The sequence below is a fragment of the Shinella sp. 20P9.1.1 genome, assembly GCF_057798995.1.
Map to the genome: position 1 here is coordinate 1 of NZ_JBYOLC010000020.1, position 57,671 is coordinate 57,671.

Sequence of the window (57,671 nt, forward strand, 5' to 3'; positions counted from 1 at the left end):
CACTCCTCAACCAATACCTCTGTAATCTTGGTGCCGAGGTGCGCGTCTATGGTGTTTCAGCACAGGGAGGTGATGTTCCCGACAAAAAGAAGGGAGGGGGCGAGGCTGAGCGAAAGGCGTTGTTGAGCCTTGCAAAAGCGACCGAAAGGATCAAGGTCGTCGGACATGGGGCCGGATTACATGATCTGACTCATCCTGTACGATGGCTAAGCAGTCTGGAAGATGAATGAAAAGTGATGAGTTTAACCGAGTTGATCAAGCAGTGTATGGCTACTCGAACGGCCATCGCGAACTTGCGTCCTCGGTTTCCTTGTCAGCCATTGACACCTACGAACTGGCGGCAGCCTCCGATCTTGCGCCCGGCGTGAAGCTTGAGCCCGATCAAAGCTACATCACGGGGCTGATGCTGCCCGAAAGTAAAAAGTACGCACTCATCAAGACCTGGTTGGCTCCAGAGATGCCAAGACCCGGATGTGTCTGGAGCCACGTCCTTGTCCTCGACCGCCATGTTCTTTCGACACAAGCTGATCTGACGGTCCTAAAGCAGCTGTTTCAACGACCAGCCACGTACCGGGACGACCCTTCGCTATCAATCAGCATTTCATTGAGCCGACGAGCAAAGGGGAAGTCCGCTCGGAGGGACTTGATCGAACATGTGCTGTCTTCTTGTTACGCCTTCACAAAGCTCAACCCCGACATCGGCTCAGAAGAGGACAGGGAAAACGCAATCTTAGCTGTATGGTCCCAGCAATGGCCTCGGCTTCGTGCGTCTTTCGTTTTTCGGTCAATTCCGTCGTCGACAGACCTAAAGGGGCAGTTCTTTCATTTCCAATCGACCGGTTCTCAGGCATCGAATCCAGATAATAAAGAATGGATTAAAGAAGCCGCCATAGATGCGACCTCCGAAACCATCACGCCTCTTCGACGATTCCTCTGGCGTTACGGGAAAGATATAGACTTGAGTCGACGTTCATTTCCTTTTTTGGTGAATGCCTTCCTTGAAACGCGTGGTACGAAGTTCGACCAGCAGGTCGCTACCAACACCTTTATCCAATTCAAGTCAGGCCAAGCCGACACCCTGAAGCGAGATTTGCTCGGGATCGCAAATCCGAAACTTTCCTTGGTACCCGCGCTTAGCGCTGTTGATTTGGTCCAGGTGATTGCAAACCTCAAGCTGGACTCGTTGGGATCGACAGAAGATGAAATCGCGTCATTATTCGCAAAAACTCAACTGGCGGATTTGCCTGAGATAGTGCGCGCTATCGACTCCGTTGCGGAGAAGCTCGGGTCTCTTGGGGAAAGGCTTGAGAATACCCTTATACCACTTGCTGACGAGCAGTGTCTTGTTAACCCAGTGATGCCTCAACGGTTTGTGTTCGATGCACTTTCTGCCAGGCACGAATTGATAAGCGAGGCAACGGCATCGGGTCTTTCACAAAGCGAGCTACTCTACTTGGCTCAAGCAGATGTCCCTGAAGAAAAGCTTGAGGTCATTCTCTGGCTGCTGGTACGCGGTGGCTACACTAGCGAAGCCTTGGATGTTCTGGACAACTTTGGCGAGACCATATTTTCGCTGGCTTTGGAGTTGTATCGCCTGTCGAAACTTGACCGGTCATGGATCGATGCATTGCGCTCCGATCCAATCCGCTTCGTTCCACTCATCGAGAGTGTTGACAATGGAGAAGCACTAGCGAGCGCCGCCGACCTGTTAGGGTATCCTATAACTCGGGACTCGGACATACCCCTTTGGCATTCCAGACTTCGCAAGACTTGGGCCACGGCTAGCAATGATTCACAAAGCTCGGTGCTAGTCTTTGTTTTCATCCTCTGCGTAAACGGAGGAATGGAAAATAATCGCCACGTAATGCGGGACATATTACCGGAGTTGCGAAAACGAATACTTGCAAATAAGCTACCCAGTCAAGCGAACAACATGCTTAATCGCTGGCTGCCTGAACATCGCGATTACTGGGATTTGCATCGACGCCTTCTGAAACTGTTCCGCCGCGAATACAAGCGCGGAATCAATTTGGATGACATCCTAGACGTCATTGATTTAACCGATGACGACTACGCTTATGCGACAAATCAGAATCCGGAAAATCTTGTCAGATCAGCATTTAGGCTGTTTATGCCATGGGTGTCATGGGATTAGACAGCGATACGGACGGAATGAACCTAAAACCTAGCTCGTCGGAGTCATGTCTTTGAGAAGATCGCTCACTTCGCGCTTTACGTGTCGCATAAATGTCTTCCTAACTTTTTCTTCCGTCCAGCTCCGAATATCATCAAGTTCCCTGCCTTCAAAATCAGCGATAAACTGCATCATCTGCTCGATGGTATAATCGTCGAAACGAGGGATATATTTCGTCTCAGCCAAATTGTATTTTATTTCGTGAAAGGTCTTGATGAAAGTCTTTGGTTTGCCATATTTCTCGAAGCCCACTTTCCTCCATAACCTGGCAACAAACCTGTCCAACCGCCTAAGCTGCTCCTTGTCATCGGTCATCGAAAAGTAAAACATAGAGCCATACCGCTTACCATTTACGAAGCAACCCGTTATTTTCAGATTCAAACGGCGGATTTGCCGCCGGTCTGTGGGCTTGTATTTTGCAGCGGTGGCAACAGAAACTAGATTCTCCATTATGTTGCGAAAAGAGCTTCGTCGAATAGAAACTTTGTTCGGCGTCAAATGGTAACCAAGGTACTCAACACCCTTGGAAAGCGGCTCAATTTTTGTCTTGCTGCCGGGTATCGGCTCATGAACCTGAAGCCCTACCTTGGCCAGCCTTTTCATCATGAATTGAAGGTTCGCTCTGGCCTTCTCCGACTTGCAGATGATCAAGATGTCATCGACGTATCTATAATACTCGAATTTATTGTGCGCTTCGTCATCGATGGGCATTATGTAGATCGAAGATAGCACGTTGGAGATGCTTAGCCCCTGCGGAACACCCCGATTATTGGTTCCGGCAGAACCAGTAGAGGTCTTGATCGCCGCCTCGACTAACGAGAGGAGCTTCCCGTTTCGAGTCTTGCTTCTAAGCCGCTTCATCAATTCCGAATGAAGTAATGACGGGAAAAAGTTTTGTACGTCAATTTGAACGAACGAGTATTCATCTGAAAGGGGTTTTATATACGCTTTGATTTCGGCAATGTGCTGGTGGGCAAAGGCGGGCTTGGCTTCAGTAAAGATTGTCGCCAGCGAGTTGGTCAGCGCTCGAAGACAAACTCTATCTCGGACACCCGCGATAGAAATTTCGCGCGGCGCTTTGCCTGCTCCCTTCAGTACAAGGCGTTGCTTATACGTGGTGAACCGATACTTTTCGGCAGCGACATTCTTCCGTATCAAACGAATTTCTTGATCCAAGTTTTTCTCGAACGCAGCAGGATGAATACCGTCCCTTCCGACAGTCCTGGACTGCGATACTCTGTCACGGAAGATCGCGGTTAAATTCTCGACCGCGAACTGATCTTCAAAAATCTGCTTTGGCGTCAACACCATCTGGTTCAACACGCTAACGGCCAGAGAAGGAAAAATATCGGTCCAATGAAGAGGATTCCAAGCAGCCCCCAGTAGAGCACTGTTCGAAATATGAACGATGCCATCATGAAAAGCGTATACCGCAGCTCATTCGACCCGCTGGTGAGCTTTTTCCCCTCAAAAGCAATGTGGTTCACTAAAAGGTCCGAGTAATCTCTGGAAGTATGGTTAGGAAAATCGACCAAGATTTCCCGGTATTTCATTCTTTTTTCCTGATCTGTCAGCTCTTCGTCATAGAGGGTCTGAAGCTTCAGGTAGCATTCTCGGAACGACGACGCTCTTGCCTCAAGACGAAAGCCAGCGGCAACGAGGGACGCCACAAGAACCACGACTGACGACGCTAGATTAATCTCGTCAAGTGCCGGGTACGGCTTGCTATAGAAGTCATCGAAAATCGACAAAATTACAATAAATAAGGAATAGTAAGTTACCGCAAGGAAGGAAACATTCTGGTTTCTGAGCGCCTTCCGTTCTGCAATCATTCGAACTCTGGACGTAATCCAGATCGTGTCATTGATTGTCGATACGCCACCGGCTTCCATGCTCGCCCTCCGCGCGAATAAGTGGTGCGGGCGCAATATCTCGAAGCAACTAAACACTCTCAAGGAATGTAGCAGACGCCAAGGACAAGCCTTGCTTTATGACCGTGACCCACAAGTGAGCCAGTGGTTTTACCCACTCCGCCCGCACCAGCCACAACTTAGGATGTTTCTATAGGCATTTCAACTTTCTCGGCACCCCGGAGCCACCATATTTCTTGTAGCTAGCCGTCTGGAAATGACACCAAGCGTTCTTTTCGCACCGAAGGGGTTGCGATTTTCTGCCTCTCGTCTAAAAGCAAGCTGTGTGTCCACGTAGCTCAGCAGGATAGAGCACAGGATTCCTGAAGGAAAATTGGGGGTTACAGCTGGAAACTCTGTAATCGATCTGCTCAAAGTCGGGGAACGCTGCACTGGTCTTCCAGGATGCCAATCCCGAGCCAAGCTCCAGAGAAATCTGGTGAAGGTGTAGAGACTGGATGGGCAGCACCTAAAAGCCGAAAGGCTCATGGTGAAGGGACAGTCCAGACCACGAACGTCTTCAGACGGCGGCAAAAGTCGAAGTGGTATGAATCCTGGGGTCGGAGGTTCGAATCCTCTCGTGGACACCATTTCTCCGCTGCTCACGGGTCGAATCCTTTATTTACATTTCTAACGTCTAAGGCAGACTGAAAGCGGCCAATCATACGCTGTAGCCCATTCCACAGGGACCGATCCATAATGACTGTCCCTGGTTTGGTTCGAACCGAGACTACTAGACCAGACTCCGTCAATTCAAACCCGTCAGCTTTCGCAGTAGAAATCCAATAGGCGAGATCATCAAGAACAGCCTCGTCATGCGGGGAGAGTTGATCGAGATCGACTGCGATATTTTTCGTGATGATCTGCTTCAAGGCATTGTTCGACCTCCGAAGCTCCCCAGCAAGTCTCTGCAGGCCCCGCACCACCTCCGCCGATCCGGAGTCCAAGTCGGATGGATTGAAAGAAACAAGAGCATCATCTGAAACACCCAGGGAGGCATCGAGATTTTCGATGTCATCATAGGCCTGACGCCAATATCCAAGGATTTCCGAGTATTCGTTGTAGATCGTCTGTCGTGAAGGAAAGCTGTCAAAACCAAAAATGCTATTTGCGCCAGACTCGGCAACCTCATCAGCGGTCGGCCGGATCGGCTTCCGACGCGTCAGCAGTGCCTTACAGACAATCTGCACCTTCTGAAGATTACGCCTGCGAACTTGGAGACGTTCAGGTACATTTTCTATTGCCCGAGCGGAGTTGGCCTCTGCCAGTTGGATGATTGCCGCTTTTCTGGTGACCATCAGGTGATCTCCATCAAAAGACGAGCCGACTGAGCGCGCGCTGTATCCAGCCCAACCGGTGCGACGGATACCCGGTCCATCAAATTTCGTACTTGGTAGTCAAGGCTTATGTCGCGCAGCGTCGCATCACCTCGTGTCAAAGCCATTCGATCTTCGTAAGACACGTGCTCGACCAAGTATCGAGCCATGACATCGCTTGCCGCACGACGCTGCATATCCGAGAGATCGGCGCGCATCGTGATTGGCACCTCATCATTTTTCCATAGTATGCTATCGATGAATTGCCGCTTCGTCGTTTCCAATGCGTCGTCGTGCAGGATCGACCAAAATTGGCTGGCTTGGGTGAGTATCGTGGCGAAATCGAATTCGGAGAACTCGACATATTCAACCGTAGCTGCAGTATCACTCGCAACAAGAGCAACGCTTGGCTGTTGTCCCGCTGCTATTTCTGATTGGAGGATTTTGCTTGCCGCCGTGAGGTGAACCTGCACCCTGAATATTGCCTCGTCCAGACGTTCTACGTCATTCTTCATGATAGTGTTCTCGGCTCGAAGGCTATCAGCCTGCAGTCGGAAAGTGTGCCGAGATATAGCCCCGCTTTCTTTTTGGGAGTGCAGCATCGAAAGCCGCGACGAATGCTCGCGGATTTTTTTAGACAGCTGCTTCCGCCGCCATAGAAGCTTACTTCCATACAATTCAAGCTGTAGGATAAAAGGTGTGCCGGAAACAAAGTGCCGACACATTATGCAATTTCGAGCCGGTCGAACTGGCCCATAGACGTTCTTACTACGAGGGGAGTCAGCTCTACGAAGCTCACCTCCATCCTCACATCGAGTGCCGTCATGGGGGCACACTCCGATATCGACATTACTAAAGAGGTTCCTATCGGCAGCCTGCAGCTCGGTTACAGTTTCCTCCTCGACATAGGTTGTTTTTCGTCGAGCTTCCGCGAGCTTAGCGTCTTTTAACTCGTTGATCCAGGAAGTGATTTCAGCGGAACTACTGGCCGACATGGCCTTGTCCAGCATCGCGCAAACCTCCGAAGGTGACCTGTTAAGATAGTATATCGTCATGGCCACAGTCGCGTGACCAGCAACCATCTTGCTTATCAGTTCGATTGGAACACCAGCGCGGTGGAGATTGGTGATCCCCCTTACCCGCATACCATGCAAGGTGTAAGCGCATTTTTGCGGCTGCCCATTTTCGCCGAACTTCGTGATAATGGTGACCTGGTCGTCTGGATTGAACTCGTTCCAGCGCCTCTCGACTTCTAGCATCCAAGCCAAGAACGCTTTGGTCAGTACCGTCGCGGACGGTGGTATATCCCGCGCGGTATTCTTACTGCTAGGAGGCATTCGAAAGAGGGCAAATATAGCGGGCAATGCTTTCACCGTCGCTTCGGGCGTTCTTCATCAAGGTATTCGATTGGTTCAACGGGGCCTTCAACCGGATTATGTGTGCGTTGCCACTCAGCTAGTGACCAAAGCAATCTGTGTAATTCGTCGGCCATCCAAGGCACTGCGTAGGGCTCACCCGTCTTGTTCGTATTTACAAAAAACCCCGTAAAAGATGGACTTTCTTCGCTATATTCATAGGCATAGCCACGCGTTTCATCAGCCGTCGTCAGCCCATTTTTTAGCCAATAGCCTGCATGAGGCCCTTTGTTTGTCTCCCAGCACATGGTTGACCCATTAAAGCACCGCAAGTCTCCTTCGCCGGAGTCAAAACGTCGAAACTGTACGGCCCTCAACGGGAGTTCAAGCATCGCCAGCAGCAGTGTAGGCAGAACGGGACAATACTCCCGCCGCACCTCATCCCCACAACGTTTTTCGTAGGTGAACGTCCGTCCAGGCCATCCAAGCGCACCTTCTTGGAGAATCTGTTTAGCTAGAAAATGGAAGCGTTCTGCCATAGGACGCGCGGCGGCCTGCGACCTACGCTTTGACGTTTGTGCTACCGAGTTCGCAACGAAATTGACTTCTTTTTCGGTAACAAGCGGATAAAAAACTTCACCAGGAAACTTTTCGGTATAATATGTGACGATATATTCCGAGAGACGTCTTGCCTGCCGAATAGACGTAAGCGACGAACTTCGAAGCGTCCCCACCCTGGACTTATACAATTCCACGAACGCGTTTGGAGGAAATTGCCGTTTAGACGCTTCGACTAGGGAAACCACTCCGTTTCCAGACAGGATTCTAATGGCATCCATTACAACCTGTCGGTCGACATTTTGCTTGCTCAGGGAGTCGCGAGCATATTCCCGGTAAAGGACCAGCAGCTCGCTCTCAAGTGGGGTGGGGTTTTTGACGATAGCTTTCCAAGTCCTGCCGCTCGCGCTAGACCATACTCGGGTATGCGCCGCTTCAGCCAGAAGGTCATTATCCTTGAGATATTCACCTAAAGCACGCGTAAACTCCCTGAAGCAAGTTGTGCCAATCTCATCTGATCCTAAGAATCCGTTTCTCCACCGCAGCCGATCCGGAGTGCGAAAGAAGCCGATGACGTCAAAGATCAACTCCCGTGGAAGCTCGTCAATATGCTCCGCACCATTGATCATCATTGCAAAGGCTGCAATTACTTTGAGGAGCTTATGTTTTAAAAGCTCCTTGTAGGGGCCCTTACGTCTCTCCACCGCCGCATACAGACCTACAGGGGTCAACGCTTCTAGGAGGCTAAAGCCAAGGGGCGATTGAAGAACGAAGCTTTCGACAATGCCGTTGTGAATTTTCTGGCCGTCGCCGAGAAGAAAGAATTCTGGGCGCAAGCATCCGCCGCTTTCAATCAACAGCCGGACGCATTCGTGCATTTCCGAAGTAAGAGCCTTCCGCTTGGGATGTGCCAGGATCAACTCAATTGCTTGGTTGCAGCGCTCCTGCATCCCCTCTATATCGAAGTCAAAATCGTGGCTAGAAGAAAAATTGACAAGGAATTGCCCCTCACTTCCATATGAAGTCAGCAATGGTTCCTCCAAAAATTAAGGGGAGATCATGCGAAATTGGGATGCTGCGCTTGTCGCTTAATCGCCTCAGTGACATCGCCAAACATTTGTTTAGCCGACTTAGTGGCAACGCCACCTTCGCACCTCAGCATTGCGTTGATCTCCTGCGGTGTCAGCGCAACATACCGAAGGTGACTAAACACACTGCGATGGTGCATGCACCTCGCTATTATATCGCCGTCGCAGCCAATTGTTTTCAGAAACGTCCCATAAAGATGGCGAAAACCATGAGGTGTTGTCCCATTATGCTTTCTCACACGTATATCTGGGTCATTTCTTATAACACTCAACCGTCTAATAGCTTCCCTCCAGGCGCTTCTGAATGCTGAGATGGTATACGGATCACCAATATTGTTCGTATTATTTCCAAAAACCCTGCCTGTTCCAACAAAAAGGTAATTGTGATCAGGCAGTCCTCTTGCTCTACGAAGCCGCATTATACGGGGTCGAGTTTTTGCAACGTAATTTCTCAAAAGCGTGGACACAAGCTCTTTGACTTCGTCGATTGGCAACCAGATCAGCTCCGCACCTTCACCGTCTCCAGCCAACCCCTTGAACCCCGATTGCTGACTTGCTTTCCTCAACCTATTGCGCGGAACACGCGCTTGGCGCTCAAGATATTCCATCCGACGCATCTCGCCATCTTTAGATTGAACGATCCCCTCCTGCGGATGATGAAGAAATAGAACTGCCTCCTCATCAATCCACTGCAGGTCCCCCACCCAGATGTGAAAAAGCTCACTGAGGCGCGGCCCGCCAGCAAAAAGGAGTAAAGCAATTATCTGCGCCGTCTCATCTGTTCCGCCTGAACGGCGAGCCCGAAAACAACGAAGCAAGAAGTCCCAGACTAAATCCGCCGGAAACCGGTGTGTCTTTCGCCCATCTGACATGATGGAAGCCGAACCGGAAAACGGATGTTTTCCAAGTGGCCGCCGCTCTTTTCTCGATAGGTGAGCCAGAAGGCTCTTTCGGCGTCGCACGACCTGCTCATGAGCCATCTGCAGCGCAAAATAGGGATTAGATGGCGAGGTCGGCTCGGACAGCAGCCATTCATTCGCCCCGTCGCCGAGTTGATGAAGAAATCTTGTAAGCGCTTTCAGGAGGTTCTTAGCGTTCGTCCGCGACCGAGGCGACCAGAACAACCCACAACTGTCACGCTTTCCACCGACTTCCACAATCGCCGTTCCTTTTTGGACAGCTTTTGCAAATTGTTTGAGCAACTCCGAGCGCGAGAACTCCAGGGAATGCCTACTGTGAGCCGCCTGCAAGAGAGGAAGCCAAGCCACGCTAAAATCGATCAGCAACCCCACCGCCCGTACCACAGCTAGGTGCCACGTCGCCGATCTCTCGTCGTTGTCGATGCAATAGTTAAGCAACGAATCGAGGCGGACCGCCTCAAGGTTCGCACCAGAACCTTGTAGAACATACAACACCGGCAGCACTGTCCGCTGGCGATCTCTATAAACAGCCTGCCACACGACAACATGGTCCATACTGCGTTCTACGCGGGAAAAATTGGCCAATGTTGCCTTCCCTTGGTGAGCATCGACATTCCTTTCAATCCAGCTGGCTCGGCATGTCCGCGCCGGTGGTTAAGCAAATCGAGGAATAACGCAGGGTGACATCCTGAAGGGATGAACCGCTGCATCACCACACCACCACGCCTAACAAACGTAACATCTCTCTACAAGATAAAATCTGCATCATCATCGCTTTTTTTGCTATCAGTCAGGTTAGTCCTAGTAATGTTGACATTATATAGCTGCAAACGCACAGATTAATTATTACGGCCATATATGCATCAGAACTACTTTACTTCAAGGTATTCCATACTGCTTCAAGCGTGCACAAATTGTTTTAAAAAACAATTCCGTTATAAATCCTTTGAAAAACAACTGGGCGAGCACAACAGAAGAAAAAATCCGACACGAATTGGCGCATGCTCATCACCTAACAAGCGCACTGAGTGCGCTCCGATTAGACACAGTCAAAAAAGAGGGCATCTGGCTAGCGATCTAAAACGCAAATTGGCTGAGGCTAATGCGTTAGAATCCCTGATGACCACGCTGGAGCGCGTATCTCCCCCAGGCAAGGCTAGACCTCGACGAACAGAGCCGCTCTACGCAGCAGTTCTCAAGAACGCACACCGCTTTATGGTCGAAGGAGGAAGACCGCTAAATCGCAAAGAGATTTTAGCCAAGATGCTCGATCTTGGCGACACCTCAGACGTAAATGATCCGCCCCAATTTGTCGGGAAGACGCTATGGCATAGCCGTCAATGCGCCACCCTTAAGGAAGGATATTGGCCTGCTGATTTAGACATACCGGAGGGACGCAACCCCAAAAACCGCAGCAATCGAGCCTGGATGAAACGCACAGCTACAAACTGGGCCAAAAAGCAGTTCGTAAGCGGAGTGCAGCCTGCGGCTGCACACTTATTTCCGTCCTCAACATCGAGCGTGCCATGACAGAAACCGATGTCAACGACCCTGAGGGTCGTTCCCCTCCGGTGACATCGGTTTCCTTACATGGCTCTTGATGCTTATCGGGACGGGGAACATCGTTCCGCCTGCGGCGGGTTCGATCCTCCGGAAGGATCGAACAGGGAACAAGCTTTACTGACCTTGCAACTTGCAAATCGGTAAACGGTAGTAAAACATATACCGCATATAAATGAGCACCAGATTCCTAATCTGGGGGTCCCGCGTTCGAATCGCGGCGGGATCACCACTTCACGCGAAGGAGACTTTTAAGGCTTTCCGCATACAAATGACGTCTCATGGATGGCGGAGGTTGTGGGATTGCCGAAGAAGTTTGTGGTCGGAAGGAGCGTTGGACTGAATGTCTACCTTCTGGCGCTTGCCCTTGCTTGCCTGATGCCCGTTGTCGCCATATCCGGCTTTGCCATGTGGCGTGCCGGTGAAGCGTATCGCGAGACGGCGACGACACGGCTTTCCGATACAGCAACAACACTCGCCCGCGCCATCGAGGCTGATATCGAGGGGCGGTTTACGGCGCTGACCACCTTCGCGACGCTGCGAACCTTCTCCGGCGACACGGTTTTGACGACACTGACATCCAGCCGCTTCAAGGGCATTGGACTGGATGGACAGGTTACCCTCGTTGCTTTCGATGGAAATATGCCCGTCGGCAAGGTTGACCGGCGGATTGCCATGGTCGCGCGCGAGGCGGTCAGCAAGCAGTCTCCAGCGCTTTCCAACCTCTATCTCGGACGCAAGCGGGCGGATTTCCGGATCGACCTTGCCTTGCCGTTGCCCGCGGAAGGCACGCACATGCGTGCGCTTGTGCTCTCGGTCGCGCCCGAGCAGCTTATCCGCGCCCTGCAGCAGAAGAACGAGGCCTTGAGCGGTATCCTCGTCGCCGTCACCGATGGTGACGGGCGGATCATTGCGCGGTCTCGCGAACCGCAGCGCACCATCGGTCTGCGTGCGCCCGACTGGCACAAGCTGGAGGCCCTCGGTTCCCGCAGCGGCTGGTTCGAGGCTGTGACGACGGAGGGAACGACGACGATCCTCGCCTTCGAAAAGCTGGATTCGACCCCTGGCTGGACCTTGGTGGTCGGCGAGCCGACCGCCGTCTTCAATGCACGCTGGAAGGACCCGCTAATCGGTCTTTCCTTCGGGGCGCTCGTTGCTCTTGGGTTTGCGACCGTGGCGGCCGTCTGGATCGGGCGGCTGATCCTTCGGCCCGTCGAGGCGCTGGCGGCGCATAGTGCTGCCGTCGCCTCGGACCATCCGGCGGATGCGCTGCCGCCCATTCCGAAATCGCTGGTGCGGGAATTCGAGACGCTGCGGGTCAGCGTCGAGGCCGCGGAAGCGGCCCGGCGCAACAACGAGCGGCGGCTGGAGACGGTGGCCCAGGCGGGGGCGCTTGCGCTCTGGCGCTGGTCGGCGCGTGGGGATCTCAGCTGGATCGAGGGCTGGTCGGTGCTGACAGGCACGCCGGAGAGCGACGCGCTCGGTATGGGCTGGCTCGACCATGTGCATCCGGACGACCGCGCACGGCTTGTCGAGACGCTGGAGGAGACGCGCGAGGCTTGTCGTATGGTCGATGTGGAGTTTCGTCTTCGCGTCGCCGGCGGGCGCTGGCTCTGGGTGCGCAAGCGCGGCGGGCCGGTGCAGGATGACCATGGCACCGTCCTGCAATGGGCTGGCGTCATCGAGGATATCGATGCGCGCAAGCAGAGCGAAACCCATGTGGCGCATCTCGCCCATCATGATGCGCTGACCGACCTTGCCAATCGCGTGACGCTGCGCCAGCGGCTGGAAGATGCCATTGCCGATACGCTGAACGGCAAACGTCGCGCGCTGCTCTATCTCGATCTCGATCGGTTCAAGCAGGTGAACGATACCTTGGGCCACGCGGCGGGCGACACGCTGCTCTGCGTCGTCGCGGACCGGCTGCGGGCCTGCGTCGGCGAGCAGGGGCTGGTTGCGAGGCTCGGCGGCGACGAGTTTGCCATCCTCCAGAACGACGCGGATCGCGAAGAGAAGAGCCTCGCTCTGGCCGAGCGGATCATCGAGATCGTCAGCGTGCCCTATCTGATCGATGGGTTCTCCGCCACGGTGGGGGTCAGCGTCGGCATCACATTCATCGCGGATAGCGCCAGCGATGCGGATGCTTGCCTGAAGCGTGCCGACCAGGCGCTCTATTGGGCCAAGCAGACGGGGCGTGGCCGGGCGGTTGTCTATGAACAGGAAGAAAACCTGGCGCGGCTGACCGCTTTTGCAGGCTTGCCGGCGAAGCGGCTTCAGGCCTGAGCGTCCTTACCGTCCGGATCAGACGTCTTCCTTCTCCCGCTCCGGCGTGACGACGCGCGGCTTGGCGCGTACGGAGGGGACGATCGACGGTTTGTTGACGACCTTCGGCTGCGGCGCCTTCATGCCGAGCATGGTGCGGATGCGATCGGAGACCAGCGGGCGGAAGCGGCTGGCGCGGAAGGGCATGTCGACGGCGCCGTAGCCTTCCGGACCATCGTCATTGCCGCGATAGAGTTCCATGAGCTTGATGCCGTAGAAATCGCCATCGACATAGTGGCGGTACTGGCCGGCCCAGCGGACCGTATAAATCTGACCCTTGCGAATGCCCTGGTCGATCGAGACGTTCTTGAAGCGGTCGTTGATGCAGACGACCTTCTGGCCGACATGGAATGTAGGCATGCGGTTGTCCCCCTATCGCCTGCGCTGGACCGGAAAGCCGTGCCGGCTCAGCCGGTCTTGCGGCAGTTGACGCCCGGCGCGTTCTCGCCCCTGGTCAGGTCGTAGAGCGTCGCCTCGTCGCCCTTGGTCCACCATTCGTAGCGGCCGCCGGCATATTTGGCGCCGGAGGCGGCCATGACATTGGCGGCGATGAGCGTTTCCTCGCCGATCTTCAGCACGGCCAGCGAATTGGCGCCGGCATTGATATATTCGGCGACGACGCGCTGATCTGCGTCGCACTGGTAGCTGATCGTCTCGCGCGCCACGCTCTGTTCCGGTCCGGGCAGGCGGATGACGATGTCGGTGCTGTTCTTCAGGCCGGCAAGACGGATGGCGGGTGCGCCTTCCTTGCCGGTGAGATGCAGGATACCGTTTTCGAGCTTCCAAGAAGTCACGGTGCCGAGCGCGTCGAAGAACTTCTGTTCCTGGTCCATGATGGCCGGCGCGCACATTTTGCGCGTTGCGGCGGCAGGGGCAAAGGCGATGGTGCCGTTCTGCACCTTCAGCTTGCCGCGATAGGTGTTGCAGCCGCCATTGCCGCCGTAGGATCCGTCCGGCTTGATTTCCAGCGTCGTCTGCAGATCGTCGATGACGCCGTTGCCGCCGATATCTTCGGCAAGCCAGGCGCCGCCGAGGCCGCCGGGGACCGGCTCGTCGGCATAGGCCGGAGCTGCTGCCGCAAGCACGAGGCAGGCGAGGGTCCAAACTCTCAGGCGTCGATGCACAGATTTCTCCAATCGCGTCGGGCGTAAAGGCACTTTGCGGGGACGTTATGGCTGTCCGGGCGAAAAGGTCAAGACAGGACCGGTGCGGCGACGGTTTTCCGCCGTGGCGGCGACCGCTTGCCGGGCTTGTTGCGGGCGCTTTTCGCCTGTAGAGCCAAGAATAGAACACAAGAAAAGCGCGGAAACCATCATGGCTCTCGATGCGCGGCAGACGCGCCGCATCACCATTCTCGGCTCGACAGGCTCTATCGGCACCAGTACGCTCGACGTGGTGCACCAGCTCGGCGGGCGCGACCGCTACGAGGTCGTGGCGCTGACCGGCAACGGCAATGTCGAGCTGCTGGCCACGCAGGCGAAAGACTGCGGCGCGAAGCTGGTGGTGACGGCGGACGAGAACCGCTACGGTGCATTGAAGGACGCGCTTTCCGGCAGCGGCATCGAGGCGGCGGCAGGGCGCGCGGCGCTTATGGAGGCGGCCTCCGGTGACGCGGACTGGGTGATGGCGGCGATCGTCGGCACGGCCGGCCTTGCGCCGACGCTGGCGGCTGCGAAGCGCGGGGCGGATATCGCGCTGGCCAACAAGGAATGCCTGGTTTCGGCCGGCGATCTCTTCGTTCACGCCGTCGCCGAGGGTGGCGGGCGGCTAATTCCCGTCGATAGCGAACACAGCGCTATCTTCCAGGCGCTGGAGGACGACCAGCGCCATGCCGTCGAACGCATCGTGCTGACGGCCTCCGGCGGCCCGTTCCGCACCTGGAGCCGTGAGCAGATGGCGGGCGTGACGGCGGACATCGCGCGCGCCCATCCCAACTGGTCGATGGGTCTGAAGATCTCCATCGGCAGCGCCTCTATGTTCAACAAGGCGCTGGAGATGATCGAGGCAAAGCACCTGTTTGATGTGCGCCCGGACCAGATCGAGGTGGTGGTGCATCCGCAGTCGATCATTCATTCCATGGTCGGCTATGTCGATGGTTCGGTGCTGGCGCAGCTTGGCGCGCCCGATATGCGCACGGCGATCGGCTATGCCCTGACCTATCCGACCCGCTCGCCGCTCAATGTCGACCGGTTGGATTTTGCCAAGCTCTCTAGACTCGATTTCGAGGCGCCGGACGAGGCGCGTTTCCCGGCGCTCCGGCTTGCCCGCACGGCATTGGAACGCGGCGGTCTTCAGGGCGCGATCATGAATGCGGCGGAGGAGGTGGCCTTCCAGGCTTTTGTCGGCGGACGCATCGGCTTCCTGTCGATGGCCGATATTGCCGAACAGGTGATGGACACGCTCGCCCATCTGCCGCCGGCATCCTCGATGGACGATGTCTTCGCCGCAGACGAAGAAGCCCGGCGGGTGGCCGCCGGGCTCATCTGAGGGATCAGGTTTTCGCTCTATCAGGCGACGGCGCGGGCCAGCGCACAGCGCGACCACAGCGAATGCAGGGCGCCGACGAGATGCTCGATATCGGCATCCGTGTGCAGCGGCGTCGGCGTGATGCGCAGGCGCTCGGTCTTGCGCGGCACGGTCGGGTAATTGATCGGCTGGACATAGATGCCAAAATTATCGAGCAGCAGGTCCGAGATCCATTTGCACTTCGATGCATCGCCGACCATGACCGGCACGATATGGCTCGGGTTCGGCATATGCGGAATGCCGTTGCGGTCGAGGGCTGCGCGCAGCTTGCGCACGCGTTCCTGATGGGCGAAGCGCTCGATCTGGCTGTCCTTGAGGTGACGGATCGAGGCGAGTGCACCGGCGGCAAGTGCGGGCGGCAGCGAGGTCGTGAATATGAAGCCCGAAGCGAAGGAGCGCACGAAATCGCAGAGCGCCGTGGAGGCCGCGATATAGCCGCCCATCACGCCGAACGCCTTGGCGAGCGTGCCTTCGATGACCGTCAGGCGGTGCATCAGGCCTTCGCGTTCGGCAATGCCGCCGCCGCGCGGGCCGTACATGCCGACGGCATGGACTTCGTCGAGATAGGTCATCGCGCCGTAGGCGTCGGCGATGTCGCAGATTTCCTTGATGGGGGCGATGTCGCCGTCCATCGAATAGACCGATTCGAAGGCGATCAGCTTCGGCGCCTTGGGGTCGGCGGCGGCGAGCTTGGCTTCGAGATCCCTGAGATCATTGTGCTTCCAGATCACGCGCTCGCACTTGGCGTGGCGGATGCCCTCGATCATCGAAGCATGGTTGCCGGCATCGGAAAAACAGATGAGGCCAGGGATCTTCGAACAGAGCGTGCCGAGGGCGGCCCAGTTGGACACGTAGCCCGAGGTGAAGAGCAGGGCGGATTCCTTGCCGTGCAGGTCGGCTAGTTCTTGTTCGAGCAGGACGTGGTAGTGGTTGGTGCCGGAAATGTTGCGGGTGCCGCCGGCACCGGCGCCACACTGGTCGATGGCGAGCTTCATCGCCTCGGTCACCTTGGGGTTCTGGCCCATGCCGAGATAGTCGTTGGAACACCAGACGGTGACGTCCTTCGGGCCTTCGGCCGTGTAGCGGGTCGCCTTCGGGAAATTACCCTTCTGGCGCTCCAGGTCGGCGAACACGCGGTAGCGGCCTTCCTGATGCAGGCCATCCAGCTCGTTCTTGAAGAAAGTTTCGAAGTCCATCCGGAGTCTCCTGTCCGGCGAAAACCCGGACATCATCGTCGTTGGCGGTCGTTCAATCGGCTACACCTGGGGCCGTCCTGCTGCAACGATCTCCGCTGCGGCAAATCGGCGCCACCTTTGAACCATTCCAATGTATCTTAGGCCCCCAAAGGCCATTTCCTGTTGATGCATGTCAAGTCTGCACGAAAAAAGGACGGTCTCAACCGCCCTTTTAATCGAACCAGTTTCAGGTTTTTGGTGGAAATCAGGCGGCGGCGACCGCCCGCTTGGCCATGACTTTCACGAGGTTCGCCCGATACTCGGCGCTGCCGTGGAGATCGGAGAGCAGGTCGGAGGCATCGACATCGACGCCCGCGGCCGCATCCGCCGACCAGTTGGCGGCAAGGGCCGCCTCAAGGCCGGCATGGCGGAAGACACCGTTCGAACCAGCACCCGTTACCGCCACCCGCACGCTGCCATCTCCCGCCTTTGCGATGAAGACGCCGGCCATGGCGTAACGTGAGGCCGGGTTCGGGAACTTCGAATAGCCTGCCTTGGCCGGCGCGTCGAAGGTGACGGCGACGACGATCTCGCCGGCTTCGAGCGCGGTCTCGAACAGGCCGGTGAAGAAGTCTCCGGCGGGGATTTCCCTTGTGTTGGTGATGATCGTTGCCCCCAGTGCCAGCATGGCGGAGGGGTAGTCGGCCGCCGGGTCGTTGTTGGCGATGGAGCCGCCGATCGTGCCCATATGGCGCACATGCGGGTCGCCGATATGTGCGGCGAGGTGAGAGATCGCCGGGCAGGCGGCCTTCAGCTCGGCCGAGGTCGAGACCTCGTAATGCGTGGTGGCCGCGCCGATGCGCACGCGGCTGCCGTTGACGGAGATACCCTTCATCTCGGCGATATGGCGGAGATCCACGAGGTCGGAAGGGGCGGCGAGGCGCTGCTTCATGGTCGGGATCAGCGTCATGCCGCCGGAGACGTATTTCGCCTCGTCCGAGGATGACTGCAGCTTGACCGCATCGGCGACCGAGGAGGCGCGGTGATAGTTGGTTGCGTACATGGCGTCCTCCCGTCAGTTTGCCGTTGCCCGTGCCGCCGCCCAGACCTTCTGGGGCGTTGCCGGCATGGTGAGGTCGTTGTTGCCGATGGCGTCGGTAATGGCGTTCATCAGCGCCGGCGGCGAGCCGATGGCGCCCGCCTCGCCGCAGCCCTTGATGCCGAGCGGATTGTTCGGGCAGGGCGTGATCTGGTGCGAGACCTGGAAGGAGGGCAGGTCGTCGGCGCGCGGCATGGTGTAATCCATGTAGCTCGCCGTCAGGAGCTGGCCGGTTTCTGGGTCGTAATGCACGCCTTCCAGCAGCGCCTGGCCGATGCCCTGGGCGATGCCGCCATGGACCTGACCCTCGACGATCATCGGGTTGATGATGTTGCCGAAGTCGTCGGCCGCGACGAACTGGACGATCTTGGTCTTGCCGGTGTCCGGGTCGACCTCGACCTCCGCGATGTAGCAGCCGGCCGGGAAGGTGAAGTTGGCCGGATCGTAGAAGGCGCCTTCCTTGAGGCCGGGCTCCATGCCGGACGGCAGGTTGTGCGCGGTATAGGCGGCGAGCGCCATCTGGAACCACGGCACCGACTTGTCGGTGCCGGCGACCTTCAGCGCGCCATTTTCGATGACGATATCGCTCTCGTCTGCCTCCATCAGGTGGGCGGCGATCTTCTTGGCCTTGGCCTCCACCTTATCGAGCGCCTTGACGACGGCGGACATGCCGACGGCGCCGGAGCGCGAGCCGTAGGTGCCCATGCCCATCTGTACCTTGTCGGTATCGCCGTGGACGATGGAGACGCTGTCGATCGGCACGCCGAAGCGCTCGGCGACGAGCTGGGCGAAGGTCGTCTCATGGCCCTGGCCGTGGCTGTGCGAGCCGGTCAGCACCTCGACGGTGCCGACGGCATTGACGCGCACCTCCGCCGATTCCCAGAGGCCGACACCCGCGCCGAGCGAGCCGACCGCCGCCGATGGCGCAATGCCGCAGGCCTCGATGTAACAGCTCATGCCGATGCCGCGCTTCATGCCGCGGCTTGCGGCTTCCGCCTTGCGGGCCGGGAAACCGGCCCAGTCGGCGGCCTGCATCGCCGCTTCCAGCGAGGCTTCGTAGTCGCCGGCATCGTAATTCATGATGACCGGCGTCTGGTGCGGGAAGCTGCGGATGAAGTTGATGCGGCGCAGCTCCGCCGGGGAGACGCCGAGTTCGCGCGCCGCCGTCTCCATGGTGCGTTCGAGCAGGTAGGTGGCTTCCGGCCGGCCGGCGCCGCGATAGGCGTCGACGGCCACCGTGTTGGTATAGACGGCGCGCACATTGGCGTGGATCGCCGGGAAATTATACTGGCCGGACAGCAGCGTCGCATAGAGATAGGTCGGCACGGCAGAGGAAAAGAGCGACATATAGGCGCCGAAATTGGCGATCGTATCGACCTTCAGCGCCGTGACGCGGTTGTTGGCGTCGAAGGCCATCTTGACGGTCGAGACATGGTCGCGGCCATGCGCATCCGTCAGGAAGGCCTCGGTGCGGTCGCTGGTCCATTTCACCGGCACGCCGGTGCGCTTGGAGGCCCAGAGACAGACGATCTCTTCCGGGTAGATGTAGATCTTCGAGCCGAAGCCGCCGCCGACATCGGGGGCGATGACGCGCAGCTTGTTTTCGGGTGCTACATTGTAGAAGGCGCTCATGACGAGGCGGGCGACATGCGGGTTCTGGCTCGTCGTGTAGCAGGTGTAGTGGTCCTCGGCGGAATCGTAGATGCCGAGCGCCGCACGCGGCTCCATCGGGTTCGGCGCAAGCCGGTTGTTGACGATCTTCATCTCGGTGACATGGGCGGCGGACGCGATGGCCGCATCGACGGCGGAACTGTCGCCGATTTCCCAGTCGTAGATCAGGTTGCCGGGGGCTTCCGGATGAAGCTGCGGCTGGCCGGCCTCGAGCGCCTTCACCGCATCGGTGACGGCGGGCAGTACATCGTAATCGACGACGACGGCTTCGGCGGCATCGCGCGCCTCGCCCATCGTGTCGGCCACGACCACGGCGACGGCATCGCCGACATAGCGCACCGTATCATGCGCGATCGGCCGCCAGGCGCCCATCTTCATCGGCGAGCCATCCTTGGAATGGATCATCCAGCCGCAGATCAGGTTGCCGATGCCGTCGTCGAGCATCTGCTTGCCGTTCAGCACGCCGATGACGCCAGGCATGTCCTCTGCCGCCGACGTATCGATGCTTCTGATCTTCGCATGCGCGTGCGGCGAGCGCACGAAAGCGGCATAGCGCATGCCGGGCACGAACATGTCGTCCGTATATTTGCCCTGACCCATGAGAAACCGCTTGTCTTCCTTTCGCGCAACGCGCGCGCCGATGCCTTCGACACCCATCTTCATCTCCTCCAGAGATATCGTTCGCGTGACATGCTGAAGGCGGTCAACCGGGCCGGCGCAAAGGGATCGCAGCCACCGGCAGAACCGCCGTCGGCGTTATTCCGCAGCCTGACGGCCTGCCGCACCCATTTCCTCGGCGGCGGCGAGGATGGCTTTGACGATGTTGTGGTAGCCGGTGCATCGACAGATATTGCCTTCCAGGTTTTCCCGGACGGTCTGTTCGTCGAGCTTGGCGCCATAGCGGTTGATCATGTCGACGGCGGTCATCACCATGCCGGGCGTACAGAAACCGCATTGCAGGCCGTGATTGGCCTTGAAGGCGGCCTGGACGGGATGAAGCTCGCCGTTGGCCGCAAGGCCTTCGATGGTGAGGATGTCAGCGCCTGCGGCCTGGGCCGCGAGCATGGAGCAGCTCTTTACGGCCTTGCCGTCCATGTGCACGACGCAGGCGCCGCACTGGGACGTATCGCATCCGACATGGGTTCCGGTGAGGCTGAGGGTGTCGCGCAGGAAGTGCACGAGGAGCGTGCGGTCCTCGCACTCCTTGCTCACCTTCCGGCCGTTGACGGTCATTGCCACTTTCGCCATTCGTTCCTCCCTGGCGGTTGCAGAGCCGCTGGGCCGACCGATCCGAGTGTGCATGCAGCGGGCGTCGTCGCGACGCGGGCGTGGGATCAGACGACACCAACATTCAATTCGCGTGCATTTCATTCCGGCTGGATGTCGCGCGAGGTTCTCCTCCCGTCGGCGCGACATCAACAGTCATATCATTTGACTTTTTGCGGCAGGGATCAACCGGTACTTTCAGGCGGATGCGAAATTTCTCGTGACCGGACGCGTTTGATGGACCAAACAAACGAAACGGAAACGCTGTTTATTCGCAGAACAAAAAAATAGTTTAGTCCCATGGACTTCCCGCAATCCAGCTATATTTTGGACCTCGGACAGACCTGACCGTGCAAGACGGCGGCGTGTGTTGCGTAACGTAAGAAGGGGATAGTGCGGATCCGAAAACGGACCGCATCTCAACTTTGGAGAACATCTTCATGAAGAAAGTCATTGCGCTCGTCCTGGTCGGTCTGGCCGTCGCCAGCTGCACGCAGACGGAAAAGGGTGCGGGCATCGGCGCCGTCTCCGGCGCGATCATCGGTGGCGCGATCACCGGTGACGTGCGCGGCGCTGCCGTCGGTGCTGCCATCGGCGGCGTCTCCGGCGCTGTGATCGGCTCCGTCGCCGAACAGCCCGGCCAGTGCTACTACCGCGACCGCTACGGCCGCCGCTACATCGACCGTTGCCCGTCGGGTTACTGATCCCCGTAAGCTGCAACCTATGCGAAGCCCCGGATCGTCTCCGGGGCTTTTGCCTGTCCGCCGTCGGGATAAAATGCCCTTCGGTGCTTCAAATCCTGTCCGGCACCGTGTAAAACCGCCGTTAACATTACGGAAAACCTAACGCGTTAGGGTCTTTTCCTGCCTGAAAGCTCCGGATGATCCGGGGCGCCTGAAGTCTGTGACGGAAAGCTGCCGGTCCGCCGTAAGCCCCGCACCTTACGGAGAAAGGCGACGGATAGCTGCGGATGCGGGATAAAGTGAACCGGCCGGAAAAGAGTTTTGCGTTTCTGAAAGCTGGCACCGCGCTCGCGGTGGCTGCCGCATTGGCCGTCGCGCCCCTTTCCGCCTCCCCCGCGTTCGCCTTTGAAATCTTCGGCATGAAATTCTTCGAGGACGAGGAGGATACGGCCTCCGTCATCGATCCCGTCAACTACACGCTGACGCTCGATCCCGGCACCGACGACGACGAACTCAAGGATGCGATCGAGGGGACTGCGCTGCTCAAGCAGGACGAGGGCAAGCCGGTCTCAGGCGATCTCGGCCTCGTCATCAAGGCGCGCGACGATCGCGACCGCATCCTCGCCGCGCTCTACGAAAAAGCTCGCTATGGCGGCGTGGTGAAGGTCACGGTCGATGGACAGGACCTCGACCAGCTGCCGCCCAATCCGGAATTTCCCGATCGCGGCGCCATTCCTGTGAATGTTACCGTCGAGCCCGGCCCGGTCTTCACCTTCGGCGATATCGTCTTTTCCGGCGATGCCGAGGGGCGCAATGCGGCCGATTATGGTCTCGTGCCCGGCGCCCGCGCGGATTCCACCATCATCCTCAAGGCCGGCGAGAAGATGGTCGTCGACCTCAAGGCCGAGGGCCGGCCGCTCGCCAAGCTGACCGAGCGCAACGCGACGGCGGACCACAAGACTCAGACCGTCGATGTGGTGATCGCCGCCGAGGGCGGGCCGGTGGCGCCCGTCGGCGAGGTCGGCGTGACCGGCACCAAGACGGTCGATGCGGATTTCGTGCAGCGTTATTCGCGCATCAATGCCGGCCAGCCCTATTCGCCGGAAGCGCTGAACAAGGCGGCCGAACGGCTGCGCACGCTCGGCGTCTTCTCCAGTGTCACCATCCGCGAGGCTGACAAATTGGCGCCGGACGGGTCGCTGCCGATGACCATCGAGGTCTCGGAAGGCAAACATCGCTATTTCGGCGTCGGCGCGCAGGTGTCGAATACGGATGGCCTCGGCCTGCAGGGCTATTGGGGCCATCGCAATCTCTTCGGCCAGGCCGAGTCCCTGCGCATCGAAGGCTCGGTCAGCCGCATCGGCCAGTCCGCGCTCGGCGACATGGATTATTCGACCGCCATCCTGTTCTCGAAACCCGGCGCCTTCGGCCCGGCCTCGACCTTCAATGCGAGCCTCAAGGCCTCGATCGTCGATCCCGACGCCTACAAGGCCTTCACCACAACGGCCGCGGCCGGTGTCAGCGTCGAGCTGTCCGACCAGGATACGGTCAGCGCCGGCGGCGAGGTGATGTGGAGCGGTGTCGAGGACGCCTTCGGCAAGAACAAGTACCTGACGGCCGCGATCCCGATCGAATATGTCCGCGACACGCGCGACGACAAGCTGAACCCGACCGAGGGCTACCGCGCGCTGATCAACGCCAAGCCGAGCTACGAGTTCAACCGCGGCACGGTTTTCTCGAGCTTCGAGGGGGCCATTACCGGCTACCAGGCGCTGGGCGAGGAAAAGCGTTTCGTGCTTGCCGGCAAGCTTTCGGCCGGCACGATCATCGGCGGCAACGAACTTTCCGACATCCCGGCGACACGCCGCTTCTTCCTCGGCGGCGGCGGCACGGTGCGCGGCTATGGCTACCAGGAAATCTCGCCGCGCGACGGCAAGGGCAAGATACTCGGCGGCCGCTCTTATGTCTCGGCATCCGCCGAAGCGCGTATCGGTATCACGGACACGATCGGCCTCGTGCCGTTCCTCGATGTCGGCACGGTTTCGACCGACGAAGTGCCCGATTTCAAGGATATCAGGGCCGGTGCCGGTATCGGCCTTCGTTATGCCACGCCCTTCGGGCCGCTCCGCCTCGATGTGGCGGTGCCGCTCAAGAAATATGATGGCGGAACCTCTTTCGGGGTCTATGCCGGCATTGGCCAGTCGTTCTGACGGCCCTAAATCTCTGTCTAGACTCTTGATCGGCCGTTCGATTCGGATTCAAGACGGACACGAGCGATTCTTTGCGCTCCCCGCACGCGAAATGGATGAAGCATGAACAGGCTGTCCCGAATTCTCCGCGCAACGCTCCGTTATCTCGGTTACGGCATCGTCATCCTTCTGCTTGTTCTTGTCGGGCTTGTCGGTTTCGTCGGTTTTACCGATGCGGGCGCGCGCTTTGCCGTCGCCTATGTGGAGAAGATTGCCGCGTCGAGCGGGCAGGTCGTCTCGATCAGCGAACCCTCCGGCCTGCTGACCGGACGGCTGCGGGCAAAGACGATCACCGTCGGCGACGCCAAGGGCACCTATGCCGAGGTCAAGGACCTCTCGGTCGACTGGTCGCCGTTGAGCCTGCTCGGTTTCCGTTTCGATGCGCAGCGCATTTCCGCCGCGTCCATCTCCCTGCTGCGCCTGCCGGAATCCAAGGCGGATGCCGAAAAGTCCGATACGCCCTTCACGCTGCCGGTCGAGGTGCATGTCGGCGCCTTGCAGGTGCCGGAACTGTTCGTCTCCGGCACGGTCGCAGGCCGTGACCAGCGCATCGTTCTCTCGGGCAGCGGCGATGCGACGGCCGAAAGCGTTGCGGTCAAACTCTCGGCCTCGGAAAAGGCGCGGCCGGATGCGCGCGTCGTGGCCGATATCGTCTTCAACCCGGCCGACAATCAGCTTCGCCTTGAGGCCGACGTCGCCGAGCCGAAAGGCGGCATTCTCGCCGCCTTGCTCAAGCTGCCGAACGACCCGGCCGTGGCAATTCGCCTGACGGGCGATGGCCCGCTGTCGCAGTGGAAGGGCCGTCTCTCGGCCGCGCTCGACGGCACGGAAATGCTGCATATCGACGGCCGGCACGATCTTGCGACCAACGGTTTGCATACGCTTTCTCTGGCCGGCGGCGGCACGTTCGACGCGCTGATGCCGCCGCAGCTTCGTCCGCTGTTTACAGGCGAAACCGGCATCGACGTGGTGGCCGCCTTCGACGGCACGGACATGCTGCGCATCGAGAAGGGCTCGATCTCGACGGGGGCGATGACGCTTGCCGCCTCGGGCACCGTCAGCGCCAAGGGCGCAAACGACCTCGACGTCAAATTGTCCGGCCGGGACGGCCCGATCGATTTCCGCTGGCCGCTCGCCGAGGGTGATGCACGCATACTGGTCGCCGGTGCCGATGTATCGCTGAAGGGTGAAGCCAATGCCGCGGCGCTGGGCGCCAACGCCTCCGTTGTCTCCGCCGAACTGCCGGCCGGGCGTATCGAGAACATTCGCATCAGCGCAAAGAGCGATGCCTTCAACGTGGCAAGCCAGTCCGGCCGCATCGATGCGACGGTCGAGACCGGCATGACGGCCTTTGCCAATCCCGATCTCGACCGCACGGTAAAAGGCCCCGCCAAGATCGTTGCGGCGCTCAATGTCTCGCCGACCGAGATCGCCTTCGATCCGGCAACGCTGGAAAGCGCCAGCATCGGCGGCACGCTTTCCGGCCGCTATGGGCTCGAAAGCCGCGAGGCCGATGTCAATTTCCGCCTCTTCGCGCTGCCCGCCGTGCTGCCGCCGGCGCTGACCGGCAAGATCGACACGACGATTGCCATGGAAGGGCGCGTCCAGCTTGCGAGCGATGGTGCGATCGAGCTCTCCGGCCTCAACGTGAAGTCGGGCACGCTGGAGACGACGGGCACGGTTTCGCTCGGCAAGGGCAATCTCCAGGCGGCGCTGACCGGCAAGGTTCTGGCCCTCGGCAAGCTGCTGGCCGACGCCAAGGGCGAGGCTGCTTTCGATTTTTCCGCGACCGGCCCCATCGACGGGCTCGACGTTTCGGCCAAGGTGACATCGAGCGGTGCGACGCTCTCCGGCCGCACGCTGAGCGATCTCGTGGTGACGCTGAAGGGCAAGGCCGTTGCCGACAGCCCCTCCGGCGAGTTGACGGCAACCGGTGCGCTCGACGGCCAGGCGATCAATGTGCGCTCCAGCATCGCCTCCGAAGGCGGGCGCATTTCGGTGCCGGTGCTGGAGGCGGAGATCGGGCCGAACACGCTGAAGGGTTCGCTGGCGCTGGCGCCGAACTTCATGCCTGACGGCACGATCCGCTTCGATTTTCCCGATCTCGGCTTGCTCGCCGCCATGGCCGGCCAGAAGGCGGCCGGCGATCTCTCGGGCCAGGTGGAGATCGCGACAAGCAACGGCAAGACGTCGGCGACGGTGCAGGCGTCCGGCTCGGCGATCAGCCGCGATGCTGTCAGCATCACCAAGCCGGCGGTCGATCTCGACATTGCCGACCTTGCGACCGCTGCGATTTCGGGCACGGTGCGCGCCGAGCGCGTCGCCTCGGGCGAGAACCGGCTGGAAGCGCTGAAGCTCGATTTTTACCGTGCCGGGCAGGCGACCAATTTCGACCTCTCCGGTCGCCTCGACGGTGCACCGCTCGTCACCAAGGGCAAGGTGCTCCAGCGCGACGGCGGGCTGGATGTCGCCCTGCAGGCGTTTGAAGCTGCCCCTCGGCGCATCGCCCTGAAGCTTGCCAAGGCGACGACGATCGGCGTGACGAACGGCGTGGCGACGCTCGACGGTCTGACCATTCAGGCCGGGCGCGGCACGGTCGCCGTCTCCGGCAAGGCGGGTGAAAACCTCGATCTATCCGTGCGCCTCGATGCGCTGCCGGCGGCCCTCGTCAACAATTTCGCGGCCGGCCTCGATGCGGACGGCACGATCAGCGGCACGGTGACCGTAAAAGGCAAGGCGGCCGCACCCGTGGTCAACTATGCGCTCGACTGGGGTGGCGCGGTGACGAGCCAGACGCGCAGCGCCGGCATCGGCGCGCTCACCATCAATGCCAAGGGCGCCTTCGCCAACAACCAGGTGACGCTCGACACGGTGTTGTCGGGTGGTGGCGGCCTGTCCTTCCGCGGTGGCGGCAAGGTCGATATCGGTGGCGCCACTCCGCTTGGCCTGAAATTCAACGGCACGGTGCCGTTCAGCATGCTGCAAAGCCAGCTTTCCGCGCAGGGGTTCGTGCTCACGGGCAATGCCAATGTGGACGTGACGATCGGCGGCACGGCCGCCGCGCCCTCCGTCACCGGCAGCATCACGGCAAGCGGCGCCCGCCTGGTCGATGTGCGCCGCAATCTGGCCGTCGAGAACCTGACGATCCGCGTGACCATGAACGGCAAGCAGGCGGTGATCGAGGCCGTTTCCGGCAAGCTGTCGAGCGGCGGCCAGCTTTCGGCGAAAGGCAGTGTTGGCATCGATCCGGCGAGCGGCTTCCCGGTCGATGTGGCGATCAAGCTCGGCGACATCGTCTATGTCGACGGCACGCTGGTGACGGCAAACGTCGCTGGCGACCTGACACTCAAGGGGCCGGTGGCGAACCTCGCGCTCGGTGGCAAGGTGCATATCAACAAGGCGAGCGTCGTCATTCCGCAAAAGCTGCCAGCGTCGCTGTCCGAGATCGCCATCAAGCATCGCAACGCGCCCGCGGACGTCAAGCGCATGACGGCGGATGTCAATCGCGATCAGGGCGGGGATGGCGCTGCGCGCGGCATTGCGCTCGATCTGACGATCGAGGCACCCGGCCAGCTCTTCGTGCGTGGCCGCGGCATCAATGCGGAACTGGGCGGCAGCCTGAAGGTGACCGGCACGTCCTCGTCGCCGATCGTTTCCGGCGGTTTCGAGCTGGAGCGCGGGCGCATGGAAATCCTGACGCGCCGGCTTGATTTCACTTCCGCTCACATCGGCTTTGCCGGCGGGCTGGTGCCGACGGTCAATCTCGTTGCGGGAAGCTCTGCCGGCACGACGGAAATCACCGTCACGGTTGCCGGCCTCGCCAGCAACCCGACTGTCACCTTTGCGTCTTCACCCTCGCTGCCGCAGGACGAAATCCTCGCCCAGCTGATCTTCAACCGGTCGATGTCGAACCTGTCGGCGGTGCAGATCGCCCAGCTTGCCTCGGCGGCAAGCCAGCTGGCTGGCGGCAAGTCGACGGGGCTGCTCGACAGCCTGCGCAGCAAGCTCGGCGTCGACGATCTCGACATCACCACGGATGCGGAGGGGCGCGCGGCGGTTTCGGCAGGCAAATATCTCAACGAGCGGACCTATATCGAGCTGAAGCAGGACCCGGAGACGAACGGTGCCAAGGCCGTGATCAATCTCGATGTCGGCCGCGGCCTGAAGCTGCGCGGCGAGGCGGGCAGCGGCGGCAGCGCCGGGGCGGGCATCTTTTACGAAAAGGAATATTGAGGCTGTCGAGTGCCATGAGGAGGCCCGCCGTGTGCGGGCTTTTCTCCTGAGGCTCAACAAAGTGCCGGACGTTTGAAAGATTTTAACCAGGGCGTGCATAGGATCGATCCACGACGCAGACCAACCTGGAAAGATTCCGATGACCTCCATCCCTACGGCCACCTTTGCTGGCGACACGCTCGAAATCATCGCATTCCGTCTGCATGAGCAGGAATTCTGCGTGAAGACGACGACGATCCGCGAAATCCGCGGCTGGGCGCCCTCCACGCCGATCCCGCATTCGCCGCCTGACGTTATCGGCGTGATGAACCTGCGCGGTACGGTCATCCCGATCATCGACCTCGCGCACAAGCTCGGCATGAAGAGCACGGAAGCCAATGAGCGCAGCGCCATCGTGGTCGCCGAAGTGCACAGCATGGTCGTCGGCCTGGTCGTCGATCGCGTATCCGACATCCTCACCATCCGCAGCGAACAGATACAGCCTGTGCCGGAAGTGACGACCTCCTTCGACAAGGCCTATGCCGAGGGCATCATCGCCCATGAAAACGGCATGATCTGCTTCCTCAACCTCGCGCGCATGTTCAAGGAACGCGACATGGACGACATGGCGGCCTAAGCGCTCGCCGCACCCGCTTTGAAATTGCAAACCGCCGCGCCCACGCACGGCGGTTTTTTGTTGCCTACAGGTTGATACAACTTCTGGGGGATATTGCGAGTGGTCTGAAAAAGGTCTTCCTGACGTAACGTAAGCAACATGAAGTTGTCTGCAATTGTAAGCTATTGTTATGTAAGCGAACTTAAAATTCACCTATTGATTTTCATCAATTGTTAAAGCTGTCACTCCATCTTTGATTGTAGTTAGGCAATCCGGCGACGAAGCGATGTCCTCCCGCGCTGATTGAAACCGACGATTTGATACCATGATCTGCGCCGCAGCTCATGTCGATACTGGCAACAGACGATCGCCACGCGGGCAACCATCATTGAAACCGTGGCCGACGTACAAGGGAACAGGTCATGCTTTCATTTATGAAGTCCATGGATGCAGGCCACATCATCGAGGCGCTGTCGCGCTCGCAGGCCGTGATCCAGTTCGATCTCAACGGCAATATTCTCACCGCCAACGAAAACTTCTGCAAGGCACTCGGCTACGACTTGAAGGATATCGTCGGCAAACATCACCGCATCTTCTGCGAAGCCGCCTATACAGCGAGCGACGAATACCGGCAGTTCTGGGCGAGGCTCGGGCGCGGCGAATATGATTCGTCGAGTTACAAGCGCCTGCGCAAGGACGGCAAGGAGATCTGGATCCAGGCGAGTTACAATCCGGTCTTTCGTGGCGGCAAGCCCTACAAGGTTGTCAAGTTCGCGACCGATATCACCGACGTGAAGATGCGGGCGACGGAGGATGCCGCCAAGCTCGACGCCATCTCCCGTTCCCAGGCTGTCATTGAATTCACGCCAACAGGCGAAATCCTTACGGCCAACGAGAATTTCTGCGCGGGGCTCGGCTACGATCTCTCGGAAATCCGCGGCAAGCACCACCGCATGTTCTGCGATCCCGCCTATGCGCAGACACAGGACTACGCGGACTTCTGGAAAAATCTCGCCAATGGGCAGTTCATCTCCAACGAATTCGTGCGCTACGGCAAGGGCGGCAAGGAAATCTGGATCCAGGCCGCCTATAACCCGATCCGCGATCTCAACGGCCGCGTCTGCAAGGTCGTGAAATTCGCGACCGACGTAACCGAGCGCATGTCGGCGATCAATGCGCTTGGCGGCGCGCTGAAGGCGCTTTCGGAAGGCGATCTCACGCAGAACCTCAAGACGCCCTTCGTGCCGTCCATGGAGATGGTGCGCAAGGACTTCAACGAGGCGGTTGCCGGTCTGCACGAGGCGATGCGCACGGTCGAGACGAACGCGAATGCCATTGCCTCGGGTGCGCAGGAAATCCGCTCGGCGGCGGACGACCTCGCCAAGCGGACGGAACAGCAGGCGGCTTCCGTGGAGGAAACCGCAGCCGCTCTCGACGAAATCACCACGACGGTCGGCGATTCAAGCCGTCGCGCCGACGAGGCCGGCTCGCTGGTTGCCAAGACCCGGACGGGGGCGGAAAAATCCGGCGTCGTCGTCAAGAAGGCGATCGATGCCATGGGGCAGATCGAGCAGTCGTCACGCGAAATCTCCAACATCATCGGCGTCATCGACGACATCGCCTTCCAGACCAACCTTCTGGCGTTGAATGCCGGTGTCGAAGCCGCCCGCGCCGGTGAAGCCGGCAAGGGTTTTGCGGTCGTCGCCCAGGAAGTGCGCGAACTGGCCCAGCGTTCGGCCAGTGCCGCCAAGGAGATCAAGGCGCTTATCACCAAGTCGGGTGAACAGGTGAAGAGCGGCGTGGCGCTCGTCGACGAGACGGGCCGCGCGCTTGAGGAAATCCTGACGCAGGTGCAGGAGGTTCACACGAACGTGGCGGCGATCGTCGAGGCTTCGCGCGAACAATCGACGGGCCTTCGCGAGATCAACACCGCCGTCAATTCGATGGACCAGGCGACGCAGCAGAACGCGGCGATGGTCGAGGAAAGCACGGCAGCGAGCCACGCCATGGCGCGCGAAGCCGATGCCTTGCATGCTCTGATCCGCCGCTTCCGGCTTGCCGGAAACGGTGCGGCGGGCGGGCAGGGGACGGCCCGCGCTCCACGGGCCGTCTCGCCTCAGCCGACTGCGCAACTTCACGCTGTCGCGCGCACGATGCGGTCGTCCGGCAATGCTGCGGTGGCGGAGAGCTGGGAAGAATTCTGATCACCCGATCCTGAAATGCAAAACGGCCGGCGCTATGCCGGCCGTTTTGTTGGATGCGGAGGTTGCTTCAAGCTGAGGCTTTTGCGGCCGGCGGCACCTCGGCCGGCTTGGGACGGTGGATCAGCGGCACGGCCTGCAGCACGAGGCTGTCGAGGCCTTCACCGCCGTAATTGTCGACGATATCGAAGAACTGGCGCCGCATGCGCGGCTCCCAGAACTTGTTGATATGGGTGGCGATGCCGCCGGGGCCTTCGCTTGCCGGCTGCGAATGGAAGAAGGTGGCGATCTGGTTTGCCATCCGGATGATCTTGTTGCCTTCGGACATGCTCATCTCCTAACCGTTGCCCAGGCGCCGCTCGGTGCCGGGCACGATGCGTTCCGCACCGGTGAAAATCTCGAAATCCTCGCCGCGCACCAGCGCGATCAGCGTCATGCCGGCCTCCTCAGCCGTGCGGATGGCAAGCGCCGTTGGTGCGGAAATGGCGATGATGAAGGGGCTGCCTATGATGGCCGTCTTCTGCACCATCTCGACTGAGACGCGGCTCGTCACGACGACCGCGCCGGCTTCGCCCGCGTGGCCCGCCCGGCGTGCCGCACCCACGAGCTTGTCGAGCGCATTGTGCCGGCCGACATCCTCGCGCACCGCGATGAGGCCCTGGCCGGGTACATAAAAGCCTGCGCCATGCACGGCGCGTGTCACCATATGCAGCGGCTGCTGGCCGTTGAGAAGCCGTACGGCTTCGACGACCTCGTTTTCGGAAAGTGTAAGTGATGACGAACGTACAGAGGGCGTGATGCGCACGGCCTGTTCGATCGATTCGATGCCGCACAGGCCGCAGCCGACGGGACCGGCCATGTGGCGGCGGCGGGCGGTCAGCGCGTCGTTCTGCGCGTCAGCGAGGCGGATTTGCAGGTCGATGCCTTTATCTTCCGCCAGTATCTCGATGGTCTCAATCTCGGCAGGATCGGTGATGATGCCTTCGGTGAGGCTGAAGCCGGTGGCGAAATCCTCGAGATCGGCGGGTGTCGCCATCATTACGGCATGGGTCGAGCCGGCATAGGAGAAGGCGACCGGGGTTTCCTCTGGCACGAAGCGCTCGCCATCGCTGAGCCGCCCGTTGCGGCGGGCGGCTTCCGTGACTTTGCTGTGGGTCGGAAAATCCGGCACGGGCGTTCCTATTCCGCTGCCTCCAGCTTGCCCTTGATGCGGCGGGACTGGCGCGACAGCTCGTCATATTCGACCTGCCAGTCGGACGGACCGTTCGACGGCGAGATCTGCACCGCCGTTACCTTATACTCCGGACAATTGGTCGCCCAGTCGGAGAAATCGGTGGTGATGACGTTGGCCTGCGTCATTGGATGGTGGAAGGTCGTATAGACGACGCCGGGCGAGACGCGGTCGGTGACGAGCGCTCGCAGCGTCGTCTCGCCGGCGCGGCTGGCCAGCCGCACCCAGTCGCCATCGCGAATGCCGCGGTTTTCCGCATCGTGCGGATGCATTTCCAGCCGGTCCTCCTCGTGCCAGAGCACGTTTTCGGTGCGCCGCGTCTGGGCGCCGACATTGTACTGGCTGAGGATGCGGCCGGTGGTGAGCAGCAGCGGGAAGCGCGGGCCGGTCTTCTCATCCGTCGCGACATATTCCGTGCGGATGAACTTGCCCTTGCCGCGCACGAAGCCATCCGTGTGCATGATCGGCGAGCCGAGCGGATGCTTCTCGTTGCAGGGCCATTGCACCGAGCCGACCTTGTCGAGATAGTCGTAGGAGACCAGCGCGAAGCTCGGTGTCGTCGCGGCGATCTCGTCCATGATCTCGGAGGGATGGCTGTAGTTCCAGCCAAGACCCATCGCCTGGGCGAGGTTCTGCGTCACCTCCCAGTCGGCATAGCCGTTCTTCGGCGTCATGACGCGGCGCACGCGGTTGATGCGGCGCTCGGCATTGGTGAAGGTGCCGTCCTTTTCCAGGAAGGTCGAGCCCGGCAGGAAGACATGGGCGTAGTTGGCGGTTTCGTTCAAGAACAGGTCCTGCACCACGACGCATTCCATAGCGGCGAGGCCGGCTGAGACGTGCTTGGTGTCGGGGTCCGACTGAAGGATGTCCTCGCCCTGGATATAGATGCCCTTGAACGTACCCTCGACGGCGGCGTCCAGCATGTTGGGGATGCGCAGGCCCGGCTCGTCGTTGAGCATCACGCCCCAGAGCTTCTCGAAGATTTCGCGCGTCGAGTCGTCCGAGATGTGGCGGTAGCCCGGCAGTTCGTGCGGGAAGGAGCCCATGTCGCACGAGCCCTGCACGTTGTTCTGGCCGCGCAGCGGGTTCACGCCGACACCCTCACGGCCGATATTGCCGGTCGCCATGGCGAGGTTGGCGATGGCCATGACGGTGGTCGAGCCCTGGCTGTGCTCGGTGACGCCGAGGCCGTAATAGATCGACCCGTTTCCGCCCGTGGCGAAGAGGCGGGCAGCACCGCGCAGCGCTTCGGCAGGCACGTCGGTCAGCGCCTCGGTTTCCTCCGGGCTGTGGCGCGGCTCGGCGACGAAGCTCGCCCAGTCCTCGAATTCCGACCAGTCGCAGCGCTCGCGGATGAACTTTTCGTCGTAGAGGCCTTCCGTCACGATGACATGGGCGAGTGCGGTGACGACGGCGACATTGGTGCCGGGGCGCAACGGCAGGTGGTAGGACGCCTTGACGTGAGGGGAGGAAACGAGGTCGATGCGGCGCGGATCGATGACGATCAGCTTGGCGCCCTGGCGCAGGCGCTTCTTCAGGCGCGAGGCGAAGACCGGGTGGCCGTCCGTCGGGTTGGCGCCGATGACGATGACGACGTCGGTGAACTCGACTGAATCGAAATTCTGCGTGCCAGCCGAAGTGCCGAAGGCCTGGCCGAGACCGTAGCCCGTCGGCGAATGACAGACGCGGGCGCAGGTATCGACATTGTTGTTGCCGAAGCCGGCGCGGATCAGCTTCTGGACGAGGTAGGTCTCCTCGTTGGTGCAGCGCGACGAGGTGATGCCGCCGATGGAATCGCGGCCGTATTGATACTGGATGCGGCGGAACTCGGCAGCCGTGTGGGCATAGGCCTCTTCCCAGCTCACTTCGCGCCAGGGATCGGTGATCTTTTCGCGGATCATCGGGTTGAGGATGCGGTCGCGGTGGGTCGAATAGCCATAGGCGAAACGACCCTTCACGCAGGAGTGGCCGCGATTGGCTTGGCCATCCTTCCACGGCACCATGCGCACCAGCTCCTCGCCGCGCATTTCCGCCTTGAAGGAACAGCCGACGCCGCAATAGGCGCAGGTGGTGACGACGGAATGTTCCGGCTGGCCGATCTCGATGACCGATTTTTCCGTCAGCGTCGCCGTGGGGCAGGCCTGCACGCAGGCGCCGCAGGAGACGCATTCGGATTCGAGGAAATGTTCGTGCATGCCGGGCGAGACACGGCTGTCGAAGCCACGACCCTCGATCGTCAGCGCGAACGTGCCCTGCACCTCTTCGCAGGCGCGCACGCAGCGCGAGCAGACGATGCATTTCGACGGGTCATAGGTGAAATAGGGGTTCGATTCGTCCTTTGGCATCCAGCGGGCGTTGGCCTCGCCGTTGCTGCGCGCCTTGACGTGGTTGTCGCCCTCATAGCCGTAGCGCACGTCGCGCAGGCCCACGGCGCCGGCCATGTCCTGCAATTCACAGTCGCCGTTGGCCGCGCAGGTCAGACAGTCGAGCGGGTGATCGGAGATGTAGAGTTCCATCACGCCCTTGCGGATGCTCTTCAGCCGGCTCGTCTGGGTATGGACGACGAGGCCGGGTGCGACGGGCGTTGTGCAAGAGGCGGGTGTGCCGTTGCGGCCCTCGATCTCGATGAGACAGAGGCGGCAGGAGCCGAAGGCATCGACCATGTCGGTGGCGCAGAGTTTCGGCACTTGGATGCCGGCCTCCATGGAGGCGCGCATGATCGAGGTACCCTCGGGAACGGTGATCTCGTTCCCGTCGATGGTGAGCGTTACCATCTTTTCCGAACGGGCGGCGGGCGTGCCGAAGTCGATTTCAGGAACGAGGGACATGGGAACCTCCGGATCGTCTCGCGCCGCATTTCAGCGGCGACTTGGGTTCAATTCTTACGACTTCGCCTCGGCGAGCGTCGCCGCGACGAGTGCATTGGCATGGCCGTGGCCGAGACCGTGCGTTTCCTTGAGGAAGGCGACGATCTGCATATGCGTCTTGCCCTCCTGCGCGCGGACGATGGCTTTCCAATGCTCGATCGGCTGGCCGTATTTCTTCTCGATGGAGGGGAAATAGGAGGCCGGGCCTTTGACCTTCTCCGTCTCGCTCATTCCGCAGCCTCCACCATCGGTGCCGGGGAGAAATCCTCCGGGAAATGGGTCATGGCGCTCATGACCGGGTAGGGCGTGAAGCCGCCGAGCGCGCAGAGCGAGCCGAACTTCATGGTGTTGCAGAGATCGGCGAGCAGTTCGCGGTTCTTCTCCGGCTCGATACCCTGTGCGATCTTGTCGGCGGTCTCGACGCCGCGTGTCGAGCCGATGCGACAGGGCGTGCACTTGCCGCAGCTCTCGACGGCGCAGAACTCCATGGCGAAGCGCGCCTGTTTCAGCATGTCGACCGTGTCGTCGAAGACGGTGATGCCGGCATGGCCGATCAGGCCGTCCTTGGCGGCAAAAGCCTCGTAGTCGAAGGGCGTGTCGAACAGCGCGCGCGGGAAATAGGCGCCGAGCGGGCCACCGACCTGCACGGCGCGCACCGGGCGGCCGGAGGCCGTGCCGCCGCCGATCTCATCGACGATTTCGCCGAGCGTCAGGCCGAAGGCGGTCTCGTAGAGGCCACCATGTCTGACATTGCCGGCGATCTGGATCGAGATCGTGCCGCGCGAGCGGCCCATACCGAAGTCCCGGTAATAGGCCGCACCCTTGTCCATGATGATGGGCACGGAGGCGAGCGAGATGACGTTGTTGACGACGGTCGGGCGGCCGAGAAAACCCTGAAGCGCCGGCAGCGGCGGCTTGGCGCGTACGATGCCGCGCTTGCCTTCCAGGCTATTGAGCAGCGCGGTTTCCTCGCCGCAGACATAGGCGCCCGCGCCGACGCGGATTTCCATGTCGAAGGCTTTGCCGGAGCCGAGCACCGAGGGGCCGAGCACCCCGGCGGCGCGGGCGACCGCGACGGCCTCGTTCATCACGGCGATGGCGTGCGGATATTCCGAGCGGGTATAGACATAGCCCTTGGTGGCACCGGTCGAGAGGCCGGCAATCGCCATGCCCTCAATCAACACGAAGGGATCGCCTTCCATGATCATGCGGTCGGCGAAGGTGCCCGAATCGCCCTCATCGGCATTGCAGACGATGTATTTCTGGGCGCCGGGCGCATCGTGCACGGTCTTCCACTTGATGCCGGTCGGGAAGCCGGCGCCGCCGCGGCCGCGCAGGCCGCTGTCGGTGACCTCCTTGACCACGTCGAGCGGAGCCATGGCGATGGCCTTTTCCAGGCCCTTCAGGCCGCCATGCGCCTTGTAATCGTCAAGCGAGACGGGATCGATGAGGCCGCAGCGGGTAAAGGTGAGGCGGGTCTGGTTTTTCAGGAACGGAATGTCTTCCGTTCCGCCAAGACAGAGCGGATGGGCTTTGCCCTCCAGCAGGCCGGCATCGATGAGTCCCGCGACATCGGACGGTTTCACCGGGCCGTAGGCGATGCGGCCCCCGGCCGTCTCGACCTCGACCAGCGGCTCCAGCCAGTGCATGCCGCGCGAGCCGTTGCGCACGATGACGATATCGAGCTTGCGGGCATGGGCTTCGGTCGAGAGCGCCTTGGCGACGCGGTCGGCGCCAAGGGCGAGCGCTGCAGCATCGCGGGGAACGTAGAGGCGAACGGTCATGAGCGGGCCTCCGCAATGAGGTCTTTCGCAAGGTCGGCATCGACCCGTCCATGCACCTCGCCGTCGAACATCGCAGCGGGTGCGCAGGAACAGAGCCCGAGACAGTAGATGGGCTCCAGCGTCACGGCACCATCCAGCGTCGTCTGGTGAAAATCGATGCCGAGCAGCGCCTTGATGCGCTCGGCGACCGCATCTCCGCCCATCGACTGACAGGCCTCGGCGCGACAGAGTTTCAGCACATGGCGGCCCGTCGGGTGGTCGCGGAAATCGTGATAGAAGGTGACGACGCCGTGCACTTCTGCGCGCGACAGGTTCAGTTCGCGCGCGATGACCGGCAGGCTTTCCTGCGGCACATAGCCGAACTCGGCCTGAATTTCATGCAGGATGGGAAGAAGCGGCCCTTCGAGCCCCTTCAGTTCGCTGACGATCGCTAGCGTTCTGGCGCCGACATCGCTGCCGGTAACGTGCACATTCATGGCCAGGCCTCCCAACCGACACGAATGAACCACGGTCAGAATACGGGTTCCGTCGCGCCGATGCTATTGAAATTCTTCGGCGAAGACCGGAACCCTGTCGATCCCCGCAGCATATCCGCACAGCTTCTCAGTCGGGGGGCGGCGGGTCAATAAAGGAAAGCCGTTGCCTGATAGGAAATTCCTATCAATCCATTCCCTTCTCGGCCAGCACGCGCGCTTCGTGCAGCAGGGCGGAGACGAGCGGCGTGAAGGGCTCGCGATGGGTGGCGACGAGGCCGACCGTGTGGTGCGGTTCGGGGTCGATAAGGGAAACTATACTGATTTCCTCAGGAAATCCAAAGGATTTTGCGACATTGCGCGGCATGATGCTCGACCAGCGTCCGGTGCGGACATGGGAGAACAGCACGATCATCGAATTGGCTTCGAGCGACGGCTCCACCGTAACGCCGGCCTCAGCGAAATGGCGGTTGATGATGCGGCGGTTCTGCATGTCGGCGGTCAATAGGCAAAGCCGAACGCTGCCGGCCTCCTGCCAGGTCACGGTTTTGCGATCGGAGAAGGTGTTGCCCTTGGCGGTGATCAGGCAATAGTGCTCGTGCAGCAGCGGCACGCTGGTGACGCGGCCGAGCGGTTCGTTTTCGAGATATGTGAGGCCGGCATCGATCTCGAGATTTTCGAGCAGGCCGAGAATCTTGATCGAGGTCGTGGAGACGATCGAGAAGGTGACGTCGGGGTGCTTTTCCTGGAAGGGCGCGGTGATGCGCGGCACCATGGCGAGCGTCGTCGGGATGGCGGCCAGGCGGATATGGCCGGAAAGGCCTTTTCGCGCCGCGCGCATCTCCTCGCGCATGGTACGGGTGTCGCCGACGATGCGGCGCGCCCATTCCAGCACGCGCTGGCCCTCCGGCGTCAGGCCCTGGAATCGTGAGCCGCGCACGACGAGCATCACGCCGAGCTGGTCCTCCAGCTGGCGGATCGCCGCCGACAGCGTCGGCTGCGAGATGCCGAGCTCCTCCGCTGCGCGGGCAAAATGCCGCTCGCGGGCGAGCGCGATGAAATATTCGAGCTTGTCTATCATGTCAGAAGTGCGCCTCCGCTCTCTTGATACAAAAGAACAGTGGCGGCACCAATGGGCTCCGCCCTATATCTGGTGCGACGCAGCGAAAACGAGGAGGACGAGGATGACGTTTCAGGCACTGTTGGTAGAGAAGGCCGCCGATGGCGCGGTGACGGCATCGATCCAGACGCTTGACGACACGCGGCTTCCCGATGGCGATGTCACCGTCGCGGTGGAATATTCGACGCTGAACTACAAGGACGGGCTTTGCATCAATGGCAAGGGCGGGTTGGTGCGCACCTTCCCGCACGTGCCGGGTGTCGATTTCGCCGGCACGGTGGAGGCTTCCGACGACCCCCGCTACCGGCCGGGCGACCGGGTGGTGCTGACCGGCTGGCGTGTCGGCGAGGTCTGGTGGGGCGGTTATGCGACCCGCGCCAAAGTGAAGGCCGACTGGCTGGTGCCGCTGCCGGAGGAACTGTCGACCCGGCAGGCCATGGCGATCGGCACGGCGGGGCTCACCTCGATGATGTCCGTCATCGCGCTGGAAAAGGCCGGGCTGTCGCCGTTGAAGGGCGAGGTTCTGGTGACGGGGGCGGCCGGCGGCGTCGGCTCGGTGGCCGTGGCGCTTCTGGCGCGGCTCGGCTATTCGGTCGCGGCTGTCACGGGGCGGCCGGAAACGGCAGGCTATCTCAAGGAGCTTGGTGCGGAAGCGGTCATCGACCGCGCGGACCTGGCCGAACCGAACAGCAAGCCGCTCGAATCCGAGCGCTGGGCGGGGGCGGTGGATGCCGTCGGCGGCGACATGCTGGCGCGGGTGCTGAAGCAGATGAAATATGACGGGGCCGTCGCCTCGGTCGGTCTTGCGGCGGGCGCTGGCGTGCCGTCCTTCACGGTCATTCCGTTCCTGCTGCGCGGCGTCAGCCTGCTCGGCATCGATTCTGTGAACCGCCCCTATAACCAGCGTGTCGATGCCTGGAACCGCATCGCCTCCGACCTGCCGATGGATAAGCTTGAGGCCATGGTCGTCGAGCACCGGCTTTCCGACTTGCCGAATCTGGCCAACCAGATCCTGGAGGGCAAGGTGAAGGGGCGCGTGGTCGTCGACGTCAACGCCTGACGGGCCTGACGGGCCTGACGGCGAAAGCGGTCAGCAGATGAGCTGGCCGCCGTTCACCTCCAGCACCTGGCCGGTGATGTAGCCGGACAAGGCATTGGAGGCGAGGAAGAGATAGGCGGGGGCGCAGTCTTCCGCCGTGCCGAGCCGTTGCAGCGGGATCGTCTTGCGCGTCGCTTCCAGCTTCTCGGCGGAGGAGTAGCGTTCGTGGAAATCGGTGGTGATGGTGCCGGGCGAAACGCAATTGACGCGGATGCCATCGGGCGCAAGCTCACGGGCAAGGCCCTTCGAATAGGTCGAGACGAAGGCTTTCGTCGCCGAATAGATCGCCGAGCCGGGGCTGCCGCCGGTCAGCGCGGAAATCGACACAGTGTTGACGATCGCGGCTTGCGGTGCCCGGCGCAGCGAACGCAGAAGCGAACGCGTCACCTCGACGACGGAGGTCTGGTTGAGGCGCACGACGGTTTCGTACTGTTCGTCGGTAAGGTCGGCGGCCGGGAAACGGCCGACCATGGTGCCGGCATTGTTGATGAGCACGTCGACATGCGGAAAGAGGCTATCGGTCAGCTCGAGGATCGCGCCGATGCCGCCTTCCTCCAGGAAATCCGCATAGACGATGTGGGCACGCGCTTCCGCCACCGCGATGTCGAGGAATTCGGGGAGCGGTCCCGCCGGGGCGCGGCCACCATGCAGCAGCACATGGGCGCCGCAATCGAGGAACTGCCGGGCGATCTCCAGGCCGATACCGCGGCCGGCCCCCGTCACGACGACATTGGCGCCCTTGAACAAGGCTGGATGAAACATGTGCTGTCCTCCCGGTCACCTGCGATCCGCGCAGTATCACAAAAAGTGGCGCACACTCCAAGAAGGCGGGATCGATCAATTGATGTGCTTTCGTTTTCGCATATGATGAAAAAAAACGAAAGCAGTGGGAGGTGTCTATGTTTCTGACGGGTCGACAGGCGGAGATCGTGGATCTCGCCAAAACCGAGGGCCGCGTGCTCGTGGAAGACCTGGCATCACGTTTTTCCGTGACGCCGCAGACCATCCGCAAGGACCTGAACGACCTCTGCGACAACAAGGTTTTGACGCGCATCCACGGCGGCGCGCTGTTCCCGAGCGGCAACGAGAATGTCAAATACGAGGCGCGTCGCTCCATCGCGGCCCCCGAAAAACAGGCGATCGGCCGTGCCGCCGCCGCCGTGATCCCGGACAATTCATCGCTCTTCATCAATATCGGCACGACGACGGAGGCCGTTGGCGAGGCGCTGCTCGACCACAAGGAATTGATGGTCATCACCAACAATATCAATGTCGCCAATCGCTTGCGCGTCTATCCCTCGATCGAGGTGGTGATTGCCGGCGGCGTGGTGCGTGGGGCGGATGGCGGCATCGTCGGCGAAGCGGCCGTCGATTTCATCCGCCAGTTTAAGGTGGACTACGCCGTCATCGGCGTTTCGGCCATCGACGAGGACGGCGCGCTGCTCGATTTCGACTATCGCGAGGTGAAGGTGGCGCAGGCGATCATTGCGAATGCCCGCCATGTCATCCTGGTTTCGGATTCGACGAAATTCGAAAGGACAGCACCGGTGCGCATCGGCCACCTCTCGCAGGTCCACACGTTCATCACCGACAGCTGTCCTTTCGAGGGCATCCGGGCCATTTGCCAGGAACATGACGTGCGTCTTGTGGAGACCGCTTCACAGGCCTGACATAACGGTATGCTATTTCTACTCGCATTCGTTTGACATTCGAAATGTTTTCGTTTTAACTCCGCTTGCTTTCGCAACTGCGCGCATATTGTGCAATGCGAAATGGGAGGGGAACTTGGACGGCAACGGCATCCGCGATATTTTTGTCATCGGTGGCGGCATCAACGGCTGCGGCATTGCGCGCGATGCTGCCGGCCGCGGCTATTCGGTCGTGCTTGCCGAAATGAAGGACTTTGCTTCCGGCACGTCCTCGGCTTCCACCAAGCTGATCCATGGCGGTTTGCGTTACCTCGAACATTACGAATTCCGCCTCGTGCGCGAGGCACTGATGGAGCGCGAAGTGCTCTGGGCGATGGCGCCGCATGTCATCTGGCCGATGCGTTTCGTGCTGCCCTTCCAGAAGGGCGGGCCGCGTCCGGCTTGGCTCATCCGCCTCGGCCTGTTCCTCTATGACTATATCGGCGGCCGCAAGCTCCTGCCGGCGACCAGCACGGTGGACCTTGCCAAGGATCCGGCCGGTGGGCCGCTGAAGAAGCTGTTCCGCAAGGCCTTCGAATATTCCGACGGCTGGGTGGACGATGCGCGTCTTGTCGTGCTGAACGCCCGCGACGCCGCCGACCGTGGCGCAGATATCCGCACCGGCACGAAGGTCGTTGCTGCGCGCCGCGAGAACGGTCACTGGAATGTCGAGACGGAGAATGTCGAAACCGGCGCCCGCGAGACGGTGCGTGCCCGTATGCTGGTCAATGCGGCCGGTCCCTGGATCGACAAGGTCCTTTCCTCCGCCTTCGGCCGCAACGACGTCCACAATGTGCGCCTCGTGCAGGGCAGCCATATCGTCGTGAAGAAGAAATTCTCCGATCCGCGCGCCTATTTCTTCCAGAACCCGGACGGGCGCATCATGTTCGCCATTCCCTACCAAGAAGAGTTCACGCTGATCGGCACCACCGACCGCGATTATCAGGGCGATCCCCGTGATGTCCGCATCAGCGACGAGGAAATCGGCTATCTTTGCGCCTCGGCGAGCGAATATTTCGCCGAGCCGGTGACGCGCGACGATATCGTCTGGACCTATTCCGGCGTGCGCCCGCTCTTCGACGACGGCGCCAGCAAGGCGCAGGAAGCGACACGCGACTATGTGCTGAAGGTCGAGGGCGGCGAGGGCCAGGCGCCCCTGCTCAACATCTTCGGCGGCAAGCTCACCACCTACCGGCGTCTTGCCGAATCCGCGCTGGAGAAGATTTCGGAATCGATCGGCACGAAGGGCAGCCGCTGGACCGCGCAGTCCCGCCTGCCCGGCGGCGATTTCAAGGTCGACGGTTTCAACGCGGAAGTGAAGGCGCTTTCGGCGCGCTTCCCCTTCCTGGTCCCGGCTCATGCCCGCCGGCTCGTGCGCCTCTACGGCACCCGCGCGGCAGCCCTTTTGGAGGGCGCGACAAGCGCGGCGGATCTCGGACAGCATTTCGGTAGCGATCTCTACGAGCGCGAAGTGCGCTGGCTGATGCAGGAAGAGTGGGCCCGGCACGCCGAAGACGTGCTGTGGCGGCGGACCAAACGCGGATTGCACCTGACGGCCGCGCAAGCGGCGGCACTCGAAGACTACATGGCGGCCGCACAGGCGGCGCCCCACTAGCACACCCTGATCCGGTGGCTGGGAGGAACGATGGAGATAGGAATGCTTGAACTTAGAAACATCGCGAAGGTGGCGGGGGCGGAAACGCATATCCACCCGACCAATCTCGTGCTCGAGCGGGGCTCGCTCAACGTGCTGCTTGGCCCGACGCTGTCGGGCAAGACCTCGCTGATGCGGCTCATGGCCGGCCTCGACAAGCCGACATCAGGCTCCGTCTGGTTCGACGGCAAGGACGTGACGGGCGTGCGCGTGCAGGATCGCGGCGTCGCCATGGTCTATCAGCAGTTCATCAACTATCCGGCGCTGACGGTCTATGAGAACATCGCCTCGCCGATGCGCATCAAGGGGGCCGATACGGCGACCATCGACCGCGAAGTGCGCAAGGCGGCCGAGCTCCTGAAGCTCACGCCCTATCTCGACCGTACGCCGCTCAATCTCTCGGGCGGTCAGCAGCAGCGCACGGCGCTTGCCCGCGCCATCGTCAAGAATGCCAGCCTCGTGCTGCTCGACGAGCCGCTCGCCAACCTCGATTACAAGCTGCGCGAGGAGCTGCGCCTCGAACTGCCGAAGATCTTTGCCGCCTCCGGTGCTATCTTCGTCTATGCGACGACGGAACCGTCCGAGGCGCTGCTGCTCGGCGGCAACACGGCGGCGCTGTCGGAAGGCCGCATCACGCAGTTCGGCCGCACCATCGACGTCTATCGCCGTCCGAACGATCTCCTGACCGCGCGCACCTTCGCCGATCCGCCGCTCAACACGATGCAGGTCGCCAAAAAGGGCGGCCAGTTCGAGGTCGGCGGCAAGCCGGTCCTGCCGGTGCCGGCGCATCTTGCGGCCTTGGCGGACGGTCCCTGCACCATCGCCTTCCATCCGCACCACCTGTCGCTTTCAAGCCAGAATGCTTCTTCGGCAAGTCTCCAGGCGCGCACCGCGATCTCGGAAATCGCCGGTTCCGAAAGCTTCATCTACATCGAATTCGAGGGCAACCATTGGGTCATGCTCTCGCCGGGCATCCACGACATCGAGCCGGATGCGATCATCACCGTCCACGTCGACACGCGCCATCTGATGGCCTTCGGCACGGACGGCAGGGCGATCGCCGAGCCGGCCGTCGCGGCGGCCTGAGGAGGAGACCATGGCACGCATCAATCTCGATCACATCCGCCACGCCTACGGCGCAAAGCCGAAGTCGGAAGCGGACTATTCGCTGAAGGAAGTCCACCACGAGTGGAACGACGGCGGCGCCTATGCGCTGCTCGGCCCGTCCGGCTGCGGCAAGACCACGCTGCTCAACATCATCTCGGGTCTCTTGCAGCCGTCCGAAGGGCGCATCCTGTTCGACGGCAAGGATGTCACCTATCTCTCGACGCAGCAGCGCAACATCGCGCAGGTCTTCCAGTTCCCGGTCATCTACGACACGATGACGGTTTACGACAATCTGGCCTTCCCGCTGCGCAACCGCGGCGTGGCCGAGCCGGAAGTCGACCGCCGCGTGCGGGACATCCTTGAAATGATCGACCTCGCCGGCTGGGCGAAGAAGACGGCGCGCGGCCTGACCGCCGACCAGAAGCAGAAGATCTCGCTCGGTCGCGGCCTCGTGCGCAACGATGTCAACGCCATCCTGTTCGACGAGCCGCTGACCGTCATCGACCCGCATATGAAATGGGTGCTGCGCTCGCAGCTGAAGAAACTGCACCGCCAGTTCGGCTTCACCATGGTCTATGTCACGCATGACCAGACGGAAGCGCTCACCTTCGCCGACAAGGTCGTCGTCATGTATGACGGCCAGATCGTGCAGATCGGCACGCCGGCCGAGCTTTTCGAGAAGCCGAAGCATACTTTCGTCGGCTATTTCATCGGCTCGCCGGGCATGAACGTGCTGCCGGCCGCCATCGACGGCGCCAATGTTTCGGTCGGTGGGCAGACGATTGCGCTCGACTACAAGCCTGCCGTTGCCGCCGGTGCCAAGATGGAACTCGGCATCCGCCCGGAGTTCATCTCGCTGTCGCGCGAGGGCATGCCGGTCTCGATCAGCAAGGTGGAGGACATCGGCCGCCAGAAGATCGTGCGCGCCGAATTCGCCGGCAAGCCCATCGCCATCGTCGTGCCCGAGGACGGCGAGATCCCCGCCGATCCGCGCATCACCTTCGATCCCGCCGCCATCAACATCTACGCCGATAGCTGGCGTGTCGGCAGGGAGGGCTGACGATGAACAAGACCTGGAACAACAAGGCCTGGTTCATGGTCCTGCCCGTCCTGCTGCTCGTCGCCTTCTCGGCGGTGATCCCGCTGATGACGGTGGTGAACTATTCGGTGCAGGACACGTTCGGCAACAACGCATTCTTCTGGAACGGCGTGGGCTGGTTCTCGGACGTGCTCGAATCCGACCGCTTCTGGGAAGCGCTCGGCCGCAACCTGCTGTTCTCCGGCATCATCCTGGCGCTTGAGATTCCGCTCGGCATCCTGATCGCGCTCAACATGCCCAAGAAGGGCCTGGGCGTACCGGTCTGCCTCGTCCTGATGGCGCTGCCGCTGCTCATTCCGTGGAACGTCGTCGGCACGATCTGGCAGGTCTTCGGCCGCGTCGACATCGGCCTGCTCGGCCATGTGCTCGATGGGCTCGGCTTCGACTACAACTATGTCAACGACGTCTTCGACGCCTGGGCGACGCTCATCGTCATGGACGTCTGGCACTGGACGAGCCTGGTCGTGCTGCTCTGCTATGCCGGTCTCGTCTCGATCCCGGAGGCCTATTACCAGGCCGCCAAGATCGACGGCGCCTCGCGCTGGGCCGTGTTCCGCTACATCCAGCTGCCGAAGATGAAGCGCGTGCTGCTCATCGCCTTCCTGCTGCGCTTCATGGACAGCTTCATGATCTATACCGAACCCTTCGTCGTCACCGGCGGCGGTCCAGGCAACTCGACCACGTTCCTTTCGATCGACCTCGTCAAGATGGCGATCGGCCAGTTCGACCTTGGCCCGGCCGCGGCCATGTCCATCATCTACTTCCTGATCATCCTGCTGTTCTCGTGGATCTTCTACACGGTCATGACCAGCAGCGACGAACAGGCGTGAGGGAGGAAACCATGACCTCACAGGTAAACACGCTTCCCGCCCGCGCCGCTTCCAAGCGCGACCTGTCCTGGCTCGTGCCGACGCTCTACATCGTGTTCCTGATGCTGCCGATCTACTGGCTCGTCAACATGAGCTTCAAGACGAACGAGGAGATCATCGGCACCTTTTCGCTGTGGCCGCAGTCGCCGACGCTCAAGAACTATGCCGTCATCTTCACCGATCCGGCCTGGTATTCCGGCTATATCAACTCGATCATCTATGTGGCGCTGAACACGCTGATCTCCGTTTCCGTGGCGCTGCCGGCGGCCTATGCCTTCTCGCGCTACCGGTTCCTCGGCGACAAGCACCTGTTCTTCTGGCTCTTGACCAACCGCATGGCGCCGCCCGCCGTCTTCGTGCTGCCGTTCTTCCAGCTCTATTCGGCCTTCGGCATGATCGACACGCATATCGCGGTCGCCATCGCGCACTGCCTGTTCAACGTGCCGCTCGCCGTCTGGATCCTGGAAGGCTTCATGTCGGGCGTGCCGAAGGAGATCGACGAGACCGCCTATATCGACGGCTACTCGTTCCCGAAATTCTTCGCCCGGATCTTCGTGCCGCTGATTGCGTCGGGCATCGGTGTCGCCGCCTTCTTCTGCTTCATGTTCTCCTGGGTCGAGCTTCTGATCGCCCGCACACTGACGACGACGGATGCCAAGCCGATTGCCGCCACGATGACGCGCACGGTCTCGGCCTCCGGCATGGATTGGGGCGTGCTCGCCGCCGCCGGCGTGCTGACCATCATTCCGGGCGCGCTCGTCATCTATTTCGTCCGCAACTACATCGCCAAGGGCTTTGCCCTTGGCCGGGTCTAAGGGGAGGGGCTGATGGCCGCTGTCGTCAACAACAACCGCTGGCCCGTGGCTCTTGCCGCCGTGCTCGGCATCTATGCCCTCATCACCGGCTTTCTCGTCATGTCGATCCCCGTCAAGGACGGCGCGCGCGACTGGTTCGCCTCGCTGATCCCCGGCGGATGGATGGCCTGGTCGTTTCCGACCGCCATGTTCTTCCTGACGATTTTTCTGCTGATCGCCCTGATGGCGGTCTGGGAATATGCCCGTCCGGGCGGCAACCCGCGCGTCGGCATCCTGCGTTTCGAGACGACCCGCGGCGACCGGCTCTTCGTGTCGCTGCTCGGCTCGGCGTTCATTCATCTCGCATGGTTGGGCCTTGTCGGTCCCAACCTGTGGTGGGCTCTTGCCTTGTCCGTGGCCTACGCCGTCGGCGTGTTCCGCTTCGTCTAAGGCAAAAGAAAATGGAGGCCTCGGGGAGAAATGGGGCCTCCGCACGTGCAGTCGCAATCGCAAAACCCTAAGGGAGGATCAAAATGCGAAAGCAACTTCTGACGACGACGGCAGTCCTGCTGCTGGCGTTTACCGGCTCCGCATTCGCGGATATGGATGCCGCCAAGAAGTTCCTGGATTCGGAAGTCGGCGACTTGTCCTCGCTCGACCGTGCCGGCCAGGAAGCCGAAATGCAGTGGTTCGTCGATGCCGCCAAGCCGTTTGCCGGCATGGACATCAAGGTCGTCTCCGAAACGATCGCCACGCATGAATACGAATCGAAGGTTCTCGCACCGGCCTTCACCGCCATCACCGGCATCAAGATCACGCACGATCTGATCGGCGAAGGCGACGTCATCGAAAAGCTGCAGACGCAGATGCAGTCGGGCGAAAACATCTATGACGCCTATGTCAACGACTCCGACCTCATCGGTACGCATTGGCGCTACCAGCAGGCCCGCGCGCTGACCGACTTCATGGCCAATGAAGGCAAGGACGTCACCAACCCGAACCTCGATCTCAAGGACTTCATCGGCACGTCCTTCACGACAGCGCCGGACGGCAAGCTCTACCAGCTGCCCGACCAGCAGTTCGCGAACCTCTACTGGTTCCGCTATGACTGGTTCAACGACGAGAAGAACAAGGCCGACTTCAAGGCGAAGTACGGCTACGACCTTGGCGTTCCCGTCAACTGGTCGGCTTACGAGGACATCGCCGAGTTCTTCACCGGCCGCGAGATCGACGGCAAGAAGGTCTATGGCCACATGGACTACGGCAAGAAGGACCCGTCGCTCGGCTGGCGCTTCACCGACGCCTGGCTCTCAATGGCCGGCAACGGCGACAAGGGCATTCCGAACGGCCTGCCGGTCGACGAGTGGGGCATCAAGGTCAACGAAAAGTCGCAGCCGGTCGGTTCGTGCGTTGCCCGCGGCGGCGACACCAACGGCCCGGCAGCCGTCTACTCGATCGAGAAGTACCTGCAGTGGCTGAAGGCCTACGCACCGGCATCCGCCGGCGGCATGACCTTCTCCGAATCCGGTCCGGTTCCGTCGCAGGGCGAAGTCGCCCAGCAGATGTTCACCTACACGGCCTTCACGGCGAGCTTCGTCAAGGAAGGCCTGCCGGTCGTGAACGCGGACGGCACGCCGAAGTGGCGCTTCGCTCCGTCGCCGCACGGCGTTTACTGGAAGGACGGCATGAAGCTCGGCTATCAGGACGTGGGTTCCTGGACGCTGATGAAGTCCACTCCTGACGATCGCGCCAAGGCCGCCTGGCTCTATGCGCAGTTCGTGACGTCCAAGACCGTCGACGTGAAGAAGAGCCATGTCGGCTTGACCTTCATCCGCCAGTCCACGCTCGATCACAAGTCCTTCACGGACCGCGCGCCGAAGCTCGGCGGTCTGGTCGAGTTCTACCGTTCGCCGGCCCGCGTTCAATGGTCGCCGACCGGCACGAACATTCCGGACTATCCGAAGCTGGCCCAGCTGTGGTGGCAGGCGATCGGCGACGCGTCCTCGGGCGCCAAGACCGCGCAGGAAGCCATGGACTCGCTCTGCGCCGAGCAGGAAAAGGTGCTGGAACGCCTCGAGCGCGCCGGCGTTCAGGGCGACATGGGGCCGAAGCTCGCCGAAGAGCATGATCTTGCCTACTGGAACAAGGATGCCGTCGAAAAGGGCAACCTCGCTCCGCAGCTGAAGATCGAGAACGAGAAGGAAAAGCCGCTCACCGTCAACTACGACGAACTCGTCAAGAGCTGGCAGAAATAACAAGGCTGGGACGGGCGGTTCGCCGCCCGTCCTTTTTATCATCCGATCCCTTTTGCCCGCGTGCCCGACAAGGTGCGCGGGCCTTTTCGTTTCTGGCCCGGAGCCGGGAGCGGCCGGTTTCCCGTCCTTTTGCCCGAACCGTACCGATTGGTACAGTTTGCGCATTGCACAGCGCGGGGTCTTCCGCTAAGAACCCCGCGGTTTCTCCCGCGCGCTCGCGCGACATCGAAAATAGCGGTAAACACACATGGCACGCATCGTGATGAAATTCGGCGGAACGTCCGTCGCTGACCTCGACCGTATCCACAATGTGGCCCGCCATGTGAAACGCGAGGTCGATGCCGGCCACGAGGTCGCCGTCGTCGTTTCGGCCATGTCCGGCAAGACGAACGAACTCGTCGCCTGGGTGCAGAACATGCCGAAGGTGACGGGCGCCAACTCGCCCTTCTACGATGCGCGCGAATATGACGCCATCGTCGCCTCGGGCGAGCTCGTCACCGCCGGCCTTCTCGCCATCGCGCTCCAGTCCATGGATATCAATGCCCGCTCCTGGCAGGGCTGGCAGATTCCGATCAAGACCGACAACGCGCATGGCGCTGCCCGCATCCTCGACATCGAAGGCTCGGAAATGGTCCGCCGCATGGGCGAAGGCCAGGTGGCCGTCGTTGCCGGCTTCCAGGGCCTGGGCCCGGATAACCGTGTCGCGACCCTCGGCCGCGGCGGTTCCGATACCTCGGCCGTCGCCATCGCTGCGGCCGTGAAGGCCGACCGTTGCGACATCTATACCGACGTCGACGGCGTTTACACGACCGACCCGCGCATCGAGCCCAAGGCGCGCCGCCTGAAGAAGATCGCCTTCGAGGAAATGCTCGAAATGGCGTCGCTCGGCGCCAAGGTTCTGCAGGTCCGCTCGGTGGAACTCGCCATGGTGCACAAGGTGCGCACCTTCGTGCGCTCGTCTTTCGAGGATCCCGATGCGCCGGGCATGGGCGATCTTCTGAACCCGCCCGGTACGCTGATTTGTGATGAGGATGAGATCGTGGAACAGGAAGTCGTAACCGGCATCGCCTATGCCAAGGATGAAGCGCAGATCTCGCTCCGCCGCGTCGCCGACCGGCCGGGCGTTTCGGCCGCGATCTTCGGCCCGCTGGCCGAGGCCCATATCAATGTCGATATGATCGTCCAGAACATTTCCGAGGACGGTTCCAAGACCGACATGACCTTCACGGTTCCCTTCGGCGACGTGGAAAAGGCGCTCAAGGTTCTGGACAGCGCCAAGGAACAGGTCGGTTTCGACGTGATCCAGCACGAGACGGGCCTGGTCAAGGTGTCGGTCATCGGCATCGGCATGCGCAGCCACGCCGGCGTTGCCGCCTCGGCCTTCCGGGCGCTGGCCGACAAGGGCATCAACATCAAGGCGATCACGACCTCGGAAATCAAGATTTCCATCCTGATCGACGGTCCCTATGCGGAACTCGCCGTTCGGACTTTGCATTCCGTGTACGGTCTCGATAAGAAGTAAGAACCGGCCGACTCGGCGTCGATCTTATGATCGCCGGCGCGGGCCAAGCGCCGGTGGAGTAATGTCATTTTCGGGAGACGCCACGCGATGAGAGATCTCTCCGCGGGTCCGCGCGTTCTTCTCAAGCGGCTGCGCGAATTGATGGCGGAGCCGCTCGAGCCGCAGGAGCGCCTAGACCAGATCGTGCGCCAGATCGCGCAGAACATGGTCGCGGAAGTGTGTTCCGTTTATGTGCTGCGCTCCGACGGCGTGCTCGAACTCTACGCGACCGAAGGTCTCAATCCCGGTGCCGTTCACCTTGCCCAGCTCAAGATGGGTCAGGGTCTCGTCGGCACAATCGCGGCCTCCGCCCGGCCGCTGAACCTCTCCGACGCCCAGTCGCATCCCGCCTTCACCTATCTGCCGGAAACGGGTGAGGAGATCTACCACTCCTTCCTCGGCGTTCCTATCTTGCGCACCGGCAGGGCGCTCGGCGTGCTTGTCGTGCAGAACAGGGCGAGCCGCACCTACCGCGAGGACGAGGTCGAGGCGCTCGAAACGACGGCGATGGTGATTGCGGAAATGGTGGCGACCGGCGAGCTGAAGAAGCTCACCAAGCCAGGCCTGGAACTCGACCTGTCGCGCCCCGTCGCCATCGAAGGGTCGAGTTTCGGCGAGGGCATCGGCCTCGGCTATGTCGTGCTGCACGAGCCGCGCATCGTCGTCACCAACCTACTCAACGAGGATTCCGAACACGAGCTCGGCCGTCTCGCCGAAGCGCTCGGCTCGCTGCGCATCTCCATCGACGACATGCTGTCGCGCCGCGAAATCTCCATGGAAGGCGAACACCGCGAGGTCCTGGAGACCTACCGCATGTTCGCGCATGACCGCGGCTGGGTCAGAAAGCTCGAAGAGGCGATCCGCAACGGCTTGACGGCGGAAGCGGCGGTCGAGCGTGTGCAGAGCGAGACCAAGGCGCGCATGATCCGCCTGACGGATCCCTATCTGCGCGAGCGCATGCACGATTTCGACGATCTGGCCAACCGCCTGTTGCGGCAGCTGACCGGCTATGGCGCGAAGCTTTCGGCCAGCAGCTTCCCGAACGATGCGATCGTCGTTGCGCGCGCCATGGGTGCGGCCGAACTGCTCGATTATCCGCGCCAGAACGTGCGCGGCCTCGTGCTGGAAGAAGGTGCGGTCACCAGCCATGTGGTCATCGTCGCCCGCGCCATGGGCATTCCGGTCGTCGGCCAGGCGGCCGGTGCCGTGGCGCTGGCCGAAAACGGCGACGCGATCATCGTCGATGGTGACGACGCGCGGGTGCATCTGCGCCCGCTTTCGGACCTCCAGCGCTCCTATGAGGAAAAGGTGCGCTTCCGCGCGCGCCGGCAGGAACAATATCGCGCGTTGCGCGCCGTCGAGCCTGTCACGAAGGATGGCCGCCATATCAATCTGCAGATGAATGCGGGTCTTCTTGTCGATCTCCCGCATCTCAACGAATCCGGCGCGTCGGGCATCGGCCTTTTCCGCACCGAGCTCCAGTTCATGATAGCCTCAACCATGCCGAAGGCGGAGGAGCAGGAAGCGTTTTACCGCAACGTGCTGAAGCAGGCGGGCGGGCGTCCGGTGACCTTCCGCACGCTGGATATCGGCGGCGACAAGGTCGTGCCGTATTTCCGCGCGGCGGAAGAGGAAAACCCGGCGCTCGGCTGGCGGGCCATTCGCCTGTCGCTCGACCGGCCGGGCCTCCTGCGAACCCAGCTGCGCGCCATGCTGCGCGCGGCCGCAGGCGCCGATCTCCGGCTCATGCTGCCGATGGTGACCGAGGTTTCCGAACTGAAGGAGGTCCGCGATCTCCTCCAGAAGGAAATCCAGCGCCAGTCGAAGATCGGCGAACAGCTGCCGAAGAAATTGCAGTTCGGCGCGATGCTCGAAGTGCCGGCGCTGCTCTGGCAGATGGACGAGCTGATGGCCGAGGTGGATTTCGTCTCGGTCGGCTCGAACGATCTCTTCCAGTTCGCGATGGCCGTCGACCGCGGCAATGCCCGTGTGTCGGACCGTTTCGATACGCTCGGCCGCCCGTTCCTGCGCATCCTGCGCGATATCGTGCGCGCAGGCGAACGCAATGACACCTCGGTGACGCTGTGCGGCGAGATGGCGAGCAAGCCGATTTCCGCCATGGCGCTGATGGGGATCGGCTTCCGCTCCGTTTCGATGTCGCCGGCCGCCATCGGCCCGGTCAAGTCGATGCTGCTGGCGCTCGATGCCGGCAAGCTCGAGGCGTTGCTGGCGCCGGCACTCGACGATACGAAGCCGACGGCCTCGATCCGGCAGATCCTTACCGACTTTGCGGCCGAAAACGGCATTCCGCTTTAAATGACGATTGGAGTTTGAACGGTGGCGAAGCTTCCCGTTGAAAAGATGCGCGAACTCGAACGCCGTTTCGGCGAGATCGAGGCACGCATGTCGGCGGGTCCGGATTCGGAGACCTATGTGCGGCTCGCCTCGGAATATTCCGAGCTCCAGCCGGTCGTCACGAAAATCCGCGAATACCAGAAGGTCAGCGGCGAGATCGCCGACCTCGACGCGCTGATGAACGACAAGACGACCGATCGCGAGATGCGCGATCTCGCCGAAATGGAACTGCCGGAGCTGAAGGAGCGCCTCGAAGGTCTCGAAAAGGAGATGCAAATCCTGCTTCTCCCGAAGGATGCCGCCGACGAGAAGAGCGCCATCCTCGAAATCCGTGCCGGTACGGGTGGTTCCGAGGCGGCGCTGTTTGCCGGCGATCTTTTCCGCATGTATGAGCGCTACGCTGCCGCGCACAACTGGAAGGTCGAGGTTCTCTCCTCCAGCGAGGGGGAGGCGGGTGGCTTCAAGGAAATCATCGCGACCATCACGGGGCGCGGCGTCTTCGCCAAGCTGAAATTCGAATCCGGCGTGCACCGCGTGCAGCGTGTGCCGGAGACGGAAGCGAGCGGGCGCATCCATACCTCGGCGGCGACGGTTGCCGTGCTGCCCGAGGCCGAGGAAATCGATATCGAGATCCGCCCGGAAGACATCCGCATCGATACGATGCGCTCTTCCGGCGCCGGCGGCCAGCACGTCAATACGACCGATTCGGCCGTGCGTATCACCCATCTGCCGACGGGCCTTGTCGTCACCAGTTCTGAAAAGTCGCAGCACCAGAACCGGGCCAAGGCCATGCAGGTCCTGCGCTCGCGGCTCTACGATATCGAGCGCCAGCGCGCCGAAAGCGAGCGCTCCGCCGACCGCAAGAGCCAGGTCGGCTCGGGTGATCGCTCCGAGCGCATCCGGACCTACAATTTTCCGCAGGGCCGCGTGACGGACCACCGCATCAACCTGACGCTCTACAAGCTCGACCGCATGATGGTCGGCGAGATCGACGAGATCGTCGATGCGCTGATGGCTGACTATCAGGCCGGCCAGCTCGCACAGCTCGGCGAACAGGGCCGATGAGCGGCGCCACGCTCGCCGAGGTTCTGGCCGCGGCGCGGCGTCAGCTGGCGGATGCCGGGATTGAGGATGCGGCGCAGGATGCTCGCGCACTGGTTTCCGGCGTCCTCAAGCTTTCCTCGACGGCGATGTTCACCGACGGTGCGCGTGTTCTCGGTGATGCCGAACTATCTGTCGTCGTCTCGGCCATTACACGCCGTGTGGCACGTGAACCTGTCCATCGCATTCTCGGCCATCGCGCGTTTTCCCGGCTCGACCTAGCGCTTTCGCCCGAAACGCTGGAGCCGCGTCCGGACACGGAGGTGCTTGTCGATACGCTCGTACCCTATGCGCAAAAAATCGTTGCCGAGACGGGGGGCTGCCGCATCCTCGATCTCGGTACGGGCACCGGCGCGATCTGCCTTGCGCTGCTCGATCTCGTGCCCGGTGCGACCGGTGTCGGCGCGGACCTGTCTGCTGGAGCCCTTGAAACGGCCTGCCGCAATGCCGATCTCAATGGTGTCGCCGATCGCTTCGAAGCGGTTGAGAGCGACTGGTTTGCCGGCGTGACCGGGGCCTTCGACATCATCGTGTCAAATCCGCCCTATATCGTGCGTTCGGTGGTCGCAATGCTGGACGACGAGGTCCGGCTCTTTGATCCGATCCTGGCACTGGATGGCGGCGAAGACGGGCTTGATGCCTACCGCGCCATTGCTGCCGGTGCAGGCGATCATCTCAGGGAAAACGGCTTGGTGGCTTACGAAATCGGTTACGACCAGAAGGATGCGGTCACCGCTATCATGCGCGAAAAGGGTTTTGCGCGGATCGAAGCGGTGACGGATCTCGGCGGCAACGACCGTGCGCTCGTCTTTGCAAAATCGCCGGCTTTTTAAGGTTTTGCTGCACCTGCGCAGCAAATTCAGCGGGCGTGAAGAAAAGGCTTGGAATTGGGAAGGAAGCGGGCTAGGTTGCGGCCACGCACTAGGCAAGCGGTCATGACACAGAGATTCGCTCCTGCGTGACCCCGATCGAGGATTACTCTCTCGAAGAGTTGATAGGGTTGAAGACTGCCCTGTGCGGGTACCTGTTAATTTGACGTCTTACGGCGACAGGACCACCCACCGGCGTGGTTTGCCCGCGGGTAAGGATGCTTGATTTGGCATGGCCGGATCAAGCGTGCAGACACATGATCATCCAGACACGATACGTTAGGTGAGTGAAATATGAGGCCAGGACAGCAAAACAAGCGCGGCCGCGGGCGTAACAACAACAATAATAACAACAACAATAACAGCAATAACCACAACAACCACCGCAAAGGCGGCAATCCCCTGACGCGGACCTACGACAGCTCGGGTCCGGACGTGAAGATCAGGGGCACGGCCCAGCACATCGCCGAAAAATACACGACGCTTGCGCGCGACGCCCAGAGTGCTGGCGACCGTGTCATCGCGGAAAACTATCTGCAGCACGCCGAGCACTACAACCGCATCATCGCGGCTGCTCAGGCGCAGATGCAGGAGCGCTACCCGCGTGACGAGCGCGCCGACAATGCCGACCGCGGCGACGACAACGACGGTTACGATCGCGATCAGGACGATGGCGATTCCATGCCCGCAGACGAGCCGGCACCCATTGCCGCGGCCCCCGTCGCCAAGCCTGCCCAAAAGCCGGCGCCCAAGCCTGTTGTCGAACAGCCTGTCATCGATGGCTCCGGCCCGCAGCCGGTCATCGACGGCACGCCGGCCGAAGTGGCGCTCGAAGAAGAAGCCGCAGCACCCGCCGGTCGCGCACCGCGCCGCCGCAGCAATACGCCGCGTCCGCGCCGCCCGCGTCGCGGCGAAGGCCAGGCCGCCGGTGAAGACGGTGCATCGTCGGGTGACGATTCCCCGGCACTCGAGCCTGCTTCGGAATAACGAAGCGTGTTTCAGACCGATCAGGAACCCGGCCTTGCGCCGGGTTCTTGCGTTTGCGCAGGTCGTTTGGAAAAATATCTCGTGCGGCTTGCGACGATCCTTTAATTCCGAAATCCTCTCCACCATATTCGCTTCAGGCGGTTGACCGGTCGCAAGGCTGGTGCGCCGCAAGCATGAAAGGTTCGCCTTGATGGGAGCCTATCTTCAAATCGTCGACCGGTGCCTGAAGGGCCGGCCGAGTCCTGGAGGCCTATATGAACATTGAAAAATACTCCGAACGCGTGCGTGGATTCCTGCAATCCGCCCAGACCAAGGCGCTGGCCGACGGCCACCCGCAATTCACGCCCGAACACGTCCTGAAAGTGCTGCTCGACGACGAGCAGGGCATGGCCGCATCGCTCATCGAGCGGGCCGGCGGCAATGCGCGTGATGCGCGGATGGCCAACGACGCCGCCCTTGCCAAACTGCCGAAAGTCTCCGGCGGCAATGGGCAGGTCTATCTCTCGCAGCCGCTCGCCAAGGTTTTCTCGACTGCCGAAGATGCCGCCAAGAAGGCCGGCGACAGTTTCGTCACGGTCGAACGCCTGCTTCTGGCGCTCGCCATCGAAAAATCCGCTGCGACGTCCGATATTCTGGCGAAAGCCGGTGTGACCGCCGTCAAGCTCAACCAGGTCATCAACGACATCCGCAAGGGCCGCACCGCCGATACGGCGAGCGCCGAGCAGGGGTTCGATTCGCTGAAGAAATTCGCCCGTGACCTGACCGCCGATGCGCGCGAAGGCCGCCTCGACCCCGTCATCGGCCGCGACGACGAAATCCGCCGCACGATCCAGGTCCTGTCGCGCCGCACCAAGAACAACCCGGTTCTCATCGGCGAACCCGGCGTCGGCAAGACGGCGATTGCCGAAGGCCTTGCGCTGCGCATCGTCGATGGCGACGTGCCGGAAAGCCTGAAGGACAAGAAGCTGATGGCGCTCGACATGGGCGCGCTGATCGCCGGTGCGAAATATCGTGGTGAATTCGAGGAGCGCCTGAAGGCCGTTCTTGCCGAAGTGCAGGCGGAAGACGGCGAGATCATCCTGTTCATCGACGAGATGCACACGCTGGTCGGCGCCGGCAAGGCGGAGGGGGCGATGGATGCCTCCAACCTGCTGAAGCCCGCGCTTGCCCGCGGCGAGCTTCACTGCGTCGGCGCGACCACGCTCGATGAATACCGCAAGCATGTCGAGAAAGACGCAGCCCTTGCCCGCCGGTTCCAGCCCGTCATGGTGGAAGAGCCGACCGTCGAGGACACGATCTCGATCCTGCGCGGCCTGAAGGAGAAGTACGAGCAACACCACAAGGTCCGGATCTCCGACTCGGCCCTGGTTGCCGCTGCGACGCTTTCCAACCGCTATATCACGGATCGCTTCCTGCCGGACAAGGCGATCGACCTCATGGACGAAGCCGCCTCGCGGCTGCGCATGCAGGTCGATTCCAAGCCGGAAGAACTTGACGAACTCGATCGCCGCATCATCCAGCTGAAGATCGAGCGCGAGGCCCTGAAGAAGGAAACCGACCGCTCGTCGCAGGACCGGCTCGAAAAGCTCGAAGTCGATCTTGCCGCGATCGAGGAGGAAGCCTCGGCGCTGACCGCCCGCTGGCAGGCTGAAAAGTCGAAGCTCGGCCGCGCCGCCGATCTCAAGCGCCAGCTCGACGAGCTGCGCAACGAACTTGCCATTGCCCAGCGCAAGGGTGAATTCCAGCGCGCCGGCGAGCTTGCCTATGGCATCATTCCCAAGCTCGAAAAGGAGCTGGAAGATGCAGAAGGCCATGATGCCGGTGATGTCGATCCGAT

45 protein-coding genes and 1 tRNA gene (1 of these 46 running past the window's edge) are annotated in these 57,671 nt (G+C 61.2%); 26 read left to right on the top strand and 20 right to left on the bottom strand.

All coding sequences use genetic code 11. The features are described from left to right. Together AC27VQ_RS23995 and AC27VQ_RS24000 are read left to right on the top strand one after the other, a co-directional pair. Positions 1 to 230: TRAFAC clade GTPase domain-containing protein (locus AC27VQ_RS23995; protein ID WP_488718297.1), on the top strand; the 230-nt coding region annotated here is incomplete at its 5' end. Beyond that, positions 227 to 2,155 carry a GAP1-N1 domain-containing protein gene (locus AC27VQ_RS24000; RefSeq protein ID WP_488718298.1) on the top strand — a complete coding sequence of 643 codons (1,929 nt, stop codon included), beginning with the start codon at positions 227 to 229 and terminating at the stop codon, positions 2,153 to 2,155. The genes AC27VQ_RS23995 and AC27VQ_RS24000, both read left to right, overlap by 4 nt. Positions 2,156 to 2,185: 30 nt before the next feature. Here AC27VQ_RS24000 and AC27VQ_RS24005 read toward each other — a convergent pair whose 3' ends face one another. The 6 genes from AC27VQ_RS24005 to AC27VQ_RS24030 all read right to left on the bottom strand — a co-directional run bounded on the left by AC27VQ_RS24005 (position 2,186) and on the right by AC27VQ_RS24030 (position 9,926). Further along, a complete protein-coding gene (locus tag AC27VQ_RS24005) occupies positions 2,186 to 3,517 on the bottom strand; it encodes a reverse transcriptase domain-containing protein (RefSeq protein ID WP_488718299.1) in 1,332 nt (443 codons plus the stop codon). Next, positions 3,511 to 4,086: an SLATT domain-containing protein gene (locus AC27VQ_RS24010; RefSeq protein ID WP_488718300.1), complete on the bottom strand. Its 576-nt coding sequence runs from the start codon at positions 4,084 to 4,086 to the stop codon at positions 3,511 to 3,513. The genes AC27VQ_RS24005 and AC27VQ_RS24010 overlap by 7 nt, the downstream gene beginning before the upstream one ends. Positions 4,087 to 4,706: 620 nt before the next feature. After that, complete coding sequence (locus AC27VQ_RS24015) at positions 4,707 to 5,402, bottom strand: hypothetical protein (protein ID WP_488718301.1); 696 nt, start codon at positions 5,400 to 5,402, stop codon at positions 4,707 to 4,709. Next, positions 5,402 to 6,793, bottom strand: a complete 1,392-nt coding sequence (locus AC27VQ_RS24020) for a hypothetical protein (RefSeq protein ID WP_488718302.1) — start codon at positions 6,791 to 6,793, stop codon at positions 5,402 to 5,404. Before AC27VQ_RS24020 ends, AC27VQ_RS24015 begins: the two co-directional genes overlap by 1 nt. Then, on the bottom strand, positions 6,790 to 8,364 hold the full coding sequence (locus tag AC27VQ_RS24025) for a VPA1269 family protein (RefSeq protein ID WP_488718303.1): 1,575 nt from the start codon (positions 8,362 to 8,364) through the stop codon (positions 6,790 to 6,792). Before AC27VQ_RS24025 ends, AC27VQ_RS24020 begins: the two co-directional genes overlap by 4 nt. A gap of 26 nt (positions 8,365 to 8,390) precedes the next feature. After that, on the bottom strand, positions 8,391 to 9,926 hold the full coding sequence (locus tag AC27VQ_RS24030) for a hypothetical protein (RefSeq protein ID WP_488718304.1): 1,536 nt from the start codon (positions 9,924 to 9,926) through the stop codon (positions 8,391 to 8,393). Between the two features lie 534 nt (positions 9,927 to 10,460). Between AC27VQ_RS24030 and AC27VQ_RS24035 the strand changes: the two genes are divergently transcribed. The 3 genes from AC27VQ_RS24035 (at position 10,461) to AC27VQ_RS24045 (ending at position 13,184) form a co-directional block, all read left to right on the top strand. After that, positions 10,461 to 10,871, top strand: coding sequence for a hypothetical protein (locus AC27VQ_RS24035; protein ID WP_488718305.1), 411 nt, complete (start codon positions 10,461 to 10,463; stop codon positions 10,869 to 10,871). A gap of 173 nt (positions 10,872 to 11,044) precedes the next feature. Further along, positions 11,045 to 11,133, top strand: a tRNA-OTHER gene (locus AC27VQ_RS24040). 71 nt (positions 11,134 to 11,204) lie between these two features. Next, a complete protein-coding gene (locus tag AC27VQ_RS24045; RefSeq protein ID WP_488718306.1) occupies positions 11,205 to 13,184 on the top strand; it encodes a diguanylate cyclase domain-containing protein in 1,980 nt (659 codons plus the stop codon). An 18-nt stretch (positions 13,185 to 13,202) separates the two neighbouring features. Here AC27VQ_RS24045 and AC27VQ_RS24050 read toward each other — a convergent pair whose 3' ends face one another. Next, positions 13,203 to 13,583, bottom strand: a complete 381-nt coding sequence (locus AC27VQ_RS24050; RefSeq protein ID WP_488718307.1) for a CAP-Gly domain protein — start codon at positions 13,581 to 13,583, stop codon at positions 13,203 to 13,205. 47 nt (positions 13,584 to 13,630) lie between these two features. Next, the gene (locus AC27VQ_RS24055; protein WP_488718308.1) at positions 13,631 to 14,347 is read right to left on the bottom strand and encodes an META domain-containing protein; all 717 of its coding nucleotides are present in this window, start codon (positions 14,345 to 14,347) and stop codon (positions 13,631 to 13,633) included. 190 nt (positions 14,348 to 14,537) lie between these two features. Between AC27VQ_RS24055 and dxr the strand changes: the two genes are divergently transcribed. Next, positions 14,538 to 15,710: a 1-deoxy-D-xylulose-5-phosphate reductoisomerase gene (gene dxr / locus AC27VQ_RS24060; RefSeq protein WP_488718309.1), complete on the top strand. Its 1,173-nt coding sequence runs from the start codon at positions 14,538 to 14,540 to the stop codon at positions 15,708 to 15,710. Between the two features lie 20 nt (positions 15,711 to 15,730). Here the strand turns inward: dxr and hemA are convergent, their stop codons facing one another. The 4 genes from hemA to AC27VQ_RS24080 all read right to left on the bottom strand — a co-directional run bounded on the left by hemA (position 15,731) and on the right by AC27VQ_RS24080 (position 20,942). Continuing rightward, the gene (hemA, locus tag AC27VQ_RS24065) at positions 15,731 to 16,945 is read right to left on the bottom strand and encodes a 5-aminolevulinate synthase (RefSeq protein ID WP_488718310.1); all 1,215 of its coding nucleotides are present in this window, start codon (positions 16,943 to 16,945) and stop codon (positions 15,731 to 15,733) included. 244 nt (positions 16,946 to 17,189) lie between these two features. Then, positions 17,190 to 17,987: an FAD binding domain-containing protein gene (locus AC27VQ_RS24070; RefSeq protein ID WP_488718311.1), complete on the bottom strand. Its 798-nt coding sequence runs from the start codon at positions 17,985 to 17,987 to the stop codon at positions 17,190 to 17,192. 12 nt (positions 17,988 to 17,999) lie between these two features. Next, a complete protein-coding gene (locus AC27VQ_RS24075; RefSeq protein ID WP_488718312.1) occupies positions 18,000 to 20,351 on the bottom strand; it encodes a xanthine dehydrogenase family protein molybdopterin-binding subunit in 2,352 nt (783 codons plus the stop codon). Positions 20,352 to 20,450: 99 nt separating this feature from the next. After that, the gene (locus AC27VQ_RS24080; RefSeq protein WP_488718313.1) at positions 20,451 to 20,942 is read right to left on the bottom strand and encodes a (2Fe-2S)-binding protein; all 492 of its coding nucleotides are present in this window, start codon (positions 20,940 to 20,942) and stop codon (positions 20,451 to 20,453) included. Positions 20,943 to 21,400: 458 nt separating this feature from the next. Between AC27VQ_RS24080 and AC27VQ_RS24085 the strand changes: the two genes are divergently transcribed. The 5 genes from AC27VQ_RS24085 (at position 21,401) to AC27VQ_RS24105 (ending at position 30,924) form a co-directional block, all read left to right on the top strand. Beyond that, positions 21,401 to 21,664 carry a YMGG-like glycine zipper-containing protein gene (locus AC27VQ_RS24085; protein ID WP_117371935.1) on the top strand — a complete coding sequence of 88 codons (264 nt, stop codon included), beginning with the start codon at positions 21,401 to 21,403 and terminating at the stop codon, positions 21,662 to 21,664. A 266-nt stretch (positions 21,665 to 21,930) separates the two neighbouring features. Then, entirely contained in the window at positions 21,931 to 23,853 is a 1,923-nt protein-coding gene (locus AC27VQ_RS24090; RefSeq protein WP_488718314.1) for an autotransporter assembly complex protein TamA, read from the top strand. 102 nt (positions 23,854 to 23,955) lie between these two features. Further along, positions 23,956 to 28,125 carry a translocation/assembly module TamB domain-containing protein gene (locus AC27VQ_RS24095; RefSeq protein WP_488718315.1) on the top strand — a complete coding sequence of 1,390 codons (4,170 nt, stop codon included), beginning with the start codon at positions 23,956 to 23,958 and terminating at the stop codon, positions 28,123 to 28,125. A gap of 139 nt (positions 28,126 to 28,264) precedes the next feature. Further along, positions 28,265 to 28,741, top strand: a complete 477-nt coding sequence (locus AC27VQ_RS24100) for a chemotaxis protein CheW (RefSeq protein WP_313522294.1) — start codon at positions 28,265 to 28,267, stop codon at positions 28,739 to 28,741. A 401-nt stretch (positions 28,742 to 29,142) separates the two neighbouring features. Continuing rightward, positions 29,143 to 30,924 (top strand): methyl-accepting chemotaxis protein, encoded by a 1,782-nt coding sequence (locus AC27VQ_RS24105; protein ID WP_488718316.1) that lies wholly within the window; start codon positions 29,143 to 29,145, stop codon positions 30,922 to 30,924. A 67-nt stretch (positions 30,925 to 30,991) separates the two neighbouring features. On the opposite strand, the gene AC27VQ_RS24110 is transcribed toward AC27VQ_RS24105, so the two are convergent. From AC27VQ_RS24110 to AC27VQ_RS24140, 7 genes are all read right to left on the bottom strand, one after another. Beyond that, positions 30,992 to 31,255, bottom strand: coding sequence for a formate dehydrogenase subunit delta (locus AC27VQ_RS24110; RefSeq protein WP_488718317.1), 264 nt, complete (start codon positions 31,253 to 31,255; stop codon positions 30,992 to 30,994). Positions 31,256 to 31,258: 3 nt separating this feature from the next. Further along, positions 31,259 to 32,092 (bottom strand): formate dehydrogenase accessory sulfurtransferase FdhD, encoded by an 834-nt coding sequence (gene fdhD / locus AC27VQ_RS24115; RefSeq protein WP_488718318.1) that lies wholly within the window; start codon positions 32,090 to 32,092, stop codon positions 31,259 to 31,261. An 8-nt stretch (positions 32,093 to 32,100) separates the two neighbouring features. Continuing rightward, positions 32,101 to 34,980, bottom strand: coding sequence for a formate dehydrogenase subunit alpha (gene fdhF / locus AC27VQ_RS24120; RefSeq protein ID WP_488718319.1), 2,880 nt, complete (start codon positions 34,978 to 34,980; stop codon positions 32,101 to 32,103). A gap of 54 nt (positions 34,981 to 35,034) precedes the next feature. After that, positions 35,035 to 35,250 carry a DUF4287 domain-containing protein gene (locus tag AC27VQ_RS24125; protein ID WP_488718320.1) on the bottom strand — a complete coding sequence of 72 codons (216 nt, stop codon included), beginning with the start codon at positions 35,248 to 35,250 and terminating at the stop codon, positions 35,035 to 35,037. After that, a complete protein-coding gene (locus AC27VQ_RS24130) occupies positions 35,247 to 36,803 on the bottom strand; it encodes a formate dehydrogenase beta subunit (RefSeq protein WP_488718321.1) in 1,557 nt (518 codons plus the stop codon). Before AC27VQ_RS24130 ends, AC27VQ_RS24125 begins: the two co-directional genes overlap by 4 nt. Beyond that, on the bottom strand, positions 36,800 to 37,279 hold the full coding sequence (locus AC27VQ_RS24135) for a formate dehydrogenase subunit gamma (RefSeq protein WP_313522307.1): 480 nt from the start codon (positions 37,277 to 37,279) through the stop codon (positions 36,800 to 36,802). The genes AC27VQ_RS24130 and AC27VQ_RS24135 overlap by 4 nt, the downstream gene beginning before the upstream one ends. A 184-nt stretch (positions 37,280 to 37,463) precedes the next feature. Next, entirely contained in the window at positions 37,464 to 38,357 is an 894-nt protein-coding gene (locus AC27VQ_RS24140) for a LysR family transcriptional regulator (RefSeq protein ID WP_488718322.1), read from the bottom strand. A 103-nt stretch (positions 38,358 to 38,460) separates the two neighbouring features. On the opposite strand from AC27VQ_RS24140, the gene acuI reads away from it, so the two are divergent. Continuing rightward, positions 38,461 to 39,456 (top strand): acrylyl-CoA reductase (NADPH), encoded by a 996-nt coding sequence (gene acuI, locus AC27VQ_RS24145; protein ID WP_488718323.1) that lies wholly within the window; start codon positions 38,461 to 38,463, stop codon positions 39,454 to 39,456. 30 nt (positions 39,457 to 39,486) lie between these two features. Here acuI and AC27VQ_RS24150 read toward each other — a convergent pair whose 3' ends face one another. Continuing rightward, complete coding sequence (locus AC27VQ_RS24150; RefSeq protein WP_488718324.1) at positions 39,487 to 40,257, bottom strand: SDR family NAD(P)-dependent oxidoreductase; 771 nt, start codon at positions 40,255 to 40,257, stop codon at positions 39,487 to 39,489. A gap of 137 nt (positions 40,258 to 40,394) precedes the next feature. On the opposite strand from AC27VQ_RS24150, the gene AC27VQ_RS24155 reads away from it, so the two are divergent. From AC27VQ_RS24155 to clpB, 14 genes are all read left to right on the top strand, one after another. Continuing rightward, complete coding sequence (locus tag AC27VQ_RS24155; protein ID WP_313522315.1) at positions 40,395 to 41,165, top strand: DeoR/GlpR family DNA-binding transcription regulator; 771 nt, start codon at positions 40,395 to 40,397, stop codon at positions 41,163 to 41,165. A gap of 115 nt (positions 41,166 to 41,280) precedes the next feature. Beyond that, entirely contained in the window at positions 41,281 to 42,798 is a 1,518-nt protein-coding gene (glpD, locus tag AC27VQ_RS24160) for a glycerol-3-phosphate dehydrogenase (protein WP_488718325.1), read from the top strand. 42 nt (positions 42,799 to 42,840) lie between these two features. After that, a complete protein-coding gene (locus tag AC27VQ_RS24165; protein ID WP_488718326.1) occupies positions 42,841 to 43,923 on the top strand; it encodes an ABC transporter ATP-binding protein in 1,083 nt (360 codons plus the stop codon). A gap of 10 nt (positions 43,924 to 43,933) precedes the next feature. Beyond that, a complete protein-coding gene (locus tag AC27VQ_RS24170) occupies positions 43,934 to 45,004 on the top strand; it encodes an ABC transporter ATP-binding protein (protein ID WP_488718327.1) in 1,071 nt (356 codons plus the stop codon). Positions 45,005 to 45,006: 2 nt separating this feature from the next. Further along, positions 45,007 to 45,873 (top strand): carbohydrate ABC transporter permease, encoded by an 867-nt coding sequence (locus AC27VQ_RS24175; RefSeq protein WP_313522323.1) that lies wholly within the window; start codon positions 45,007 to 45,009, stop codon positions 45,871 to 45,873. Between the two features lie 11 nt (positions 45,874 to 45,884). Continuing rightward, positions 45,885 to 46,727, top strand: a complete 843-nt coding sequence (locus tag AC27VQ_RS24180) for a carbohydrate ABC transporter permease (RefSeq protein ID WP_488718328.1) — start codon at positions 45,885 to 45,887, stop codon at positions 46,725 to 46,727. A 12-nt stretch (positions 46,728 to 46,739) separates the two neighbouring features. Further along, positions 46,740 to 47,156, top strand: coding sequence for a DUF2160 domain-containing protein (locus tag AC27VQ_RS24185; protein ID WP_488718329.1), 417 nt, complete (start codon positions 46,740 to 46,742; stop codon positions 47,154 to 47,156). Between the two features lie 83 nt (positions 47,157 to 47,239). Next, positions 47,240 to 48,961 (top strand): ABC transporter substrate-binding protein, encoded by a 1,722-nt coding sequence (locus AC27VQ_RS24190; protein WP_313522329.1) that lies wholly within the window; start codon positions 47,240 to 47,242, stop codon positions 48,959 to 48,961. A gap of 247 nt (positions 48,962 to 49,208) precedes the next feature. Further along, positions 49,209 to 50,483: an aspartate kinase gene (locus AC27VQ_RS24195; RefSeq protein WP_488718330.1), complete on the top strand. Its 1,275-nt coding sequence runs from the start codon at positions 49,209 to 49,211 to the stop codon at positions 50,481 to 50,483. Between the two features lie 87 nt (positions 50,484 to 50,570). After that, a complete protein-coding gene (gene ptsP / locus AC27VQ_RS24200) occupies positions 50,571 to 52,838 on the top strand; it encodes a phosphoenolpyruvate--protein phosphotransferase (RefSeq protein WP_313522333.1) in 2,268 nt (755 codons plus the stop codon). 21 nt (positions 52,839 to 52,859) lie between these two features. Then, positions 52,860 to 53,942: a peptide chain release factor 1 gene (gene prfA / locus AC27VQ_RS24205; protein ID WP_488718331.1), complete on the top strand. Its 1,083-nt coding sequence runs from the start codon at positions 52,860 to 52,862 to the stop codon at positions 53,940 to 53,942. Then, positions 53,939 to 54,811 carry a peptide chain release factor N(5)-glutamine methyltransferase gene (prmC, locus tag AC27VQ_RS24210; protein WP_488718332.1) on the top strand — a complete coding sequence of 291 codons (873 nt, stop codon included), beginning with the start codon at positions 53,939 to 53,941 and terminating at the stop codon, positions 54,809 to 54,811. The genes prfA and prmC overlap by 4 nt, the downstream gene beginning before the upstream one ends. Positions 54,812 to 55,141: 330 nt before the next feature. Then, positions 55,142 to 55,834 carry a DUF4167 domain-containing protein gene (locus tag AC27VQ_RS24215; protein ID WP_488718333.1) on the top strand — a complete coding sequence of 231 codons (693 nt, stop codon included), beginning with the start codon at positions 55,142 to 55,144 and terminating at the stop codon, positions 55,832 to 55,834. Between the two features lie 254 nt (positions 55,835 to 56,088). Next, positions 56,089 to 57,671, top strand: partial view of an ATP-dependent chaperone ClpB gene (gene clpB, locus AC27VQ_RS24220; RefSeq protein ID WP_488718334.1) — the 5' portion only. It continues 1,024 nt past the right edge of the window; the window shows 1,583 of its 2,607 coding nt (coding positions 1-1,583); the start codon lies at positions 56,089 to 56,091; its stop codon lies off the right edge, out of view.

What these genes read in the sequence shown, in the direction of transcription:
- AC27VQ_RS24000 (WP_488718298.1), top strand. Translation starts at nt 227, where the DNA reads ATGAAAAGTGATGAGTTTAACCGAGTTGATCAAGCAGTGTATGGCTAC.
- AC27VQ_RS24010 (WP_488718300.1), bottom strand. Translation starts at nt 4,086, where the DNA reads ATGGAAGCCGGTGGCGTATCGACAATCAATGACACGATCTGGATTACG.
- AC27VQ_RS24015 (WP_488718301.1), bottom strand. Translation starts at nt 5,402, where the DNA reads ATGGTCACCAGAAAAGCGGCAATCATCCAACTGGCAGAGGCCAACTCC.
- AC27VQ_RS24035 (WP_488718305.1), top strand. Translation starts at nt 10,461, where the DNA reads ATGACCACGCTGGAGCGCGTATCTCCCCCAGGCAAGGCTAGACCTCGA.
- AC27VQ_RS24050 (WP_488718307.1), bottom strand. Translation starts at nt 13,583, where the DNA reads ATGCCTACATTCCATGTCGGCCAGAAGGTCGTCTGCATCAACGACCGC.
- dxr (WP_488718309.1), top strand. Translation starts at nt 14,538, where the DNA reads ATGGCTCTCGATGCGCGGCAGACGCGCCGCATCACCATTCTCGGCTCG.
- hemA (WP_488718310.1), bottom strand. Translation starts at nt 16,945, where the DNA reads ATGGACTTCGAAACTTTCTTCAAGAACGAGCTGGATGGCCTGCATCAG.
- AC27VQ_RS24070 (WP_488718311.1), bottom strand. Translation starts at nt 17,987, where the DNA reads ATGTACGCAACCAACTATCACCGCGCCTCCTCGGTCGCCGATGCGGTC.
- AC27VQ_RS24075 (WP_488718312.1), bottom strand. Translation starts at nt 20,351, where the DNA reads ATGGGTGTCGAAGGCATCGGCGCGCGCGTTGCGCGAAAGGAAGACAAG.
- AC27VQ_RS24080 (WP_488718313.1), bottom strand. Translation starts at nt 20,942, where the DNA reads ATGGCGAAAGTGGCAATGACCGTCAACGGCCGGAAGGTGAGCAAGGAG.
- AC27VQ_RS24085 (WP_117371935.1), top strand. Translation starts at nt 21,401, where the DNA reads ATGAAGAAAGTCATTGCGCTCGTCCTGGTCGGTCTGGCCGTCGCCAGC.
- AC27VQ_RS24090 (WP_488718314.1), top strand. Translation starts at nt 21,931, where the DNA reads ATGCGGGATAAAGTGAACCGGCCGGAAAAGAGTTTTGCGTTTCTGAAA.
- AC27VQ_RS24095 (WP_488718315.1), top strand. Translation starts at nt 23,956, where the DNA reads ATGAACAGGCTGTCCCGAATTCTCCGCGCAACGCTCCGTTATCTCGGT.
- AC27VQ_RS24100 (WP_313522294.1), top strand. Translation starts at nt 28,265, where the DNA reads ATGACCTCCATCCCTACGGCCACCTTTGCTGGCGACACGCTCGAAATC.
- AC27VQ_RS24105 (WP_488718316.1), top strand. Translation starts at nt 29,143, where the DNA reads ATGCTTTCATTTATGAAGTCCATGGATGCAGGCCACATCATCGAGGCG.
- AC27VQ_RS24110 (WP_488718317.1), bottom strand. Translation starts at nt 31,255, where the DNA reads ATGAGCATGTCCGAAGGCAACAAGATCATCCGGATGGCAAACCAGATC.
- fdhF (WP_488718319.1), bottom strand. Translation starts at nt 34,980, where the DNA reads ATGTCCCTCGTTCCTGAAATCGACTTCGGCACGCCCGCCGCCCGTTCG.
- AC27VQ_RS24125 (WP_488718320.1), bottom strand. Translation starts at nt 35,250, where the DNA reads ATGAGCGAGACGGAGAAGGTCAAAGGCCCGGCCTCCTATTTCCCCTCC.
- AC27VQ_RS24130 (WP_488718321.1), bottom strand. Translation starts at nt 36,803, where the DNA reads ATGACCGTTCGCCTCTACGTTCCCCGCGATGCTGCAGCGCTCGCCCTT.
- AC27VQ_RS24135 (WP_313522307.1), bottom strand. Translation starts at nt 37,279, where the DNA reads ATGAATGTGCACGTTACCGGCAGCGATGTCGGCGCCAGAACGCTAGCG.
- AC27VQ_RS24140 (WP_488718322.1), bottom strand. Translation starts at nt 38,357, where the DNA reads ATGATAGACAAGCTCGAATATTTCATCGCGCTCGCCCGCGAGCGGCAT.
- acuI (WP_488718323.1), top strand. Translation starts at nt 38,461, where the DNA reads ATGACGTTTCAGGCACTGTTGGTAGAGAAGGCCGCCGATGGCGCGGTG.
- AC27VQ_RS24150 (WP_488718324.1), bottom strand. Translation starts at nt 40,257, where the DNA reads ATGTTTCATCCAGCCTTGTTCAAGGGCGCCAATGTCGTCGTGACGGGG.
- AC27VQ_RS24155 (WP_313522315.1), top strand. Translation starts at nt 40,395, where the DNA reads ATGTTTCTGACGGGTCGACAGGCGGAGATCGTGGATCTCGCCAAAACC.
- AC27VQ_RS24165 (WP_488718326.1), top strand. Translation starts at nt 42,841, where the DNA reads ATGCTTGAACTTAGAAACATCGCGAAGGTGGCGGGGGCGGAAACGCAT.
- AC27VQ_RS24170 (WP_488718327.1), top strand. Translation starts at nt 43,934, where the DNA reads ATGGCACGCATCAATCTCGATCACATCCGCCACGCCTACGGCGCAAAG.
- AC27VQ_RS24175 (WP_313522323.1), top strand. Translation starts at nt 45,007, where the DNA reads ATGAACAAGACCTGGAACAACAAGGCCTGGTTCATGGTCCTGCCCGTC.
- AC27VQ_RS24180 (WP_488718328.1), top strand. Translation starts at nt 45,885, where the DNA reads ATGACCTCACAGGTAAACACGCTTCCCGCCCGCGCCGCTTCCAAGCGC.
- AC27VQ_RS24185 (WP_488718329.1), top strand. Translation starts at nt 46,740, where the DNA reads ATGGCCGCTGTCGTCAACAACAACCGCTGGCCCGTGGCTCTTGCCGCC.
- AC27VQ_RS24190 (WP_313522329.1), top strand. Translation starts at nt 47,240, where the DNA reads ATGCGAAAGCAACTTCTGACGACGACGGCAGTCCTGCTGCTGGCGTTT.
- AC27VQ_RS24195 (WP_488718330.1), top strand. Translation starts at nt 49,209, where the DNA reads ATGGCACGCATCGTGATGAAATTCGGCGGAACGTCCGTCGCTGACCTC.
- ptsP (WP_313522333.1), top strand. Translation starts at nt 50,571, where the DNA reads ATGAGAGATCTCTCCGCGGGTCCGCGCGTTCTTCTCAAGCGGCTGCGC.
- prmC (WP_488718332.1), top strand. Translation starts at nt 53,939, where the DNA reads ATGAGCGGCGCCACGCTCGCCGAGGTTCTGGCCGCGGCGCGGCGTCAG.
- AC27VQ_RS24215 (WP_488718333.1), top strand. Translation starts at nt 55,142, where the DNA reads ATGAGGCCAGGACAGCAAAACAAGCGCGGCCGCGGGCGTAACAACAAC.